Source organism: Streptomyces sp. NPDC002838 (assembly GCF_040295365.1).
In the GTDB taxonomy this organism is placed as follows: Bacteria; Actinomycetota; Actinomycetes; order Streptomycetales; family Streptomycetaceae; genus Streptomyces.
Genome location: NZ_JBEOVF010000008.1, coordinates 1 through 57,479 on the forward strand (window position 1 = coordinate 1; position 57,479 = coordinate 57,479).

General features: G+C 70.9%; 53 protein-coding genes (1 of these 53 running past the window's edge). 34 read left to right on the plus strand and 19 right to left on the minus strand.

The annotated features are described in order from the left end of the window. Positions 1-78 precede the first annotated feature (78 nt). Complete coding sequence (gene ileS, locus ABT063_RS12920) at positions 79-3,216, minus strand: isoleucine--tRNA ligase (protein ID WP_351057305.1); 3,138 nt, start codon at positions 3,214-3,216, stop codon at positions 79-81. Between the two features lie 604 nt (positions 3,217-3,820). On the opposite strand from ileS, the gene ABT063_RS12925 reads away from it, so the two are divergent. The 5 genes from ABT063_RS12925 to ABT063_RS12945 all read left to right on the plus strand — a co-directional run bounded on the left by ABT063_RS12925 (position 3,821) and on the right by ABT063_RS12945 (position 8,784). Then, positions 3,821-4,993, plus strand: coding sequence for a TraR/DksA family transcriptional regulator (locus tag ABT063_RS12925; protein WP_351057306.1), 1,173 nt, complete (start codon positions 3,821-3,823; stop codon positions 4,991-4,993). Between the two features lie 74 nt (positions 4,994-5,067). Next, on the plus strand, positions 5,068-5,679 hold the full coding sequence (gene lspA / locus ABT063_RS12930; protein ID WP_351057307.1) for a signal peptidase II: 612 nt from the start codon (positions 5,068-5,070) through the stop codon (positions 5,677-5,679). Between the two features lie 75 nt (positions 5,680-5,754). Then, entirely contained in the window at positions 5,755-6,699 is a 945-nt protein-coding gene (locus ABT063_RS12935; RefSeq protein ID WP_351057309.1) for an RluA family pseudouridine synthase, read from the plus strand. Then, entirely contained in the window at positions 6,696-7,163 is a 468-nt protein-coding gene (locus tag ABT063_RS12940) for a GNAT family N-acetyltransferase (RefSeq protein WP_351057311.1), read from the plus strand. Before ABT063_RS12935 ends, ABT063_RS12940 begins: the two co-directional genes overlap by 4 nt. 34 nt (positions 7,164-7,197) lie before the next feature. Continuing rightward, entirely contained in the window at positions 7,198-8,784 is a 1,587-nt protein-coding gene (locus ABT063_RS12945; RefSeq protein WP_351057312.1) for a Na+/H+ antiporter, read from the plus strand. A 141-nt stretch (positions 8,785-8,925) separates the two neighbouring features. Here the strand turns inward: ABT063_RS12945 and ABT063_RS12950 are convergent, their stop codons facing one another. After that, a complete protein-coding gene (locus ABT063_RS12950) occupies positions 8,926-10,038 on the minus strand; it encodes a mechanosensitive ion channel family protein (protein ID WP_351057313.1) in 1,113 nt (370 codons plus the stop codon). A 120-nt stretch (positions 10,039-10,158) separates the two neighbouring features. Here ABT063_RS12950 and ABT063_RS12955 point away from each other — a divergent pair, with 120 nt between their 5' ends. Further along, positions 10,159-10,728 (plus strand): dienelactone hydrolase family protein, encoded by a 570-nt coding sequence (locus tag ABT063_RS12955; RefSeq protein WP_351057315.1) that lies wholly within the window; start codon positions 10,159-10,161, stop codon positions 10,726-10,728. Here ABT063_RS12955 and ABT063_RS12960 read toward each other — a convergent pair. The 4 genes from ABT063_RS12960 to ABT063_RS12975 all read right to left on the minus strand — a co-directional run bounded on the left by ABT063_RS12960 (position 10,725) and on the right by ABT063_RS12975 (position 15,506). Further along, a complete protein-coding gene (locus tag ABT063_RS12960; protein ID WP_502990806.1) occupies positions 10,725-12,428 on the minus strand; it encodes an alkaline phosphatase D family protein in 1,704 nt (567 codons plus the stop codon). The two genes, ABT063_RS12955 and ABT063_RS12960, sit on opposite strands and share 4 nt — an antisense overlap. 80 nt (positions 12,429-12,508) lie before the next feature. Then, positions 12,509-13,321: a thioredoxin domain-containing protein gene (locus ABT063_RS12965; RefSeq protein ID WP_351057316.1), complete on the minus strand. Its 813-nt coding sequence runs from the start codon at positions 13,319-13,321 to the stop codon at positions 12,509-12,511. Positions 13,322-13,408: 87 nt separating this feature from the next. Continuing rightward, complete coding sequence (locus ABT063_RS12970) at positions 13,409-14,101, minus strand: hypothetical protein (protein ID WP_351057317.1); 693 nt, start codon at positions 14,099-14,101, stop codon at positions 13,409-13,411. Between the two features lie 79 nt (positions 14,102-14,180). After that, the gene (locus tag ABT063_RS12975) at positions 14,181-15,506 is read right to left on the minus strand and encodes a DUF2252 domain-containing protein (RefSeq protein WP_351057318.1); all 1,326 of its coding nucleotides are present in this window, start codon (positions 15,504-15,506) and stop codon (positions 14,181-14,183) included. A gap of 237 nt (positions 15,507-15,743) precedes the next feature. On the opposite strand from ABT063_RS12975, the gene dnaE reads away from it, so the two are divergent. After that, entirely contained in the window at positions 15,744-19,283 is a 3,540-nt protein-coding gene (dnaE, locus tag ABT063_RS12980; RefSeq protein ID WP_351057319.1) for a DNA polymerase III subunit alpha, read from the plus strand. Between the two features lie 111 nt (positions 19,284-19,394). Here dnaE and ABT063_RS12985 read toward each other — a convergent pair whose 3' ends face one another. Next, complete coding sequence (locus ABT063_RS12985; RefSeq protein WP_351057320.1) at positions 19,395-19,559, minus strand: hypothetical protein; 165 nt, start codon at positions 19,557-19,559, stop codon at positions 19,395-19,397. Between the two features lie 224 nt (positions 19,560-19,783). Here ABT063_RS12985 and ABT063_RS12990 point away from each other — a divergent pair, with 224 nt between their 5' ends. The 4 genes from ABT063_RS12990 (at position 19,784) to ABT063_RS13005 (ending at position 23,745) form a co-directional block, all read left to right on the plus strand. Next, entirely contained in the window at positions 19,784-21,004 is a 1,221-nt protein-coding gene (locus tag ABT063_RS12990; RefSeq protein WP_351057321.1) for an NYN domain-containing protein, read from the plus strand. Positions 21,005-21,127: 123 nt separating this feature from the next. Further along, positions 21,128-22,102 carry an ABC transporter ATP-binding protein gene (locus ABT063_RS12995; RefSeq protein WP_351057547.1) on the plus strand — a complete coding sequence of 325 codons (975 nt, stop codon included), beginning with the start codon at positions 21,128-21,130 and terminating at the stop codon, positions 22,100-22,102. Positions 22,103-22,205: 103 nt separating this feature from the next. Continuing rightward, positions 22,206-23,027 carry an ABC transporter permease gene (locus ABT063_RS13000; RefSeq protein WP_351057322.1) on the plus strand — a complete coding sequence of 274 codons (822 nt, stop codon included), beginning with the start codon at positions 22,206-22,208 and terminating at the stop codon, positions 23,025-23,027. 34 nt (positions 23,028-23,061) lie between these two features. Continuing rightward, positions 23,062-23,745, plus strand: a complete 684-nt coding sequence (locus tag ABT063_RS13005) for an AAA family ATPase (protein WP_351057323.1) — start codon at positions 23,062-23,064, stop codon at positions 23,743-23,745. Between the two features lie 153 nt (positions 23,746-23,898). Here ABT063_RS13005 and ybaK read toward each other — a convergent pair whose 3' ends face one another. The 4 genes from ybaK to ABT063_RS13025 form a co-directional block, all read right to left on the minus strand. Then, the gene (gene ybaK / locus ABT063_RS13010; protein WP_351057324.1) at positions 23,899-24,405 is read right to left on the minus strand and encodes a Cys-tRNA(Pro) deacylase; all 507 of its coding nucleotides are present in this window, start codon (positions 24,403-24,405) and stop codon (positions 23,899-23,901) included. 37 nt (positions 24,406-24,442) lie between these two features. Beyond that, complete coding sequence (locus tag ABT063_RS13015) at positions 24,443-25,183, minus strand: LON peptidase substrate-binding domain-containing protein (protein ID WP_351057325.1); 741 nt, start codon at positions 25,181-25,183, stop codon at positions 24,443-24,445. A gap of 11 nt (positions 25,184-25,194) precedes the next feature. Beyond that, a complete protein-coding gene (locus ABT063_RS13020; protein ID WP_351057326.1) occupies positions 25,195-26,235 on the minus strand; it encodes a hypothetical protein in 1,041 nt (346 codons plus the stop codon). Between the two features lie 129 nt (positions 26,236-26,364). Continuing rightward, positions 26,365-27,942 (minus strand): oxidoreductase, encoded by a 1,578-nt coding sequence (locus ABT063_RS13025; protein WP_351057327.1) that lies wholly within the window; start codon positions 27,940-27,942, stop codon positions 26,365-26,367. A 180-nt stretch (positions 27,943-28,122) separates the two neighbouring features. On the opposite strand from ABT063_RS13025, the gene hisD reads away from it, so the two are divergent. From hisD to ABT063_RS13075, 10 genes are all read left to right on the plus strand, one after another. Then, the gene (gene hisD / locus ABT063_RS13030; protein ID WP_351057328.1) at positions 28,123-29,448 is read left to right on the plus strand and encodes a histidinol dehydrogenase; all 1,326 of its coding nucleotides are present in this window, start codon (positions 28,123-28,125) and stop codon (positions 29,446-29,448) included. Next, positions 29,445-30,554: a histidinol-phosphate transaminase gene (locus tag ABT063_RS13035; protein ID WP_351057329.1), complete on the plus strand. Its 1,110-nt coding sequence runs from the start codon at positions 29,445-29,447 to the stop codon at positions 30,552-30,554. Before hisD ends, ABT063_RS13035 begins: the two co-directional genes overlap by 4 nt. Then, positions 30,551-31,144: an imidazoleglycerol-phosphate dehydratase HisB gene (gene hisB / locus ABT063_RS13040; RefSeq protein ID WP_020137489.1), complete on the plus strand. Its 594-nt coding sequence runs from the start codon at positions 30,551-30,553 to the stop codon at positions 31,142-31,144. The genes ABT063_RS13035 and hisB overlap by 4 nt, the downstream gene beginning before the upstream one ends. After that, complete coding sequence (locus tag ABT063_RS13045; protein ID WP_351057330.1) at positions 31,141-31,305, plus strand: CG2302 family histidine operon protein; 165 nt, start codon at positions 31,141-31,143, stop codon at positions 31,303-31,305. The genes hisB and ABT063_RS13045 overlap by 4 nt, the downstream gene beginning before the upstream one ends. Next, complete coding sequence (gene hisH / locus ABT063_RS13050) at positions 31,296-31,943, plus strand: imidazole glycerol phosphate synthase subunit HisH (protein WP_351057331.1); 648 nt, start codon at positions 31,296-31,298, stop codon at positions 31,941-31,943. The genes ABT063_RS13045 and hisH overlap by 10 nt, the downstream gene beginning before the upstream one ends. After that, a complete protein-coding gene (gene priA, locus ABT063_RS13055) occupies positions 31,940-32,674 on the plus strand; it encodes a bifunctional 1-(5-phosphoribosyl)-5-((5-phosphoribosylamino)methylideneamino)imidazole-4-carboxamide isomerase/phosphoribosylanthranilate isomerase PriA (RefSeq protein ID WP_351057332.1) in 735 nt (244 codons plus the stop codon). The genes hisH and priA overlap by 4 nt, the downstream gene beginning before the upstream one ends. Beyond that, a complete protein-coding gene (locus tag ABT063_RS13060) occupies positions 32,671-33,066 on the plus strand; it encodes a RidA family protein (RefSeq protein WP_351057334.1) in 396 nt (131 codons plus the stop codon). The genes priA and ABT063_RS13060 overlap by 4 nt, the downstream gene beginning before the upstream one ends. A 13-nt stretch (positions 33,067-33,079) precedes the next feature. Then, positions 33,080-33,835 (plus strand): imidazole glycerol phosphate synthase subunit HisF, encoded by a 756-nt coding sequence (hisF, locus tag ABT063_RS13065; RefSeq protein WP_351057335.1) that lies wholly within the window; start codon positions 33,080-33,082, stop codon positions 33,833-33,835. A 121-nt stretch (positions 33,836-33,956) separates the two neighbouring features. Further along, positions 33,957-34,538, plus strand: coding sequence for an ArsR/SmtB family transcription factor (locus ABT063_RS13070; protein WP_351057336.1), 582 nt, complete (start codon positions 33,957-33,959; stop codon positions 34,536-34,538). 11 nt (positions 34,539-34,549) lie between these two features. Continuing rightward, on the plus strand, positions 34,550-35,800 hold the full coding sequence (locus ABT063_RS13075; protein WP_351057337.1) for an MFS transporter: 1,251 nt from the start codon (positions 34,550-34,552) through the stop codon (positions 35,798-35,800). Positions 35,801-35,824: 24 nt separating this feature from the next. On the opposite strand, the gene ABT063_RS13080 is transcribed toward ABT063_RS13075, so the two are convergent. Beyond that, positions 35,825-36,460: a TIGR03085 family metal-binding protein gene (locus ABT063_RS13080; RefSeq protein WP_351057338.1), complete on the minus strand. Its 636-nt coding sequence runs from the start codon at positions 36,458-36,460 to the stop codon at positions 35,825-35,827. Positions 36,461-36,544: 84 nt separating this feature from the next. Here ABT063_RS13080 and hisI point away from each other — a divergent pair, with 84 nt between their 5' ends. The 11 genes from hisI to lgt all read left to right on the plus strand — a co-directional run bounded on the left by hisI (position 36,545) and on the right by lgt (position 45,452). Further along, complete coding sequence (gene hisI / locus ABT063_RS13085; protein WP_351057339.1) at positions 36,545-37,012, plus strand: phosphoribosyl-AMP cyclohydrolase; 468 nt, start codon at positions 36,545-36,547, stop codon at positions 37,010-37,012. Positions 37,013-37,023: 11 nt separating this feature from the next. Then, positions 37,024-38,517, plus strand: coding sequence for an anthranilate synthase component I (locus ABT063_RS13090; RefSeq protein ID WP_351057340.1), 1,494 nt, complete (start codon positions 37,024-37,026; stop codon positions 38,515-38,517). A 70-nt stretch (positions 38,518-38,587) separates the two neighbouring features. Then, positions 38,588-39,229 carry a TIGR02234 family membrane protein gene (locus ABT063_RS13095; RefSeq protein ID WP_351057341.1) on the plus strand — a complete coding sequence of 214 codons (642 nt, stop codon included), beginning with the start codon at positions 38,588-38,590 and terminating at the stop codon, positions 39,227-39,229. Positions 39,230-39,412: 183 nt separating this feature from the next. Continuing rightward, entirely contained in the window at positions 39,413-39,664 is a 252-nt protein-coding gene (locus tag ABT063_RS13100) for an HGxxPAAW family protein (protein WP_351057342.1), read from the plus strand. A gap of 75 nt (positions 39,665-39,739) precedes the next feature. After that, on the plus strand, positions 39,740-40,171 hold the full coding sequence (locus ABT063_RS13105; protein WP_351057343.1) for a DUF2752 domain-containing protein: 432 nt from the start codon (positions 39,740-39,742) through the stop codon (positions 40,169-40,171). Positions 40,172-40,351: 180 nt separating this feature from the next. After that, the gene (gene trpC, locus ABT063_RS13110; protein WP_351057344.1) at positions 40,352-41,161 is read left to right on the plus strand and encodes an indole-3-glycerol phosphate synthase TrpC; all 810 of its coding nucleotides are present in this window, start codon (positions 40,352-40,354) and stop codon (positions 41,159-41,161) included. A gap of 22 nt (positions 41,162-41,183) precedes the next feature. Then, on the plus strand, positions 41,184-41,375 hold the full coding sequence (gene trpM, locus ABT063_RS13115) for a tryptophan biosynthesis modulator TrpM (RefSeq protein ID WP_351057345.1): 192 nt from the start codon (positions 41,184-41,186) through the stop codon (positions 41,373-41,375). 114 nt (positions 41,376-41,489) lie between these two features. Next, positions 41,490-42,776: a tryptophan synthase subunit beta gene (gene trpB / locus ABT063_RS13120; protein WP_351057346.1), complete on the plus strand. Its 1,287-nt coding sequence runs from the start codon at positions 41,490-41,492 to the stop codon at positions 42,774-42,776. Then, on the plus strand, positions 42,773-43,591 hold the full coding sequence (gene trpA / locus ABT063_RS13125; protein ID WP_351057347.1) for a tryptophan synthase subunit alpha: 819 nt from the start codon (positions 42,773-42,775) through the stop codon (positions 43,589-43,591). The genes trpB and trpA overlap by 4 nt, the downstream gene beginning before the upstream one ends. A gap of 88 nt (positions 43,592-43,679) precedes the next feature. Next, positions 43,680-44,456, plus strand: coding sequence for a DsbA family protein (locus tag ABT063_RS13130; protein WP_351057348.1), 777 nt, complete (start codon positions 43,680-43,682; stop codon positions 44,454-44,456). Between the two features lie 84 nt (positions 44,457-44,540). Then, positions 44,541-45,452 carry a prolipoprotein diacylglyceryl transferase gene (lgt, locus tag ABT063_RS13135; RefSeq protein ID WP_351057349.1) on the plus strand — a complete coding sequence of 304 codons (912 nt, stop codon included), beginning with the start codon at positions 44,541-44,543 and terminating at the stop codon, positions 45,450-45,452. A gap of 131 nt (positions 45,453-45,583) precedes the next feature. On the opposite strand, the gene ABT063_RS13140 is transcribed toward lgt, so the two are convergent. From ABT063_RS13140 to ABT063_RS13170, 7 genes are read right to left on the minus strand one after another with little or no spacing between them, the layout of a single operon-like run. Then, positions 45,584-46,414, minus strand: coding sequence for an HpcH/HpaI aldolase/citrate lyase family protein (locus ABT063_RS13140; RefSeq protein WP_351057350.1), 831 nt, complete (start codon positions 46,412-46,414; stop codon positions 45,584-45,586). Beyond that, positions 46,411-47,637: a CaiB/BaiF CoA transferase family protein gene (locus tag ABT063_RS13145; protein ID WP_351057351.1), complete on the minus strand. Its 1,227-nt coding sequence runs from the start codon at positions 47,635-47,637 to the stop codon at positions 46,411-46,413. The genes ABT063_RS13140 and ABT063_RS13145 overlap by 4 nt, the downstream gene beginning before the upstream one ends. Then, a complete protein-coding gene (gene rbsK, locus ABT063_RS13150) occupies positions 47,634-48,527 on the minus strand; it encodes a ribokinase (RefSeq protein WP_351057352.1) in 894 nt (297 codons plus the stop codon). The genes ABT063_RS13145 and rbsK overlap by 4 nt, the downstream gene beginning before the upstream one ends. After that, a complete protein-coding gene (locus tag ABT063_RS13155; protein WP_351057353.1) occupies positions 48,524-49,990 on the minus strand; it encodes an ADP-ribosylglycohydrolase family protein in 1,467 nt (488 codons plus the stop codon). The genes rbsK and ABT063_RS13155 overlap by 4 nt, the downstream gene beginning before the upstream one ends. Next, positions 49,978-51,153, minus strand: coding sequence for an ADP-ribosylglycohydrolase family protein (locus ABT063_RS13160; RefSeq protein WP_351057354.1), 1,176 nt, complete (start codon positions 51,151-51,153; stop codon positions 49,978-49,980). The genes ABT063_RS13155 and ABT063_RS13160 overlap by 13 nt, the downstream gene beginning before the upstream one ends. A gap of 8 nt (positions 51,154-51,161) precedes the next feature. Continuing rightward, a complete protein-coding gene (locus ABT063_RS13165; RefSeq protein WP_351057355.1) occupies positions 51,162-52,460 on the minus strand; it encodes an ADP-ribosylglycohydrolase family protein in 1,299 nt (432 codons plus the stop codon). Beyond that, positions 52,457-53,596, minus strand: a complete 1,140-nt coding sequence (locus ABT063_RS13170) for an ADP-ribosylglycohydrolase family protein (RefSeq protein ID WP_351057356.1) — start codon at positions 53,594-53,596, stop codon at positions 52,457-52,459. Before ABT063_RS13170 ends, ABT063_RS13165 begins: the two co-directional genes overlap by 4 nt. Before the next feature lie 271 nt (positions 53,597-53,867). On the opposite strand from ABT063_RS13170, the gene ABT063_RS13175 reads away from it, so the two are divergent. After that, the gene (locus ABT063_RS13175; protein WP_351057357.1) at positions 53,868-54,599 is read left to right on the plus strand and encodes a VIT1/CCC1 transporter family protein; all 732 of its coding nucleotides are present in this window, start codon (positions 53,868-53,870) and stop codon (positions 54,597-54,599) included. Between the two features lie 382 nt (positions 54,600-54,981). Beyond that, positions 54,982-57,479, plus strand: partial view of a glutamate synthase large subunit gene (gltB, locus tag ABT063_RS13180; RefSeq protein WP_351057548.1) — the 5' portion only. It continues 2,137 nt past the right edge of the window; only the first 2,498 of its 4,635 coding nucleotides appear in the window; the start codon lies at positions 54,982-54,984; its stop codon lies beyond the right edge, outside the window.

Sequence of the window (57,479 nt, forward strand, 5' to 3'; positions counted from 1 at the left end):
GCCCCCCTGCGGCCCGCGCGGCGGGGTGGCGGGCGGTGCCCCCGCCCCGCCCCCCCCCCCCGACGGCGTTGTAGAGAGCTACGCCTTGCGGAGGCGGAACGTCAGGGTCAAGCCGGTGTCGGTGAACGGGGCGCCGTAGCTGTCGTCCGCCTCGCCCTGGGCGAAGTCCGTTGACAGGACCTCTTCGGCGATCAGACCGGCGTGCTCGGACAGGGCCGCGGTCACCGCCGGGTCCGTCGCGGTCCAGCGCAGCGCGATGCGGTCGGCCACGTCCAGGCCACTGTTCTTGCGGGCCTCCTGGATCAGGCGGATCGCGTCACGGGCCAGGCCCGCCCGCCGCAGCTCCTCCGTGATCTCCAGGTCCAGGGCGACCGTCGCGCCGGAGTCGGACGCCACCGACCAGCCCTCGCGCGGCGTCTCCGTGATGATCACCTCGTCGGGAGCGAGGGTGACCGTCTCACCGTCCACCTCCACCGACGCCGTGCCCTCACGCAGTGCCAGGGAAAGGGCGGCCGCATCCGCGTTCGCGATCGCCTTCGCCACGTCCTGGACCTTCTTTCCGAACCGCTTGCCCAGCGCACGGAAGTTGGCCTTGGCCGTGGTGTCGACCAGGCTGCCGCCGACCTCGCTGAGAGACGCCAGCCCCTCCACGTTCAGCTCTTCCGTGAGCTGCGTGTGCAGCTCGGGGTTGAGGGAGCCGAAGCCCGTCGCCGCCACCAGCGCCCGCTTCAGCGGCTGACGCGTCTTCACGCCCGACTCCGCGCGCGTGGCACGGCCCAGCTCCACCAGCCGCCGTACCAGAACCATCTGCTTCGACAGCTCGGGGTCGATCGCCGTCAGGTCAGCCTCCGGCCAGGACGCCAGGTGCACCGACTCCGGGGCGCCCGGGGTGACCGGCACGACCAGGTCCTGCCAGACCCGCTCCGTGATGAACGGCGTCAGCGGGGCCATCAGCTTGGTGACCGTCTCGACGACCTCGTGCAGCGTGCGCAGTGCCGCCTTGTCGCCCTGCCAGAAGCGGCGACGGGAGCGGCGTACGTACCAGTTGGACAGGTCGTCGACGAACGCCGAGAGCAGCTTGCCGGCGCGCTGGGTGTCGTACGCCTCCAGGGACTGGGTGACCTGGTCCACCAGCGCGTGCAACTCGCTGAGCAGCCAGCGGTCCAGCAGCGGGCGGTCCGCCGGGGCCGGGTCCGCCTCGGACGGGGCCCAGTCGGACGTGCGCGCGTACAGAGCCTGGAACGCGACCGTGTTCCAGTAGGTGAGGAGCGTCTTCCTCACCACCTCCTGGATCGTGCCGTGGCCCACGCGGCGTGCCGCCCACGGGGAGCCGCCGGCCGCCATGAACCAGCGGACCGCGTCCGCGCCGTGCCGGTCCATGAGCGGGATCGGCTCAAGGGTGTTGCCCAGGTGCTTGGACATCTTGCGGCCGTCCTCGGCGAGGATGTGACCGAGGCAGACGACGTTCTCGTACGACGACTTGTCGAAGACCAGGGTGCCGACGGCCATCAGCGTGTAGAACCAGCCTCGCGTCTGGTCGATGGCCTCGCTGATGAACTGCGCCGGGTAGCGGGACTCGAACAGTTCCTTGTTCTTGTACGGGTAGCCCCACTGCGCGAACGGCATCGACCCCGAGTCGTACCAGGCGTCGATGACCTCCGGCACACGCGTCGCCGTCTTCTCGCACTGGGGGCACGCGAAGGTGACCTTGTCGATGTACGGGCGGTGCGGGTCCAGGCCGGACTGGTCGGTGCCGGTCAGCTCGGTCAGCTCGGTGAGCGAGCCGACGCAGGTGAGGTGGTCGTCCTCGCAGCGCCAGATCGGCAGCGGGGTGCCCCAGTAGCGGTTGCGGGACAGCGCCCAGTCGATGTTGTTGTTCAGCCAGTCGCCGTACCGGCCGTTCTTGACCGTGTCCGGGAACCAGTTGGTGTTCTCGTTCTCCTGGAGGAGGCGGTCCTTGATGGCCGTGGTGCGGATGTACCAGGACGGCTGCGCGTAGTAGAGGAGCGCGGTGTGGCAGCGCCAGCAGTGCGGGTAGCTGTGCTCGTACGGGATGTGCTTGAGGAGGAGACCGCGCTGCTGGAGATCTTCGGTGAGCTTTTCGTCCGCCTTCTTGAAGAAGACGCCGCCGACCAGGGGGACGTCCTCCTCGAACGTGCCATCGGGACGGACCGGGTTCACGACCGGCAGGCCGTAGGCGCGGCAGACCTTGAGGTCGTCCTCACCGAAGGCGGGGGACTGGTGGACGAGACCGGTGCCGTCCTCGGTGGTGACGTACTCGGCGTTGACCACGAAGTGGGCCGCTGCCGGGAACTCGACGAGCTCGAACGGACGCTGGTAGGTCCAGCGCTCCATCTCGGCGCCGGTGAAGGTCTGACCGGTGGTCTCCCAGCCCTCGCCGAGCGCCTTGGCGACGAGCGGTTCGGCGACGACGAGCTTCTCCTCGCCGTTCGTCGTGACGACGTAGGTGACCTCGGGATGGGCGGCGACCGCCGTGTTGGAGACCAGCGTCCAGGGCGTGGTCGTCCACACCAGGAGCGCGGCCTCGCCGGCGAGCGGACCGGAGGTGAGCGGGAAACGGACGTACACGGACGGGTCCACGACCGTCTCGTAGCCCTGAGCCAGCTCGTGGTCCGACAGGCCGGTGCCGCAGCGGGGGCACCAGGGGGCCACGCGGTGGTCCTGCACCAGCAGGCCCTTGCCGAAGATCTCCTTGAGCGACCACCAGACCGACTCGACGTACTCCGGGTCCATGGTCCGGTAGGCGTCGTCGAGGTCGACCCAGTAGCCCATGCGGGTCGTCAGCTCCGCGAAGGCGTCGGTGTGCCGGGTCACGGACTCGCGGCACTTGGCGTTGAACTCGGCGATGCCGTACGCCTCGATGTCCTGCTTGCCGCTGAAGCCGAGCTCCTTCTCCACCGCCAGCTCCACCGGCAGGCCGTGGCAGTCCCAGCCGGCCTTGCGGGCCACGTGGTGGCCGCGCATGGTGCGGAAGCGGGGGAAGACGTCCTTGAAGACGCGCGCCTCGATGTGGTGGGCGCCCGGCATGCCGTTGGCGGTGGGCGGGCCCTCGTAGAACACCCACTCGGGGCGGCCCTCGGACTGCTCCAGGCTCTTGGCGAAGATCTTCTGCTCGCGCCAGAAGTCGAGCACGGCGTGCTCGAGCGCGGGCAGGTCGACCTGGGCGGGCACCTGGCGGTACGTCGGCGTTGTCATCAGCGAGCTTCCTCCGGCGGACTTGCTGCCTTCCGTCCGGAGGGACGAGAGCTACGTGATTTCCTACGCCGTCTTCGGCGCGCTCCCGCGGTACCACCCTCCTTGGCTCCCCGGTGCGTCGTCCACGCCGGTGAGCCCCCTCATTGGGGTCGCGATGCCGGTTCTACCGACCGCCGCCGTTCGGCTGCGGCTTTCTTCCGGCGGCTCCGGGGTGATCTTCACGTCGCGCTCGCCCCCGGGCTTCCACCGTCCCCGGGTCGCTCTGGGCTGCGTACGCCGCTACTCGTCCCCATCCACGCTTTTCGCTCCGCCCAGTGTACGGCGCCGCGAGGACAGCGGCCGACCGGTTTTCCGGCGGCGCGGGGCGGTGGGCGCGGAGGGCGTGTGATGACCCGAATGGGGTGGTGCACGTGTTCGGATTCTGGGACGTCCGGCCCGGCGGATTACCTGGCGGGGAGCTGGGCACAACGCATGCAGGTTTGTCGCGCGGCATCCGCGAGGCGGGCGAATCGGGCGGTGCGCCCCGTTGCCGCGGGACTCAAGTCGATTTATCGTCCCAGCACGATTCGCGAGCAAGATCACAATATGTGAAGGGGCCGCGACCATGGTGGCGAAGAAGACCGCCGTACAGCAGTCGGCGTCCGGCAGGTCCACACATGCCTCCGGCGGTGCGGCCAAGGACGTGGGCGGGAAGAAGAGCACGCAGGGGGCTTCGGCCAAGCGGGCGGCCAAGGCCGTGAAGACGGTGGGTACGGCGGCGAAGAAGACCGCCCTGAAGAAGACCGCCGAGAAGGAGGCGGCTCCCAGGAGCGCGGGCGCGGGAGCCAAGAAGGCCGTCCCGAAGAAGGCGGTCACCAAGAAGGCTGCCGCGAAGAAGACCCCGGTCAGGAAGACGGCCTCGGCGAAGAAGACCGCCACGAAGAAGGTCACGGCTTCCAATGCGGCTCCTTCCAAGAAGCCGGCCGCGGAGGAGGGGGCCGAGAGAACGGCGGCCAAGGAGGCGGCCGGGAGGAAGGAAACGGCAAAGAAGGCCGTAGCGAAGAACGCCGTGGCGAAGAAGCCGGCGGCCACAAAGGAGGCGGCCACGAAGGAGGCGGCCACGAAGGAGGCGGCCACGAAGAAGGTGGTCGTGAAGAAGACAGCTGTCCCTGAGGGCACGTCCACGAAGAGCGCCCCTACGAAGAGCGCCTCCACGAAACGCGCCTCTACGAAGAGCGCGGCCCACAAAAGTGCGGCCAAGAAGAGCACGGCCAAGAAGGCGGGCGCGGCCGAGGCCGCGGAGCAGACGGGAGCCACGACGGTGGTTACGAAGAAGACTCCTGGCACGGCCATGGCGGCGAAGACCGCCGTTCCCAAGGCAAGGATCGCCGCGGCGGAGCCCGGCGAGCTCGCGGTGCGCCCCGGTGAGGACCCCTGGACCCCGGAAGAGGTCGAGGAAGCGCGCGCCGAACTGCAGTCCGAGGCGACTCGGCTGAGCAACGAGATCACCTCGTCCGAGGAATCCCTGGTGGGCCTGATGCGGGACTCCGGGGACGGCGCCGGCGACGACCAGGCGGACACCGGGACCAAGAACATCACCCGTGAGCACGAGATGGCCCTGGCGGCCAACGCGCGCGAGATGCTGATCCAGACCGAGCGTGCCCTGGAACGGCTCGACGCGGGCACGTACGGCCTGTGCGAGAACTGCGGCAACCCCATCGGCAAGGCCCGCATGCAGGCCTTCCCACGGGCCACGCTGTGCGTCGAGTGCAAGCAGAAGCAGGAGCGACGGTACTGATCGGTTCCCGGGTGCTTGCTGGTGGGCGTGCCGTACTCTCGTCCTCAGTCAGGTAACTAGGTTGAGGGACTCACGTGGCAGAGGCGGAGCGCATCATCGGTACGCCGGACACCCCAGAGGGGTCGGGGGCCGAGCCGGAGCAGTCGTCCGGGCCGGAATCCGGTTCGGACGGGCAGGAGAGTGCCGGCGCGCGGCCCAGGGGCAAGCGGCGGATCGCCGTCCTGTTCGCCGTCGCGGCCTTCGCGTACGCCCTCGACCTGATCAGCAAGATGATCGTGGTCGCCAAGCTGGAACACCACCCGCCGATCGAGATCATCGGGGACTGGCTGAGGTTCGAGGCCATCCGCAACGCCGGTGCCGCCTTCGGCTTCGGCGAGGCCTTCACCGTGATCTTCACGGTGATCGCCGCGGCGGTGATCGTGGTGATCGTCCGGCTCGCCCGCAAGCTCTACAGCCTGCCCTGGGCGATCGCCCTCGGCCTGCTGCTCGGCGGCGCGCTCGGCAACCTCACCGACCGGATCTTCCGCTCGCCGGGCGTCTTCGAGGGCGCGGTCGTCGACTTCATCGCGCCCAAGCACTTCGCCGTCTTCAACCTCGCAGACTCGGCGATCGTGTGCGGTGGCATCCTGATCGTGCTGCTGTCGTTCAAGGGCCTCGACCCGGACGGGACCGTCCACAAGGACTGAGTCCGCGACGGGCCCGTGCAGGGTTTTCCACAGGCTCCGTACGGGGCCGTCGGGCCCGTCCGGCATACTCGACGGGTGAGCACCATTCCCGAGATCCGTAACCTGCCCGTGCCCGACGGCCTGGAGGGCGAGCGCGTAGACGCCGCCATCTCCCGCATGTTCGGCTTCTCCCGGACCAAGGCGGCCGAACTCGCCGCCGCGGGGAAGGTCACGGTCGACGGATCGGTGGTCGGCAAGTCGGAGCGCGTGCGCGGCGGGGCCTGGCTGGAGGTCGAGATGCCGCAGGCGCCCGCGCCGGTGCAGATCGTCGCCGAGCCGGTCGAGGGCATGGAGATCGTGCACGACGACGATGACGTGGTCGTGATCGTCAAGCCGGTCGGCGTGGCCGCGCACCCCAGCCCCGGCTGGAGCGGACCCACGGTCATCGGCGGGCTCGCCGCCGCCGGCTACCGGATCTCCACCTCCGGCGCCGCCGAGCGCCAGGGAATCGTGCACCGCCTCGACGTCGGCACGTCCGGCCTGATGGTCGTGGCCAAGTCGGAGTACGCGTACACCTCGCTCAAGCGCCAGTTCAAGGAGCGCACGGTCGACAAGCGGTACCACACGCTCGTCCAGGGCCACCCCGACCCGACCAGCGGCACCATCGACGCGCCCATCGGCCGCCACCCGAACCACGACTACAAGTGGGCGGTCACCGCCGACGGCAAGCCGTCCGTCACGCACTACGACCTCATCGAGGCCTTCCGCGCGGCCTCCCTCCTCGACGTCAAGCTGGAGACCGGCCGCACCCACCAGATCCGCGTCCACATGGCCGCCCACCGCCACCCGTGCGTCGGTGACCTGACGTACGGCGCCGACCCGACGCTCGCCAAGCGGCTCCGCCTCACCCGCCAGTGGCTGCACGCCGTGCGGCTGGGCTTCGAGCACCCCGGGGACGGACAGTGGGCGGAGTTCGCGTGCGACTACCCGGACGACCTTCAGCAGGCCCTCGACCAGGTCCGCGAGGAGACATACGCATGAGCGGGCCGTACGTCGTGCGGGTCGCCGAGGACCTGGCCGACCGTGAGGCGTGCTTCGCGGTGCGCAAGGAGGTCTTCGTCGGCGAGCAGGGGGTCCCCGAGGACATCGACTACGACGCCTACGACCCCGTCGCCCTGCATGTGCTGGCGGTCCGGGAGGACGGGATGCCGCTCGGGACCGGGCGGCTGCTGTACGGCGAGGCGGCCGCCACCAAGACCGACGGCGACCAGGCCGTCGGCTCCCTCGGACGGCTCGCCGTGACGAAGGCCGCGCGCGGGCTCGGCGTCGGGGCGGCCCTCGTCCGCGCCATCGAGGACGCGGCACGCGCGCGTGGGCTCGCGGCCGTGGACCTGCACGCGCAGACGCACGCGCTGGGGTTCTACGAGCGGCTGGGGTACGCGGCGTACGGGCCGGAGTACCTGGAGGCCGGGATACCGCACCGGGCCATGCGGCGCGTGCTGTAGCCCAGAACGTCGATACGCCCCCGGAGCGTTGACCGTGGATCAGTTGGCCCTGCTGTTCGTGCTGTTGCTCGGGGCCGTGGTGAGCGTTCCGGTCGGTGACCGGCTGGGGCTGCCGGCGCCGGTGCTGATGACACTCCTCGGAATCGTCCTCGCGCTGCTCGACTTCGTGCCGAACGTCACGATCCCGCCGGACCTCATCCTGCCCCTGCTGTTGCCGCCCCTGCTGTACGCCGCCGTACGACGCACGTCCTGGCGGCAGTTCGCGGCCAACCGACGGCCGATCTTCCTGCTGGCCGTGGCGCTGGTGTTCGTCACCACCGTGTGCGTGGCCGCCGTCGCGAACGCGATCGTGCCGGGGCTGCCGATCGCCGCCGCCGTGGCGCTCGGCGCGCTGGTCGCGCCGCCCGATCCGGTCGCGGCGACCGCTGTCGCCGGGCAGCTCGGGCTGCCGCGCCGGCTGGTGTCCATCCTGGAGGGCGAGGGGCTCTTCAACGACGTCACGGCCATCGTGCTGTACCACGTGGCGATCGCCGCGGCCGTGAGCGGGACCTTCTCGCCGTGGGAGGCGGGGCTCGACCTGGTGCTGTCCGCCGTGGTGGCGGTGGCGGTCGGGCTGGCGCTGGGCTGGGGTGCCAACAAGCTGATGGATCTGCTGGGGGACGCGACCCTGCAGATCTCGCTCACGCTGCTGGTGCCGTACGCCTCGTACGTGCTGGCGGAGGAGTTCCACGGGTCCGGGGTGCTCGCCGTGCTGACCACCGCACTGTTCCTCGCCGAGTACGCCACCGATCCCGACGACGTGATGACGCGGCTCGCCGGGCACACGTTCTGGGGCATCGTCGACACGCTGGTCACCGGGGTCGCGTTCGGGCTGATCGGGCTGGAGCTGCACCACGCGGTCCGGACGGCGTCCGGGCGGTGGGGGGAGATGCTCGGGTGGGCGGCGGCGATCGTGGGGGTGGTGGTGCTGGTGCGGCTGGCGTGGTTGCTGCCGGCCACCTGGCTCGCCCGGCGGATGCACGCGAAGCGGGACCACGACGAGGACATTCCGGTGAGCTGGCGGGAGACCGTCGTCATGTGGTGGTCGGGGATGCGGGGAGTGGCCTCGGTGGCGCTGGCGCTGGCGATTCCGTTGAAGACCGATGAGGGGGCGGCCTTTCCGGACCGCGACGAGATCGTCTTCATCGCCTTCGGAGTGATCATGGCGACGCTGGTGTTGCAGGGGCTGACCCTGCCGTGGCTGGTGAAACGGCTCGGGGTGCGGGCCGACACGGATCGCGAGAAGGAGTTCGAGAAGGCGCTGGCGCTGCGGGCGGCGAAGGCCGCGAAGCGGAGGCTGCGGGAGATCGAGGCCGTGGAGGAGTTGCCGGAGGAACTGTCCGAGCAGATGCTTCGGCGGGCCTTCGACATCGGGGTGCGGATCAGTCCGGACGTGGGGGAGGACGAGCGGCGGGAGGCGCATGACAAGCGGGTGCGCAGGCTGAAGCGGGTGCGGCGGATTCAGGGGGAGATGTTGAGCGCGGCGCGGCATGAGGTGTTGGCGGCGCGGGGTGAGGCGGGAGCCGATCCGGAGGTGGTGGATCGGGTGTTGCGGCACCTTGATGTGCGGAGTTTGCGGTGAGTCGGGGGGTGCGGGGGTGTGAGGGTTCTCGTTGGTTGGTCTCCCACCCACGCACCACCCGTTTCCAGTTGGTCGAGGGGCTGGACTCTCCTCTGGGGGTTGATCGCCGTTGGCGGCCGCCGGTCTCGCCTTCGTCCTGCCTCAGCGGTCCGCTCTCGGCGGCTCGTATGCCCGGCGCGGGGATGCCCCGTCGGAGGACGGGTGGCCGTTCGTGCGGTTCGGGGGGAGGGACGCTTCCGCCGTGTTGACGCGGGGGAGGGCGTACGGGTGTTCGTCGGCCAGCCAGCTGATCATTCGCTCGCGGATCGTGACCCGTACCGTCCAGATGTCGTCGGCGTCCTTGGCGGTCGCCAGGGCCCGTACCTGCATGGTGTTCGGGGTGGTGTCCGTGACGTCCAGGCCGTAGGCGCGGCCGTCCCAGGCCGGACACTCGCGCAGGAAGTCGCGCAGCTTCTCGCGCATCGCGTCCAGGGGTGCCGAGTGATCGACGTGCCAGAAGACGGTCCCGGTCATCTGGGGGGTGCCGCGTGACCAGTTCTCGAAGGGCTTGGACGTGAAGTACGAGACCGGCATGGTGATCCGGCGCTCGTCCCAGGTCCGTACGGTCAGGAACGTCAGCGTGATCTCCTCGACCGTGCCCCACTCGCCGTCCACCACGACCGTGTCGCCGATGCGCACCATGTCGCCGAAGGCGATCTGCAGCCCGGCGAACATGTTGCCGAGCGTCGACTGGGCGGCCACGCCGGCGACGATGCCCAGGATTCCGGCCGAGGCCAGCAGCGAGGCGCCCGCCGCGCGGAACGCCGGGAAGGTCAGCAGCATCGCCGCCACCGCCACCACGCCGACGACAGCGGAGACCACCCGCATGATCAGCGACACCTGCGTACGCACACGCCGTAGCCGGGCCGGGTCGCGGTGGGCGCGGGCGTAACTCGTGTACGTCGTCTCGACTATCGCGCCCGCGATGCGGATCACCAACCAGGCGGTGGCCCCGATCAGCACGAGCGTGAGCGTCCGGCCGACGGCGGCGCTGTGCCGCTCCAACAGCTTCGTCTCGTCGTACGACGCTCTCAGCATCGCCGCGCACAGCACGAGCTGGTACGGGATACGGCCCCGGCGCAGTAGACCCCACAGCGGGGTCTCGTGATGCCGTTCGTCGGCCTTGCACAGCAGACGGTCGGTGATCCAGCCGATGACCAGTGTGACCGCGACCGCGCCGCCGACCACGATCAGTGGGCGGAGTAGGTTCTCCATGCCCTCGAACGTAACCGCCCCCGGGCGGGCATGAACATGTGACTTCGCGCTCAAGGTGGGTACGGCCGCGGCCCCCGCGCCGGGACCTGCGCTGTCGTACCCGGCTGGCACCATGGCCTCATGAACATCATGCTCTTTCACTCGACCTATGGCCTCAGGCCCGCGGTGCGCGCGGCCGCGGACCGGCTGCGTGCCGCGGGGCACGAGGTGTGGACGCCGGACCTCCTCGAGGGTCGAACGTTCGAGACGGTCGAGGAGGGCATGGCCTTCCATGACGAGGTCGGCAAGGACGAGCTGCTCAAGCGGGCCGTCCTGGCCGCCGCGCCCTACTCGGAGCGCGGGCTGGTGTACGCCGGGTTCTCGCTCGGCGCCTCCATCGCCCAGACCCTCGCGCTCGGCGACGACAAGGCCCGCGGGCTGCTGCTTCTGCACGGCACGTCGGACATCGCGCCGAACGCGAGCGTGGACGAGCTGCCCGTGCAGCTGCATGTCGCCGAGCCGGATCCGTTCGAGACGGACGACTGGCTGAGCGCCTGGTATCTCCAGATGGGCAGAGCGGGTGCGGACGTGGAGGTGTACAGATACGCCGGGGCCGGCCACCTGTACACCGACCCCGACCTGCCGGACTACGACGAGGAGGCCGCCGAGGCCACCTGGCGGGTGGCGCTCGGCTTCCTCGAAACGCTCTAGACGGGGTCGTAGGCGCGTTCCACTTTCTGCGTGCCGCTGCGTGTGCGGTACGAACGGGCCCAGGACGAGGTCGCGTCCGGCTTCGTGCGGTCGGACAGGACGTAGTAGTCCATCTGCGCGCGGTCGGCGGTGATGTCCAGGACGCCGTAGCCGTGGCGGTCGGTGTCGACCCAGCGGACGTGCCGGTTGGCGGCCTTGATGATCGGCGCGGCGACGGCGGAGATCGTGCCCTCGGGGGCTTTCACGATGTCGTCGAGGTTGTCCGAGGTGACCGAGGTGACCACGAACTCCGTGGCGGCCGAGGCGGACAGCGGGTACGTACCGGCGTCCACCGGCACGTCGTTGGCCCACGCCATGTGGATGTCGCCGGTCAGGAAGACCGTGTTGCGGATGGCGTTCGAGCGCAGGTGCGCGAGAAGTTCCCGACGGTCGTCCGTGTAGCCGTCCCACTGGTCGGTGTTGAGGGCGAGTCCCTCCTTGGGCAGGCCCAGCAGCTCGGCGAGTGGCTTGAGCAGATCCGCGGTGAGCGAGCCGATCGCGAACGGCGAGATCATCACCGAGTTGCCCACCAGCCGCCAGGTGGTGTCGGACGCCTTCAGGCCCGACTTCAGCCAGTCGAGTTGGGCGCGCCCGGTGAGCGTACGCTCCGGGTCGTCGACCGAGCCGTTGCCCACGGCGACCTGCTGCGAGCGGAAGGAGCGCAGGTCCAGGAGCGAGAGGTCGGCGAGCTTGCCGAAGCGCAGCCGCCGGTAGGTGGTGCCCGCGACCGCCGTGCGCACCGGCATCCACTCGAAGTAGGCCTGCTTGGCGGCGGCCTGACGGGCGGACCAGGCGCCCTCGGCGCCCTCGGTGTGGTTCTCGGCGCCGCCCGTCCAGGCGTCGTTGGCGAACTCGTGGTCGTCCCAGATGGCGACGACCGGGGCGGCGGCGTGCAGGGCCTTCAGGTCCGGGTCTGTCTTGTAACGGCCGTGCCGGGTGCGGTAGTCGGCGAGGGTGAGGATCTCGTGCGTGGGTGCGTGCGGCCGTACGACGGTGTCGCGTGTGCCGTACTCGCCGGTGCCGTACTCGTAGACGTAGTCGCCCAGGTGCAGCCAGGCGTCCAGGTCGCCCCGGGCCGCGAGATGGCGGTACGACGAGAAGTGGCCGGCCTCCCAGTTGGAGCAGGAGACCACGCCGAAGCGGAGGTTGGCCACGGACGCGTCCGCCGCCGGCGCGGTGCGGGTACGCGCCACCGGGGAGTCGGTGCCGCCGGCCGAGAAGCGGAACCAGTAGTCGGTGGCCGGCTCCAGGCCGCGCACATCGGCCTTGACGGTGTGGTCGGAGGCGGCGGTCGCGGTGACGGAGCCCTTGGCGACGATGTTCGTCAGCGCCTTGTCCTTGGCGATGACCCATTCGACCTCGGTGGTGGGGCCGAGCCCGGAGCCGGGTGTCGCCTCGGCGGTGGGCGTGACGCGGGTCCACAGCAGGATGCCGTCGGGCAGCGGGTCGCCGGAGGCGGCGCCGTGCAGGAAGGCGGGGGCGGCGTCGGCGGCCCGGGCGGGCAGGGCGGCGGTGAGCGGGCCGGCCAGGACGGCGGTGGCGGCCGCGGCCTTGACGACCGTACGGCGGCGCGGGGACAGCGAGTCGGCGCTCGCGGACGGCGAGGAGGCGCTGTCGGACGTGGAGTTGGCGCTTTCGGATGATCTGTATCGACTGGTCACGGGCGATCAGATTACTGACCAGTACGATAAAAGAGCGGGCGAACTGTAAAAGTTCGCCCGCTCTTCTACTGAAGGTCGGTTCAGGCCTTGAGGGCCGCCTCGATCGCCGTGTTGAAGTCGGCGACCGTCATCGGCGCGTTCTTGCTGCCGGGGGCGGTCAGCGTCTTGCCGTCCATCTTCAGGGTCGGGGTGCCCTGCACACCGCTGTCGTCGAACTTCGCGGACATCTCCAGCGCCCACTTGTCGTAGGTGCCGTTCTTCACGGCGTTCTGGAACTTCGTGTTGCCCTTCAGGGCGGAGACGGTGTCCGCGATCTCGATGAGGTAGTCGTCGTCCTTGAACTTGTCGTCGGACTCCTCCGGGTGCCACTTCGCCGAGTACATCGCGGTCTTGTACTGGAGGAAGGCCTCGGGGCTGACGTTGAGCGCGGCTCCCAGGGCGCTGAGCGCGTTCTTCGAGCCCTCGCCGCCCAGGCCGTTGTCGAGGAACGTGGCGCCGATGTACTGGACCTTGAACTTGCCGTCCTCGACGTCCTTGTCCAGGGTCGAGCCGACGGTCTGCTCGAACTGGGCGCAGACCGGGCAGCGCGGGTCCTCGTACATCTCGAGGGTCTTCTTGGCGCTGCTCTTGCCGATGACGACGGTCGTGCCGTTCTCGCCGGTGGTGTTGGCCGGCTTGACGAGCTTGTCGTCCTTCGCGGCCTCCCAGTAGCCGGGCTTGTTGCCCTGGACGACCGCGTAGCTGATGCCGCCTGCTATCGCCAGGACGCCGACTATGGAGCCGGCCACGATGACCTGCCGCTTGATCTTGTCGCGCTTGGCCTGGCGCTCGCGCTCCTGGCGCAGCCGCTCGCGGGCGGCGCTCTTCGCGGCCTGGCTGTTCCGCTTGCTCATGGGTGATCTCCGTAAGGGGACGCGCACACGTGGTGTGCGGGGATACATATGGGGGACTGGTGGTGCTCAGGTGCGTTCAGCGCTTGTTCAGGCGAAAGCGACCGAGCACGGCGGTCCACGCCGTCCCAGGGAGTGCACGAGGAACCGCTCGCGCGCGGTGGTCGTACGGCGGGCGGGGCGCCGCGGGCGGCCCACCTCGGAAGCCGGCCGGACCGTCACCGCGGCGACCGCCAGCAGCAGTGGCCGGAACGTGGTCGCGGCCACCGCCCGCAGCAACTGGGCCAGTGCCCGCTCGCCGCGGCGCAGCCAGGCGGCGGCGAGGAGACCCACGCCGACGTGCGCGCCGAGCAGCAGCCAGGCGGTCGCCGGGTCGGCATGGGCGAGCAGACCGCCGAGCCGGTCGGTGTCGGTGCCCGTCACCCTCGCCAGCGGGGCGCCCACGCTGGTGCCGTCGCCGCACAGCACGTCGAATCCGAAGGAGCGCAGCGGGCCCGCGACCGGGCCGCCGGCCGCGCCGTAGCAGACGTGCTGCCCGGTGGTGAAGACGGTGTCGGCGGCCAGCTCCAGCGGGATCAGCAGGGCGGCGATCCGGCCGAAGCCGCGCTCGCGGCCGGCCAGGGCGTAGGCGAGGACGAACACGGCGACGGCGATCACGGCCACCGTGTTCAGCGGCAGCGGGACCCTGGACAGCAGGACGTGCGACGCGGTGCTGAGCGTCACGACGACTGCCGTGAACAGCGCCGCGCGTACGGCTCTGAGCTGGGTCCCGGATATGTCCATAGCTAAGGAGAGTCTGTCACGTGGGTCGGTAAGGGACCCCTAAAGGGTCCCTGTGAGGCGGCTGATCGACAGCGGACTGTTAGAGACCCGGAATCCGGCTGTTGCGGAACAGGTCCACGAAGATCTGGTGGTCGGCACGCGCGCGTGCGCCGTAGCCGTGCGCGAAGTCGACCAGCAGGCCCGCGAAACCGTCCTCGTCGGCCGCGATCGCCGCGTCGATGGCCCGTTCGGTGGAGAACGGCACCAGGGACTCGCCGGAGGTGTCGTCCGCCGCCGAGTGCATGGTGGCGGTGGCCCGGCCCAGGTCGGCGGCGACCTGGGCGATCTCCTCCGGGTCGTCGATGTCCCCCCAGTCCAGATCCACCGCGTACGGCGAGACCTCGGCGACCAGCTGGCCCGCGCCGTCCAGCTCGGTCCAGCCCAGCCACGGGTCTGCGTGCGCCTGGAGGGCGCGCTGCGAGATCACCGTGCGGTGGCCCTCGTGCTGGAAGTAGTCGCGGATCACCGGGTCCGTGATGTGCCGGGAGACGGCCGGCGTCTGGGCCTGCTTGATGTAGATCACGACATCGTTCTCCAGGGCGTCCGTGGCGCCCTCAAGGAGGATGTTGTACGACGGCAGGCCCGCCGAGCCGATGCCGATGCCGCGGCGGCCGACGACGTCCTTCACGCGGTACGAGTCCGGGCGGGCCAGCGACGACTCCGGGAGCGTCTCCAGGTAGCCGTCGAAGGCCGCCAGCACCTTGTAACGCGTGGCCGCGTCCAGCTCGATCGAGCCGCCGCCGGGCGCGAAGCGGCGCTCGAAGTCGCGGATCCCCGTCATCGACTCGAGCAGTCCGAAGCGGGTGAGGGAGCGGGCGTCGCGCAGGGCGTCCAGGAGCGGGCCCTGGGCGGTGTCCAGGGTGAAGGGCGGCACCTCGTCGCTCTTGGCGCCGGTGGCCAGGGCGTGGATCCGCTCGCGGTACGCGCCCGCGTACACCTGCACCAGCTCGGTGATCTGCTCGTCGCTGAGCGCCTTCGCGTACCCCATCAGCGCCACGGAGGCGGCGAGGCGCTTGAGGTCCCAGGTGAAGGGGCCGACGTACGCCTCGTCGAAGTCGTTGACGTTGAAGATCAGGCGGCCCTGGGAGTCCATGTACGTGCCGAAGTTCTCCGCGTGCAGGTCGCCGTGGATCCACACCCGGGACGTCCGATCGTCCAGGTAGGGCCCGCCCCGCTTCTCGGCGTCGATGTCGTGGTAGAAGAGGCACGCCGTGCCGCGGTAGAACGCGAACGCGGAGGCCGCCATCTTCCGGAACTTCACGCGGAACGCGGCCGGGTCGGCGGCCAGGAGCTCGCCGAAGGCGGTGTCGAAGACGGCGAGGATCTCCTCGCCGCGGTGCTCGTCATTGAGCTGCGGAACCGACATCGCTGGGTGCCTCCTGGTACGGGTGGAGCGTGACATGGCGGTGCTGACATGGTGGGCGGATCTTCCCTCACGCCCAACGTTCGACGGCGCTCGGGAGTGCCCGTGTTCTTCGCATGAAGGTACGCGGGGCAGCCCGCAGAGTGTCAGTCCCGAGGCATAGACTTCGACGCTGTCCCCCAGACTGTCCGCAGCCGGTCGGACATCCGTCGACGTATGTTTTCCTTGGAGGCCGCAGCCGTGTCAAAGCCGCCGTTCACGCACCTGCACGTCCACACCCAGTACTCGCTGCTGGACGGTGCCGCGCGGCTGAAGGACATGTTCAACGCGTGCAACGAGATGGGCATGACCCACATCGCCATGTCCGACCACGGCAACCTCCACGGGGCGTACGACTTCTTCCACTCGGCGCAGAAGGCCGGGGTCACTCCGATCATCGGCATCGAGGCGTATGTGGCGCCGGAGTCGCGGCGCAACAAGCGCAAGATCCAGTGGGGTCAGCCGCACCAGAAGCGGGACGACGTCTCCGGTTCGGGTGGTTACACCCACAAGACGATCTGGGCGGCGAACAAGACCGGCCTGCACAACCTGTTCCGGCTGTCCTCGGACGCGTACGCGGAGGGCTGGCTGCAGAAGTGGCCGCGGATGGACAAGGAGACCATCTCCCAGTGGTCGGAGGGGCTGATCGCCTCCACCGGCTGCCCGTCCGGTGAGCTGCAGACGCGGCTGCGCCTCGGCCAGTACGACGAGGCGCTGAAGGCGGCCGCCGAATACCAGGACATCTTCGGCAAGGACCGCTACTTCCTGGAGCTGATGGACCACGGCATCGAGATCGAGCGCCGGGTCCGCGACGGCCTCCTGGACATCGGCAAGAAGCTGGGCATCCCCCCGCTGGTGACGAACGACTCGCACTACACGTACGCGCACGAGGCGTCCGCCCACGACGCGCTGCTGTGCATCCAGACCGGCAAGAACCTCTCCGACCCGGACCGCTTCAGGTTCGACGGCACGGGCTACTACCTGAAGTCCACGGACGAGATGTACGCCATCGACTCCTCGGACGCCTGGCAGGAGGGCTGCCGCAACACGCTGCTGGTGGCGGAGCAGATCGACACCACGGGCATGTTCGAGAAGCGCGACCTGATGCCCAAGTTCGACATCCCCGAGGGCTACACCGAGGTCACCTGGTTCAAGGAGGAGGTCCGCCGCGGCATGGAGCGCCGCTTCCCGGGCGGCATCCCCGAGGACCGCCAGCGGCAGGTCGAGTACGAGATGGACGTCATCATCCAGATGGGGTTCCCGGGCTACTTCCTCGTCGTCGCCGACTTCATCATGTGGGCCAAGAACAACGGCATCGCCGTCGGCCCCGGCCGAGGCTCCGCGGCCGGCTCGATCGTCGCGTACGCCATGGGCATCACCGACCTCGACCCGATCCCGCACGGTCTGATCTTCGAGCGGTTCCTCAACCCCGAGCGCGTCTCCATGCCCGATGTCGACATCGACTTCGACGAGCGCCGGCGCGTCGAGGTGATCCGGTACGTGACGGAGAAGTACGGCGCCGACAAGGTCGCCATGATCGGCACGTACGGCAAGATCAAGGCGAAGAACGCCATCAAGGACTCCGCGCGCGTGCTGGGCTACCCGTACGCGATGGGCGACCGCCTCACCAAGGCGATGCCGGCCGACGTCCTCGGCAAGGGCATCGACCTGAACGGCATCACCGACCCCTCGCACCCCCGCTACAGCGAGGCGGGCGAGATCCGCGCGATGTACGAGAACGAGCCGGACGTGAAGAAGGTCATCGACACCGCCAAGGGCGTCGAGGGCCTGGTCCGGCAGATGGGTGTGCACGCGGCGGGCGTGATCATGTCCAGCGAACCCATCGTCGACCACGCCCCCATCTGGGTGCGGCACACCGACGGAGTGACCATCACACAGTGGGACTATCCCCAGTGTGAGTCGCTGGGCCTGCTGAAGATGGACTTCCTCGGCCTGCGCAACCTCACGATCATGGACGACGCCATCAAGATGGTGAAGGCCAACAAGGGCATCGATCTGGAGATGCTCGCCCTCCCGCTGGACGACCCCAAGACCTTCGAACTGCTCTGCCGCGGTGACACCCTCGGCGTCTTCCAGTTCGACGGCGGTCCGATGCGCTCGCTGCTCCGCCAGATGCAGCCGGACAACTTCGAGGACATTTCCGCCGTCTCGGCCCTCTACCGGCCAGGCCCGATGGGCATGAACTCGCACATCAACTACGCGGAGCGCAAAAACGGCCGCCAGGAGATCACGCCGATCCACAAGGAGCTGGAGGAGCCCCTCGAAGAGGTCCTGGCCGTCACCTATGGCCTGATCGTCTACCAGGAGCAGGTGCAGAAGGCCGCCCAGATCATCGCCGGGTACTCGCTCGGCGAGGCCGACATCCTCCGCCGCGTGATGGGCAAGAAGAAGCCCGACGAACTGGCGAAGAACTTCGTCCTCTTCCAGGAGGGCGCCAAGAAGAAGGGGTACAGCGACGAGGCGATCCAGGCCCTGTGGGACGTGCTGGTCCCCTTCGCCGGATACGCGTTCAACAAGGCACACTCGGCCGCGTACGGACTGGTCTCGTACTGGACGGCGTACCTGAAGGCGAACTACCCCGCCGAATACATGGCCGCGCTGCTCACCTCGGTCAAGGACGACAAGGACAAGTCGGCGGTCTACCTCAACGAGTGCCGGCGCATGGGCATCAAGGTGCTCCCGCCGAACGTCAACGAGTCGATGTCCAACTTCGCCGCGCAGGGCGACGACGTGATCCTCTTCGGCCTCTCCGCGGTGCGCAACGTCGGCACCAACGTGGTCGAGTCGATCATCAGGAGCCGCAAGACGAAGGGGAAGTACGCCTCCTTCCCCGACTACCTCGACAAGGTCGAGGCGGTGGTCTGCAACAAGCGGACCACGGAATCGCTGATCAAGGCCGGCGCCTTCGACTCCATGGGACACACCCGCAAGGGACTGACCGCGCAGTACGAGCCGATGATCGACAACGTGGTCGCGGTCAAGCGCAAGGAGGCCGAGGGCCAGTTCGACCTCTTCGGCGGCATGGGCGAGGAGGAGAGCAACGAGCCCGGCTTCGGGCTGGACGTGGAGTTCACCACCGACGAGTGGGAGAAGACCTACCTGCTCGCCCAGGAGCGGGAGATGCTCGGCCTGTACGTCTCCGACCACCCGCTGTTCGGTCTGGAGCACGTGCTGTCGGACAAGGCGGACGCGGGCATCGCCCAGCTCACCGGCGGCGAGCACGCCGACGGCGCAGTGGTGACCATCGGCGGCATCATCTCCGGCCTGCAGCGCAAGATGACCAAGCAGGGCAACGCCTGGGCCATCGCCACGGTGGAGGACCTGGCCGGTTCCATCGAGTGCATGTTCTTCCCGGCGACGTATCAGCTGGTGTCGACCCAACTCGTCGAGGACGCCGTGGTGTTCGTCAAGGGCCGCCTCGACAAGCGCGAGGACGTGCCCCGGCTCGTCGCGATGGAACTCCAGGTCCCCGACCTGTCGAACGCGGGCACCAACGCGCCCGTGATCCTCACCATCCCGGCCACGCGGGTCACCCCGCCGATGGTCAGCCGCCTCGGTGAGATCCTCAGCCACCACAAGGGCGAGAGCGAGGTCCGGATCAAGCTCCAGGGACCGCGCAAGACGACCGTGCTGCGCCTGGACCGCCATCGCGTGAAGCCCGACCCGGCCCTCTTCGGCGACCTGAAGGTGCTGCTGGGCCCGTCCTGCCTCGCCGGATGAGCACAGTGCCCGTCCTGGGCGGGACGAGCAACTGACGCACGCGAGGGGCGCACCCGTCATCGGATGCGCCCCTCTTCATGAGTCCGGGCCGCAACAGCCCGTTACGCAGACTCAGTTGTGACCGAAGCGCTTCTGGCGGCCCTTGCGGGCCATGTCACCAGGCGTCACCTGGGGGGAGTGGTGCTCGACCTGCGTCTCCACCGACGACTGCCGGGCCTGCTGCTGACCACGCTCGGACTGCGGCTGCTTACGGTCCTGCTTCTTGTTCTTGGCCATGGTGATCTGCCTCCTGTGGGGGATCTAGGGGCCAGGGCCGGGACCAGATTCACATAGGCCGACAAGGTGCGCATGTCGGATAATTACCGTGCGTTACAGGGCTCGTCGGAGCGCGATGCCCCGAAACGCCACGCCGAAGATCGAGTTCCGGCCGTTAACCCCCGCGTGGTCGGGCAGACTCGAAGCAAGCCCGAAGCAAACCTCCCGGGAAGAGGGTGAGTCGTGTGGACCGCTGCATCGTCCTGGTGGACGCCGGGTATCTGCTGGGGGCCGCCGCCAGTCTCCTTGCCGGGGAGCCCTCGCGATCCCGGATCACCGTCGACCACTCCGCCCTCATCCAGGGGCTGCGCGAGCGCGCCGAGTCCGACACGGAACGGCCGCTGCTGCGCATCTACTGGTTCGACGGCGCCCCCGACCGCGTCCCGCAGCCCGAACACCGCAGGTTGCGCGTCATGCCCCGGGTCACCGTCCGGCTCGGTGCGCTGACCCGCAGTGACGGACGCTGGGCCCAGAAGGGCGTCGACGCGGCGATGCACGCCGAGCTGACCGAGCTCGCCCGCAACCGCGCCTGCTCCGACGTCGTCCTCGTCACCGGCGACGGCGATCTGCTGCCGGGCATGATGGCCGCCAAGGAGCACGGCGTCGCCGTACACCTGTGGGCGGTGCAGGCCGCCGACGGCGACTACAACCAGTCCGAGGACCTGGTCGCCGAGGCCGACGAGCGGCGCGTGCTGGACCGTACCTGGATCACCAAGGCCGTACGCGCCAAGGAACTCGGCGGGATCTGTGCGCCGCCACCCGCGCCACGGCCCGAGATCGCGGCCATCCTCTCCGCCCCACTGCCCGAGTCCGCGCTCTCCTCGGCGGGCGAGCGGCCCGCCGAGGAGAGCGAGCACGCCCCCGCGGCCGCCCCCTCGGAGAACGGCACGCAGGAGCGGGTGCCCGCGCCCAAGGGCGTGCCCACGCCCAAGGACCTGGCCGCGCTCCGGGCGCCCGGCGTACAGCCCGCCCAGCCGCCCCAGACCGCGACCCTGCGCTGGTCCTCCGACAAGGGCTGGGTCGACCGCCCCGGTGTCGCCGGCGAGCCCCCCGAGGCCGCCTCCATGCCGACGCTGGCGCAGCTGACCACGGCCGAGCAGCGGTGGGCCGACCGGGAGGAGGACATCACCACGGTCGGCGGCGATCCGTACGAGGTGGGACAGGTCTTCGCGCGGCGCTGGATGGGGCGGCTCGGGGACCAGAGCCATCTGCAGAAGCTGTCCGGGATGTACCCGCGGATTCCGCACCGGATCGACGGCGAGCTGCTCAGGTACGCCGCCCGGTTCGGGCTGCTCGCCCACAAGGACGACCAGATCGACGAGCACGATCGGTACGCGATCCGGGCCGGGTTCTGGCGGGAGGTCGACGTCCGGACGGCCGCGGAGCACGCGCCTGCCGGTGAGTGAGAGCCTTACCGGTGGATTTGCCCTTATGGGCGGACCCGAGGGCGGGCGGGCGCCGCGGACCCCGTAGTCTCGTCCCTTGTGAGTACGCGCGCGGCACAGGCACTTCGGCACGGTGACGATGTCGTGTGCGCGGTGCGCGGACTGACCAAGACCTATCCGGCGGTACGCGGTCGGCGCGGCGCGCCGGCAACGCCCGAGGTGAGGGCCACCGACGACGTACGGCTGGACATCCGCCGGGGTGAGATCTTCGGGCTGCTCGGGCCGAACGGCGCCGGCAAGACCACCCTCGTACGGCAGCTGACCGGGCTGATGCGGCCCGACTGCGGCAGCGTCGAGATCCTCGGGCACGACATCGTGCGCCATCCGGAGCGGGCCGCGCGGATCCTCGCCTACCTCGGACAGGAGTCCACCGCCCTCGACGAACTGACCGTGTCGCTCGCCGCCGAGACCACCGGACGGCTGCGCGGCCTCGAGGCGGGTCGGGCGCGGGCCGAGCGGGACGCCGTACTGGACGAGCTGGGCCTCACGCCGATCGCCGCGCGGCCGCTGAAGAAGCTGTCCGGCGGCCAGCGCCGGCTGGCCTGCTTCGCCACCGCGCTGGTGGGGGAACGGCCGCTGCTCGTCCTCGACGAGCCGACCACCGGCATGGACCCCGTGGCGCGGCGCGCGGTGTGGTCCGCCGTGGACCGGCGCCGGGCCGAGAGCGGTACGACCGTGCTGCTCGTCACCCACAACGTCATCGAGGCCGAGACCGTCCTCGACCGGGTCGCGGTGCTCGACCGGGGGCGCGTGATCGCCTGCGACACGCCCGTCGGGCTGAAGGAGCAGGTCGCCGGGGAGGTCCGGGTCGACCTGGTGTGGCGTGAGGCTGCGCCGCTGCACGTCCCCGAGGTCGCCGCGCTGCAGGACCGGGCCGTGGAGTCCGGGCGCCGCTGGACGCTGCGGCTCGGCCCGGACGAGGCCCGTACGGTCGTCGCCACCGTCACCGGCGGGGCCGCCTTCGCCGCGCTGGACGACTTCACGCTGACCACGCCGAGCCTGGAGGACGTGTACCTGGCGCTGGGCGGCGCCGCGCAGCAAGGGCTGGTGAAGGCTTGAGCATCTTCAGCGCACGGACCGTGGCCTTGAGTACGCGGACCGCCGCATCCGTACGGAACAGGGCGACTGCCGGAGTGAAACCCAGAGAGGGGAGCCGCGCGACGTGAGTGTCGTACCCGCAGAGGTCCTGCCGGGCAGCGCCCTGGCCGCGGAGGAGACGGTCCGGGAGGCGGCCGAGCTCGGCCCCCGCGCGCGGCTGTGGCCGGCGCTGGTGGCCGTGTACCGGGCGCAGCTGTCCCGGGCGCGGGTCGCGCGCATCCCGCTGCTGTTCGTGGCCACGTTCCAGTCGATCGGGATCATGGTCCTGATGCGCGGGGTCGTGGACGACGGGGCGGAGGCGCAGGCGGTGGTCGCCGGTTCGTCGGTGCTGGTGGTCGCCTTCGTCGCGCTGAACCTGCTCGCCCAGTACTTCGGCCAGCTGCGGGCCAGCGGCGGGCTCGACCACTACGCGACGCTGCCGGTGCCGCCGGCGGCGATGGTGCTGGGGGCGGCGGGCGCGTACGCGTCGTTCACCGTGCCGGGGACGGTCGTGACCGCCGTCTTCGGAAGCGTGCTGTTCGGGCTGCCGCTGGCGCACCTGTGGGTGCTCGCCGCGGTGATCCCGCTCGCCGGCGCCGCGCTCGCCGGGCTGGGGGCCGCGCTGGGGCTGCTCGCGCCGCGTCCGGAACTGGCCACGCTGCTCGGGCAGCTGGGCATGTCCGCGGCGCTGCTGCTGGGGGTGCTGCCGGCGGACCGGATGCCGGAGGCGGTGCGCTTCGCACGCGATCTGCTGCCGTCGACGTACGGCGTGGAGGCCTTCGCGCGGACCTTCGGGCCGAACCCCGACTGGGCCTTCGTGCTCGGCGATCTCGCCGTGTGCGCGGCGGTCGGCGTGGTGTCGCTGGCCGTCGCCACCTGGGCGTACCGGCGGGCGGCCGTCCGGTGACGCGGCGCACAGGCGGGCCTGGCACGATGTCAGAGTGACCGCACCGTTGACTCCTCCACCGCCGCCGCATGAACAGTCCCCGCACAATGCGTGGCAGGCTGCGCCTCCCGGGTACGTGGCTTCCGCGCCGGATGCGGACGCGTACGGCGCGCACGGTTCGTACGGACAGGATGGGCCCGGGATGAAGACCGAAGTGCGGGAGGCCGCCGTGATCACCGTGGCGGTGGCGCTCGGTGGGGTGCTGCTCGGGGTGCTGTGGTGGTGGCTGGCTCCGCATGTGCCGCTGGTCGGTGACGTGGTGGACAAGAACTGGGTCGTCTACCTCAAGGACACCGAGGGCGAACAGGCGGTCGGGGTCGACGGAACGTTCACTCTGCTGGCCTCGGCCTTCGGGGTCGTGAGTGCGTTCGTCGTGTTCCTCGTGCGGCGGCGTGGTGGCGTGCCGCTGGTGGTGGCGCTGACCGTCGGGGGGCTGCTGGGGTCGTTGCTGGCCTGGCGGCTCGGGGTGTGGCTCGGGCCGGCGCAGGACGTGGTCGCGCATGCGAAGGATGTGGGCAAGGGGGTCACGTTCTCGGCGCCGTTGAGGTTGGGGGCGAAGGGGGCGTTGCTGGTGTGGTCCCTGGCCGCGCTGGTCGTTCATCTGGGGTTGACGGCGTTGTTCGGGCCCCGGGATCCGGAGCCGCATCCGCAGGGGTCGTATGGGGTGCCGCCGGCCTAGGGGTGTCGGTGCGTCGTGGTCGCGGCGGAGATTCTTCGCCCCCGCCGCCCCTACCCGTCCCATCCCTGGGGGCTGCGCCCCCAGACCCCCCTGTCGGCCCTGAACGGGCCTCGTCCTCAAGCGCCGGACGGGCTGGTATTGCCTGACCGGCGCCTAGAAACGCCCGATGGGGGCCACCACCGCTTCCGTCAGCTTCGTCAGGTCCTCGGGGGAGAGCTCGACCTCCAGGCCGCGGCGGCCCGCCGAGACGCAGATCGTGGGGTGGGCGGAGGCCGAGGTGTCCAGGACCGTGGGGAGCTTCTTGCGCTGGCCGAGCGGGGAGATGCCGCCGCGGACGTAGCCCGTGGTGCGTTCGGCGAGCGCCGGGTCGGCCATCGCGGCGCGCTTGCCGCCGACCGCCGCCGCCAGTGCCTTGAGGTCCAGCTGGCCCGCGACGGGGACGATCGCCACCGTCAGGGCGCCGTCGACGTCCGCGACCAGCGTCTTGAACACCCGCTCCGGCGAGACGCCCATCGCCTCGGCCGCCTCCTCACCGTAGGAGGGATGGGAGGGGTCGTGGTCGTAGGAGTGCACCGTGTACGACACCCCCGCGGCCGTCAGCGCCACCGTCGCCGGCGTGCCGCCGGACTGCTGCTGCTTCTGCTTCGACTTCTTCGCCATGGAGGCCTGTTCCCGCCTGTTCCCCGGTGGTCGTACGTCAGTTGAGACTCGTCGGGCCGCGTGTCAGGTCCGACGACGGCAACGACGGCAGACTACGGATGATCGCCGTCTCCGAGCGAAGGAGTTTCAGCTCGTCGCGCAGCCGGGACGCGGTGTCCGGGGCCTGGAGCAGACGCTGCTTGGTCGGGGTGTCCAGCATCATCGCGGCGGCGACGAGGTACGAGACCACGGAGGGTTCGTCGGGCAGGTCCGCGCCGGTGGACAGGGAGCGCTCGCGCGCGCCCGCCAGGCGCTTCTGGTACTGGCGGAAGGCCCGCAGGACCCCCTCCGCCAGCGCACCCGCCTCGTCGCCCGGTTCCTCCGGCAGCTCCTCAAGCTCCGCCGTCAGGAACGGGCCCGACGCGTCGACCGACAGCAGGCGCACCCTCGTCGTCCCCGTCGCCAGCACCTCGAACGTGCCGTCGGCCCGCTCCCGTACCGTCGCGGCGTCCGCCACGCAGCCGGTCCCGTGGAACGACTTGATCGGGTCCTCGCCGAAACCGGCCGCCGGGCCGCGCTCGGGCACGGCCGTCTGGTCCGGCATGCCGGGCGCGCTCTGTGCCACCTCGTGGCCGTCGCGGATCGCCACGACCGCGAAACGGCGTGGTTCTTCCTCGGGTGTCTTCATCAGCTCGCGCATCATGGCGCGATAACGCTCCTCGAAGACGTTCAGCGGCAGCACGAGCCCCGGGAACAGCACCGAGTTCAGCGGAAAGAGCGGCAGGCGGACGGTGGTCACGACGCAAGAGCCTAATGGTCGCCGGAGCGGGCGCGTCCGGCGTGCTCACTCCCTGGATGCCCGGCGGCCGTCTTCCGGCGGATCTCGTCGCGGATCTCCAGGAACCGGCCGAGCGGATCCTCCGAGAACCGGCCCCAGGGGAAGGACGTGGCATACGGGCCGATCAGGCGCAGTTGCTCCTCGGCGTCCGCCCAGCGCTCCAGCCGTACCAGGACGTACATCAGCTTGTTCCGCACCTCGGCCGGCCACGGGTCGGCCGCCGGGAACCGGGCGGAGAGCGCGATGGCCCGGTCGGCCGCCGCGTCCAGCCGCTCGCGCGGCACCTCGGGGCCGCAGCCGTCGGTCAGGTAGGAGAGGGCCGCCCGCGCCGGCAAGGCCTGGACGAGTGAGCCGGCCGGAGCGTCCTGCGCGGCCAGGTCGGCGAAGTCGAAACAGGCGTGGTGGGAGCCGTGCCAGAAGGCGGCAAGGTACCGCAGGGCCGCCACATGGCAGCCGTAGTGGTGCGGGGCGCGGCGGACCGCGGCCTCCCACAGCTCCTCGAAGTACTTGTGCCCGGCGGTGGAGCCGCGCGCGTGGTCCAGCGCGATCCGCCAGGGCACCGGATCGCTGAGGTCGCCGTGCGCGGCAGCCGTGATGAGAGGGCTCACCTCGCGCAGCAGTTCCGCCCGAGCCGGCGACCCCCAGCAGCGGTCCACCGCGAGCTGGGCGCCGACCAGCAGGGCGTCCGGGTCGTGCGGGGCGGCCGTACGCCACTCCTCGTACCACTCGTCGCGTGAGCGGGCGAAGGCCGTCAGTCTTCGCGCGTAGCGATCGCGGTTCTCCCAGTCGGCATCGGCGCGCGTGGCGGCGAGCAACTCGGCCGCCGGCGTGTACTCGCCCCGCGCGGCCGCGACCAGCACCGGTCCCAGCCGGTCGTCGGGAGCGTCGAGGAGTACCTCGTCGTCGGCGGGCGGCGCCGTGGCCGGCGCGTCCCTTCGAGACGGTCCGCGCACGGGCCGCGAGGGAGGCCGGTTCATCCGGGACGTGCGGATGAACGGGGGCAGCAGAGCCATGGCCCTCCTTAGCGCCTGAACCGGCGCCGCTCTCGCGGACTTCGTTGCTCGCCGTCGTGGTTCCTCAATTGATGGTGGCGGTGAGAAGACGGCTCATGGCCCGCAATGGTTGTACGTCTTGAGGAAGGCTCAGCTCCTGCGCAACAGCCGCGTCGCTCCCGCCGCCACCGTCGTGGCCAGGATCCAGCCGAGCAGGATCATCGCGGCGGCCAGCCACTGCCAGCCGCCGCTCAGCTGCCAGAACCCGACCTGGCCCAGGTCGATGACCGGAAGCAGCAGGTCGAGTGCGAAGAGGGCGGGGTTCCAGTCCGGATGCTCGCCGCGCTTGAGCGGCGGATGGCTGGCGCGGGCGAAGGCCACCGAGCTCGCCGCCCACAGCACCGCCATCCATACGGCGGCCCGACCCGGGCGGTACCCGTAGGCGACCGTCCAGTCCTGCGCGTACCCCCACAGCTTCGCGGCGATCGGCAGGCTCTCGCGGCGTCGGCGCTGCTTGGCGAGCAGCACCTCGCGCGCGTCCTCGTCCTCGCCGCCGGCCCGCAGCACGGTGGCCAGCCGCTCGTACGGCTCCGGGTTGTACTCGGCGGTCGCCGCCGCCACCCAGTCCAGCCGCTCGTTCAGCGGGAACGGGCCGCGCGGCACCAGGTTCTCGTAGCTGAAGCCGCCCATGTGCAGCCGGCCCGGGCCCGGCCAGGCGTCCGCCCGGTCCATCAGGTTGACGACCCGCGCCCCGGACAGCACCACACCGCCGCGCGCCGGCCGCTCCCCGAGGAAGCGCAGCTCGGGCGTCTGAATGCGGCGCAGCGACAGCTCCTGCTCGTCGGTGAAGGTGAACCGGGCCCGCTCCAGGTCGACCGCGTCCCCGAACCGCCCGTCGTCCAGGCGCACCCCGCCCTCGCACGCGAACCGCTGGATGCGCGTCCCGCGCGCGGGCGTGGTCCCGCTCAGCAGCGGGTTGCCCACGCCCGCCGGGGTCAGATACAGCGAGCGCTCCACCGTCAACTGCGGGGCGTTCAGGGCGAACCGCGTGTACGGGTTGACCAGCCGGGCGCCGCGCAGGCTCAGCGACACGCCGATCTTGGCGCTGCGCAGCCTCAGCTCGCCGTGCGACTCCAGCATCTCCGCCTGGAGGTCCTGGCCGACGGTCATGCCGTCGCCGGCGATCGAGCGGCCGCTGCGGTCGCGGTAGACGATCGCCTGGTTGAGCATCAGATCCGTCCCGATCTGCGCGTCCGTGAGCCGGATGCCGTTGTGGAAACGGCAGCGCGGCAGATGCAGATCGCCCTCGGTGTGGACCCTGGCGGCCTCCAGGCGCGGCACCGAGCAGTCCACCATCCGTACGGTCGTGAAGTGGGCCTCCGGCAGCAGGACGTCCCGCTCGAAGCGGCAGCCGCGCAGTTCGACGTACGGCACCACCGTGCCGCCCGCCAGGTCCAGGGTGCCGCTGATCTGCACCCCGGTGAGTTTCAGGCACGACACCCGGCCCGCGAGCGCGGGCGGTCCGTCGAGCAGCAGCCAGCACACGATGCGGGCCCGCACGGTCCGCTCGGGACCCCAGGGGTGCCCGCCGTGCGGATCGTCGACAACGGTGTCGCCGATGCTCAGGTCGTACACGCTGCCGTTGCGGAAGGCCTGCCACATGCCTGCCTCGGCGGCGGTCAGATCGTCCGGCAGGTCCCCGTCCCGGAAGCCGGCCCCCTCGGTCACGACTCTTCCTTCCTCCCCATCAGCTCTTCGTGGTTTCGTGGTTTCGTACAACTGTTCATTCCCGCTGAGTGACGCCTCGAACGCAAGACGTGAAGGCGATCTTCCGGGTTCCTGCGGGATCCGTATCAGCCATTGGAATGCGCGGACAGGCTCTGACGAGGGTCTGCGAGAATTGGCCCTGTGATCTCCCGAATCGATCTGCGCGGCGACGCCCTTCCCGAGGGCCCCGCCCTGCGCGACCTGCTGCCCCGAGCCGACTTCGACGTATCGGCCGCCCTGGAGAAGGTGCGTCCGATCTGCGAGGCCGTGCATCATCGGGGCGACGCGGCGCTGATCGACTTCGCCGAGAAGTTCGACGGCGTCAGGCTCGACCAGGTGCGGGTGCCGGCCGCGGCGCTCACCCGCGCGCTGGAGGAGCTCGACCCGGCCGTGCGCGCGGCCCTGGAGGAGTCCATCCGCCGCGCCCGGCTCGTCCACCGCGAGCAGCGCCGCTCCACCCACACCACCCAGGTGGTGCCCGGTGGCTCGGTCACCGAGAAGTGGGTGCCGGTCGAGCGGGTCGGGCTGTACGCGCCCGGCGGCCGGTCGGTGTACCCGTCCTCCGTGGTCATGAACGTCGTGCCCGCGCAGGAGGCCGGTGTCGAGTCGATCGCCCTCGCCTCCCCGGCGCAGGCCGAGTTCGGCGGCTTGCCGCACCCGACGATCCTCGCCGCGTGCGCGCTGCTCGACGTCGACGAGGTGTACGCGGCCGGCGGCGCGACCGCCGTCGCGATGTTCGCGTACGGCACCGAGTCCTGCCCGCCCGCCAACATGGTCACCGGCCCCGGCAACATCTGGGTAGCCGCCGCCAAGCGGTACTTCACCGGCAGGATCGGCATCGACGCCGAGGCCGGCCCGACCGAGATCGCGATCCTCGCGGACGACACCGCCGACCCGGTGCACGTCGCCTCCGACCTGATCAGCCAGGCCGAGCACGACCCGCTGGCGGCCGCCGTGCTCGTCACCGACTCCGTCGCGCTCGCCGACGCGGTCGAGAAGGAGCTGGAACCGCAGGTGGCGGCCACCAAGCACATCGAGGACCGGATCCGCCCGGCCCTGGCCGGCCGGCAGTCCGCGATCGTGCTGGTCGACGGGATCGACGAGGGGCTGCGGGTGGTCGACGCGTACGGCGCCGAGCACCTGGAGATCCAGACGGCTCGGGCCCAGGAAGTCGCCGACCGCGTGCGCAACGCCGGCGCGGTTTTCGTCGGCCCCTGGGCGCCCGTGTCGCTGGGCGACTACGCCGCCGGGTCCAACCACGTCCTGCCCACCGGCGGCTGCGCCTGCCACTCCTCCGGCCTGTCCGTCCAGTCCTTCCTGCGCGGCATCCACATCGTGGACTACACGCGGGACGCGCTGGCCGAGGTCGCGCACCACGTGGTGACCCTGGCGGAGGCGGAGGACCTGCCCGCGCACGGCGCGGCGATCAAGGCAAGGTTCGGGTGGAAGGTACCGACGAGCAAGTGAGCTTCGGAATCGACGATCTCCCCGTACGGGACGAGCTGCGCGGCAAGTCCCCCTATGGCGCGCCCCAGTTGGACGTCCCCGTACGGCTGAACACCAACGAGAACCCCTACCCGCTGCCCGAGCCGCTGGTCGAGCGGATCGCCGAGCGGGTGCGCGAGGCGGCCCGGAACCTCAACCGCTACCCCGACCGGGACGCCGTGGAGCTGCGCACCCGGCTCGCCGAGTACCTGACGGACACCTCCGGCCACCAGGTCGGTCTGGCGAACGTCTGGGCGGCCAACGGCTCCAACGAGGTCATCCAGCAGTTGCTGCAGACCTTCGGCGGGCCGGGCCGTACGGCGATCGGCTTCGAGCCGTCGTACTCGATGCACGGGCTGATCGCGCGCGGCACCGGAACCGGCTGGATCTCGGGTCCGCGCAACGACGACTTCACGATCGACCTCGCCGCCGCCGAGAAGGCCATCGCCGAGAACCGGCCGGACGTCGTCTTCATCACCACCCCCAACAACCCCACCGGCACCGCGGTTCCGCCGGAGACGGTCCTCGCGCTGTTCGAGGCCGCGCAAGCCGCCAAGCCGTCCATGGTGATCGTGGACGAGGCGTACATCGAGTTCAGCCACGGCGACTCGCTGCTGCCGCTCATCGAGGGCCGGCCGAACCTCGTCGTCTCGCGGACGATGTCGAAGGCCTTCGGCGCGGCGGGCCTGCGCCTCGGCTATCTCGCCGCGCACCCGGCGGTCGTGGACGCCGTGCAGCTCGTACGGCTGCCGTACCACCTCTCGGCGATCACGCAGGCGACCGCCCTGGCCGCCCTGGAGCACACCGACACGCTGCTGGGGTACGTCGAGCAGCTGAAGGCCGAGCGGGACCGGCTGGTCACCGAACTGCTGGCGATCGGCTACGAGGTGACCGCGTCGGACGCCAACTTCGTGCAGTTCGGACGGTTCGACGACGCCCGGGCGATGTGGCGGAAGATCCTCGACCGGGGCGTCCTGGTGCGGGACAACGGCGTGCCCGGCTGGCTGCGGGTCACCGCCGGAACCCCCGAAGAGAACGACGCGTTCCTCGACGCGGTCCGTGAACTGAAGAAGGAGCAGAGCGCATGAGCCGCGTAGGACGCGTGGAACGCGTGACGAAGGAGACCTCGGTCCTCGTCGAGATCGATCTCGACGGGTCCGGCAAGGTGGATGTGTCGACGGGCGTCGGCTTCTACGACCACATGCTCGACCAACTCGGCCGGCACGGTCTGTTCGACCTGACCGTGAAGACCGAGGGCGACCTGCACATCGACTCCCACCACACCATCGAGGACACCGCCCTCGCGCTCGGCGCCGCCTTCAAGCAGGCGCTCGGCGACAAGGTGGGGATCTATCGATTCGGCAACTGCACGGTCCCGCTGGACGAGTCCCTCGCCCAGGTGACGGTCGACCTGTCCGGCCGCCCCTACCTCGTGCACACCGAGCCCGAGAAGATGGCGCCGATGATCGGCGAGTACGACACCACGATGACCCGGCACATCCTGGAGTCCTTCGTGGCCCAGGCGCAGATAGCGCTGCACGTGCACGTGCCCTACGGGCGCAACGCGCACCACATCGTGGAGTGCCAGTTCAAGGCGCTGGCGCGGGCGCTGCGGTACGCGTCCGAGCGCGACCCGCGCGCGGCCGGCATCCTCCCCTCCACGAAGGGCGCGCTGTGAACGGCACGTCCACCGTACTGATCGTCGTCGGCCTCTTCCTCGTCGGCGGCATCATCTCCTTCGTCAAGCAGCAGATGCCCAGGAGCCTGATCGTGCTGCTGTCGATCGGCGCGGCGATGTGTCTGGTCGCGGGCATCCTGAGGCTGGAGGTGTGGAATTGAGCGTCCCCAAGAGTGTCGTGGTCTTCGACTACGGCTTCGGCAACGTCCGTTCCGCCGAGCGTGCCCTCGCGCGCGCGGGAGCCGACGTGGAGATCACCCGCGACTTCGACCGGGCCATGAACGCGGACGGCCTGCTGGTGCCGGGCGTCGGCGCCTTCGCCGCCTGTATGAAGGGCCTGAAGGAAGCGCGCGGGGACTGGGTCGTCGACCGCCGGCTGGCGGGCGGCCGCCCGGTCATGGGCATCTGCGTCGGCATGCAGATCCTGTTCGCGCGCGGCATCGAGCACGGCGTGGAGAGCGAGGGCCTCGCCGAGTGGCCCGGCTCGGTCGAGCCGCTGCAGGCCGACATCGTGCCCCACATGGGCTGGAACACCGTCGAGGCCCCGGCCGGCTCCGAACTGTTCGCCGGCCTGGACGCGGACGCGCGCTTCTACTTCGTGCACTCCTACGCCGTCCACGACTGGACGCTGCAGACCGCGAACCCGGCGATGGCCACCCCGCTGGTCACCTGGTCCACGCACGGCAAGCCCTTCGTGGCCGCCGTGGAGAACGGCGCCCTGTGGGCCACGCAGTTCCACCCCGAGAAGTCCGGCGACGCCGGAGCCCAGCTCCTCACCAACTGGATCGGAACACTGTGAGCAAGCTCGAACTCCTCCCCGCCGTCGACGTCCGCGACGGCCAGGCCGTCCGCCTCGTGCACGGTGAGTCCGGGACCGAGACGTCGTACGGCTCTCCGCTGGAGGCCGCCCTCGCCTGGCAGCGGGCGGGCGCCGAGTGGCTGCACCTGGTCGACCTGGACGCGGCGTTCGGGACGGGCGACAACAGGGCGCTGATCGCCGAGGTCGCCGAGCGCATGGCGGAGCTGCACATCAAGGTGGAGCTGTCCGGCGGTATCCGGGACGACGCCTCGCTGGCGGCGGCCCTGGCCACCGGCTGCACACGCGTGAACCTCGGCACAGCCGCCCTGGAGACCCCGGAGTGGGTCGCCAAGGTCATCGCCGAGCACGGCGACCAGATCGCGGTCGGTCTCGACGTACGCGGCACGACCCTGCGCGGCCGCGGCTGGACCCGCGACGGCGGCGACCTCTACGAGACGCTGGAGCGCCTCAACAAGGAGGGCTGCGCGCGGTACGTGGTGACGGACATCGCGAAGGACGGCACGCTGCAGGGGCCGAACCTGGAACTGCTGCGCAATGTGTGCGCCGCGACGGACCGCCCGGTCGTGGCCTCCGGCGGCGTGTCGTCGCTGGACGACCTCAGGGCGATCTCCGGCCTGGTGCCCCTCGGTGTCGAGGGAGCCATCGTCGGGAAGGCCCTGTACGCGAAGGCGTTCACTCTGGAGGAAGCACTGGAGGCAGTGTCGTCATGACGTCCGAAGCCGTACGGCGCGTGCAGAGCGGAAGTCCCTGGGAAGAGTCCTTCGGTTTCGCACGCGCCGTCGCGGCGGGCGACCGCGTCCTGGTGGGCGGCACGACGGCCTTCAAGGGCGACGTGCTGTACGGGGAGGGCGACCCGTACGAACAGGCCAGGATCGCCTTCACCAGCGCGGTCGAGGCGCTCGGCGAGTTCGGGCTCGGTGCCGAGTCCGTGATCCGTACGAGGATGTACCTGACCCACGCGCGTGACGTGGAGGCCGTGGGGCAGGCCCACAAGGAGTTCTTCGACGCGGTGCGGCCGGTTTCGACCCTGCTGATCGTGGAGGGCTTCGTCGACTCGCGCATCCTGGTCGAAGTGGAAATAGAAGCATTCAGAGGACATTAGAGGAGCCCGATTCATGACCCTGGCGGTCCGAGTCATCCCCTGCCTGGACGTGGACAACGGCCGGGTCGTCAAGGGTGTCAACTTCCAGAACCTGCGCGACGCGGGCGACCCCGTCGAGATGGCCAAGGTGTACGACGCCGAGGGCGCCGACGAGCTGACCTTCCTGGACATCACCGCCTCGTCGGGCAACCGCGAGACGACGTACGACGTGGTGCGCCGCACGGCCGAGCAGGTGTTCATCCCGCTGACGGTCGGCGGCGGCGTCCGTACGGCCGAGGACGTGGACAGGCTGCTGCGGGCGGGCGCGGACAAGGTCGGCGTGAACACCGCCGCCATCGCACGGCCCGAGCTGATCCGTGAGATCGCGGAGCGGTTCGGGCGGCAGGTGCTGGTGCTGTCGGTCGACGCGCGCAGGACCGAGAGCGGGTCCTTCGAGGTGACGACTCACGGCGGCCGAAAGGGCACCGGCATCGACGCCGTCGAGTGGGCGCACCGGGCCGCCGAACTGGGCGCGGGCGAGATCCTGCTCAACTCGATGGACGCGGACGGCACGAAGGACGGCTACGACCTGGAGATGATCGCGGCCGTCCGCAAGCACGTGACGGTTCCGGTGATCGCCTCGGGCGGCGCGGGCAAGCTGTCCGACTTCCCGCCGGCCGTCGCGGCGGGCGCGGACGCGGTGCTGGCGGCGTCGGTGTTCCACTTCGGGGATCTGCGGATCGGGCAGGTGAAGGAGACGTTGCGGGAGGCAGGGCACCCGGTGCGGTGACGCTGCGCTCGGCTTGAACCCCGGTCCCTTGGGGGGCCGGGGTTTTCTGTCGGCCGGACGCAAAAGAGAAGTTGCGCAAATTTTATTGTGCAAGGTTTCTTTCCTGTCTACGGTGGAGTGCATGGCAAGCAAAGAGAGAGACCGCCGGATCACCGACCTGGGGACGCTGAAGGCGCTCGCACACCCGCTGCGGGCGCAGCTGTACCGGCGGCTGATCATCGCGCGCTCCGCGACCGCCTCGCAGCTCGCCGAGCAGGTCGACGAGGCCGTCTCGCTGGTCAGCTACCACCTGCGGAAGCTGGCCGAGCACGGGCTCATCGAGGAGGCCGAGCCGCAGAGCGCGGACGGCCGGGAACGGTGGTGGGAGCCGGCCTCGGACGGGGTGAGCATCCGCGACGAGGACTTCCGTGACGCCCCCGAGAAGGCCGCCGCCCACACCGCGGCCAGCAGGCTCTTCTTCGAGCAGCGCGCCGACATGTACCGGCGCTACCTCGACGAGCACGCCCACTGGAGCGAGGCGTGGACGACGGCGTCAGGCTCCTCCGAGTGGCTGCTCCGGCTCACCCCGGACGAACTGGCCGAGCTCTCCAAGGAGATGTACGACCTCGTTCGCAGGTACGAGGAACGCGGCCGTGCCGCCACCGACACCGAGGGCCGCGAGAACGTCGCGGTGCACACGTACGGCTTCCCGTTCCGCGTCTGAGAGGACCCCTCGTGACCGCCGCCCTCTTAGCCCCGGCCGACGGCACCGACAGACCCGCCCACCGCGACGGCAACGTGCTGCGCTGGCTCGTCGCCTACACCTCCTCGATGGTCGGCGACAGCGTCTACTACATCGCCCTGTCCTGGGCGGCGGTCCGGGCCGGCACGCCCGCGGAGGCGGGCCTGGTGATGACCGCGAGCGCCGTGCCGCGGGCCCTGCTCATGCTGGGCGGGGGAGTGATCGCCGACCGGTTCGGACCGCGCAGGGTGGTCATCGGCAGCGACGTCGTGCGCTGCGCGGCCGTGCTCGCGGTGGCCGGACTGCTCTTCGCCGCCGACCCGGGGCTGTGGCCGCTGACCGCGCTCGCCGTGGTCTTCGGCACCGTCGATGCCGTGTTCATGCCCGCCGTGGGTGCCCTTCCCGCGCGCGTGACGAGCCGCGGGCAGCTCGCGCGCGTGCAGGGCATGCGGGGCCTCGGAATCCGGTTCGCGAGTGTCGTCGGCGGCCCGCTCGGCGGACTCGGAGTGGCGGTCGGCGGCGCTGCGGCCGCGTTCGGGCTGGCCGGACTGCTGATCGCGGTATCGGTGCCGCTGTTGGTCTCCGTACGGATGCGGGACCTGGCCCCTGACGAGAAGGCCGGGGCCGGCGGCGACAGCGCGTGGCGCGATCTGGTGGCCGGGCTGTGCTACATCCGTCGGCACCGGGTTCTCGCCCCGCTGATGGTCGCCATCGCTCTCGGCGACCTCGGCTTCGTCGGTCCGCTCAACGTGGGCCTGGTCCTGCTCGCCGACGAGCGCGGCTGGGGCGCCGCCGGGATGGGCTGGGTGCTCGCCGGGTTCGGGATCGGCGCGGGGGCCGCCTCCCTGCTGCTGACCGTGCGGGGGCGGCTGCCGCACGCCGGGCAGGTCGCGGCGTACGCGATCCTCGCGGGCTCCGTCGCGATCGGCGCGCTCGGTCACGCCCCGACCGTCGTCACGGCCGTCGTGGTGGCCCTGTTCATCGGGCTGCTCGCCGGGCTCAGCGGCGCGCTGTGCGGCGCTCTGCTGCAGACTCACGCCGATTCCGCTTACCTGGGCCGCGCCACCGCCGTCTCCAGCCTGGTCAGCCTCGGTCTCACCCCGCTCAGCATGCCGCTGTCCGCCGCGGCCATCGGCGCCTGGGGCACCGGCCCGGTCTTCGTCGTCAGCGCGGCGGTGTGCGGCCTCGGCGGGGTCGTGGCCCTGGGCGTCAGGGACCTGCGCCGGGCCGAACTGCCCCGCTGACGACCTTGACCACGCCCGGTTCCCTCAGATCCCGAGCTGCTTCGTCTCGTGCAGCTTGGCGATCGCGTCCTTGTCGCCGTCGAGTTCGACCGTGGCCGCGCTCTGCCGGCCGTACGAGAACAGCAGCAGCTCCGACGGCTCGCCGGTCACCGTCACCACCGGCGTCCCCCGGTGGGCGACCGCCGTCTGGCCGTCCGGGCGGCGCAGCACCAGGCCCGTCGGAACACCACGGCCCATCAGACGGGCGGTGCGCTCCAGGCGGGACCACAGGGTGTCCTGGAAGACCTTGTCGAGCTCACGGGGCGTCCAGTCGGGCTGGGCGCGGCGGACGTCCTCGGTGTGGACGTAGAACTCGATGGTGTTCGACGCCTCGTCGATCTGCTTGAGCTGGAAGGGCGAGAACCGTGGCGGGCCGGTTCGGATCAGCTGGATCAGCTCCTCGTACGGCTTCGCGGTGAACTCGTCCATCACCTTCTCCAGGCGTGGCGCGAGTTGCTTGATCAGTATCCCGCCGGCGGCATCGGGGCGGCGCTCGCGCACCACCACGTGCGCGGCCAGGTCACGGGTCCGCCAGCCCTCGCAGAGGGTGGGGGCGTCCGGACCCACGGCCTCCAAGAGGTCGGCCAGGAGAAGTCGTTCACGCTTGGCGAAGGTCGACATGGCAGCCAGCCTACGACCGCCCCCCAGGTCCGCACAGTGGACACTCCAACTGGCTTGTCAGTGGCGCGCGGCACAATGGCACTCATGACCAGCACGCCCCCGCCCGCCCGTCACCCGACCACCGCCCCTCACCGAGGCGCTTCGCGCCACAGTGCTCCATCCAGTCGCCTCGACCCGGAGATCGCGGCGCGCCTCAAGCGCAGCGCCGACGGACTCCTGCCCGCCATCGCCCAGCAGTACGACACCGGAGAGGTGCTGATGCTCGGCTGGATGGACGACGAGGCGCTGCACCGCACCCTGACCACCGGCCGCTGCACCTACTGGTCACGCAGCCGCCGGGAGTACTGGGTCAAGGGCGACACCTCCGGCCACTTCCAATGGGTCAGGTCCGTCGCCCTCGACTGCGACGCCGACACCGTGCTGGTCAAGGTCGACCAGGTCGGCGCCGCCTGCCACACCGGCGCGCGCACCTGCTTCGACGCCGACGTGCTGCTCAAGGACGGCATCGACGAGGGCGGCGCCGATTCCGGCGTACCGGCCGTGGATCAGTAAGGTCAGCCGCCATGGACCTCGAGATGTTCCGCAAGCTCGCCACCGACCGCCGCGTCATCCCCGTCACCCGCAAGCTCCTCGCCGACGGCGACACCCCGGTCGCGCTCTACCGCAAGCTCGCCGCCGAGCGCCCCGGCACCTTCCTGCTGGAGTCCGCGGAGAACGGCCGCTCGTGGTCCCGGTACTCCTTCGTCGGCGTCCGCTCCGCCGGCACGCTCACCGAGCGTGACGGCCAGGCCCACTGGCTCGGCGTCCCGCCCGTCGGCGTCCCCGTCGACGGCGACCCGCTCGCCGCCCTGCGCGCCACCATCGAGGCCCTGCACACCCCCCATCAGGAGGGCATGCCGCCCTTCACCGGCGGCATGGTCGGCTATCTCGGCTACGACATCGTGCGCCGCCTGGAGAAGATCGGCCCCGGCGAGCGGGACGACCTGAAGCTGCCCGAGCTGACCATGCTCCTCACCAGCGACCTCGCCGTCATGGACCACTGGGAGGGTTCGGTCCTGCTGATCGCCAACGCGATCAACCACAACGACCTCGACACGGGCGTCGACGAGGCGTACGCCGACGCCGTGGCCCGTCTGGACGCCATGGAGGCGGACCTCTCGCGCGCGGTCGCCCAGCCGCCCGCCGTGCTGCCGCCGTCCGAACTCCCCGAGTACACCGCGCTCTGGGGCGGCCCCGACTTCCAGGAGGCCGTCGAGGACATCAAGGAGCGCATCCGGGCGGGCGAGGCTTTCCAGGTCGTACCGTCGCAGCGCTTCGAAACACCGTGCACGGCAAGCGCGTTGGACGTGTACCGGGTGCTGCGGGCGACCAACCCCTCCCCGTACATGTACCTGTTCCGCTTCCCCCACGGAGACGACGGCGCGTTCGACGTCATCGGCTCGTCCCCCGAGGCACTGGTCAAGGTCGAGGACGGGCAGGCCATGGTCCACCCCATCGCCGGCACCCGGCCCCGCGGGGCCACCCCGCAGGAGGACCAGGCCCTCGCCGACGAACTGCTGGCCGACCCCAAGGAACGCGCGGAGCACCTGATGCTCGTCGACCTCGGGCGCAACGACCTCGGACGCGTCTGCGAGCCCGGCTCGGTCGAGGTCGTCGACTTCATGTCCATCGAGCGGTACTCGCACGTCATGCACATCGTCTCGACGGTGACGGGCCGGATCGCCCAGGGCCGTACGGCCTTCGACGTACTGACGGCCTGCTTCCCGGCGGGCACGCTCTCCGGCGCCCCCAAGCCCCGGGCGATGCAGATCATCGACGAGCTGGAACCCTCCAGGCGCGGTCTGTACGGCGGTTGCGTGGGCTACCTCGACTTCGCCGGCGACTCCGACACTGCCATCGCCATCCGTACGGCCCTCCTGCGCGACGGCACCGCCTACGTCCAGGCGGGCGCCGGCATCGTCGCCGACTCCGACCCGGTCGCCGAGGACACCGAGTGCCGCAACAAGGCGGCGGCGGTCCTGCGGGCGGTACACACCGCCAACCGGCTGGGCAAGTAGGGCGCTTCTCGCAGAGTGGGGCGTTTCTCACTGAACCCCGGGTGACGGTTCGCCCGGGGTCCAGGCGATAGTGGAGTACGTGACTGCTGTACCTCACCCCCGTTCCGAAGCCGCAGGACCCGCCAGGGCGGGCCGCCTGAGTCTTGCCGTCGCCCTGCTGTGCGGTGCGCTCGGCGCGGCCGTGGCGTTGCTGGCCACCCGGCAGCAGTGGTCGGAGGGCACCGCGACGGTGGCCGGCGGCGCCTTCCCGCTGACCGCCAGAGGCAGCGACGTCACCGGCGTCCCCGCGGCCCTCGCCATAGTGGGCCTCGCCGCGCTCGTCGCCGTCTTCGCCGTCCGCCGGGCCGGCCGCTTCCTGGTCGCCGCCCTGCTCGCGCTCTCCGGCGCGGGCACGATCGCCGCGGCCCTGCTCGGCGCCTCCGACAGCTCCGCGCTCGACGAGAAGGCCGCGAAGGCCTCCGGCGACGCCTCGGCCACCGTGGACGCGCTCTCCCACACCGCCTGGCCCTACGTCGCCGCCGTCGGCGGCGTCCTGCTCCTGCTCGCCGGGCTGCTCGCCCTGCGCTACGGCCGCCTGTGGCCCGCCATGTCCGGCCGCTACGAACGCGAGGGAGCCCCCCGCCCGCGCCGCACGGCACGCGCGGTGGACCCCGACCGGCCCGAGGAACTCTGGAAGGCCCTCGACCGGGGCGAGGACCCCACCGGCGCGTAGGGCCGGTCCGGCGGCTCGGCCGTCCGGCCCCAAGACCCGTCCGGCCCCAAGACCCGTCCGGCCCCAAGACCCGTCCGGCTCCGACGCGCGAGGGCCGACCCCCGGACAACCCGCACACGCGCGTGCGGGACAATGGCCATGAGCGTTTGGCTCAGACACGAATACAGCAACGAGGAGCAAGTCATGGCGGGCAGCAGCCACGGTCACACCCCGGCCGCCTGGACCGGTGTCACTATCGCGTTCATCGGTTTCTGCGTCTCGGGCGCCTTCATGGTGATGGCGCAGCCGGTGGGCTTCTGGGCGGGCCTGGCGATCGTGGTCCTCGGTGGCGTCGTCGGCTGGATCATGAGGGCGATGGGGCTGGGCCAGCCGAAGAACGCCCACCCGGTGCACCGCACCACGGACAAGCGTGAGACTGCGAGCGTCGAGAGCTGACCTGAACTCTCTTCGAGGGGCGGCCCCGGCCGCCCCTCACGCGCGTCCCGGGCCCGCACAGGGCACAATGCGAACGTGAATGCCGACAGCCAGAGGACGACGTCGTACACCGCGGTGCTGGGACGACTGGCCGTTCCGGCCGGCGTGCTCGCGGCCGTGGCCGGGGCCTTCGCCTACGTGGGCACCGTGGACCCCAACGAGCCCGGTCACTACCCGGTCTGCCCGCTGCTGCGCCTGACCGGCATCTACTGCCCCGGCTGTGGCGGGCTGCGCAGCGCGCACGCCTTCGTGCATGGAGATTTCGCCGGAGCGCTCGGGGCCAATGCTCTGGCCGTCGCGGGATACCTCGTCTTCGCGGTGGTGTGGACCGTCTGGGTGGTCCGCTCGCTGCGCGGGCGGCAGCTGAGGATCGATCTCGGGCCGGTGCACCTGTGGAGTCTGGGCGCGTTGCTGCTGGTCTTCACGGTTGTCCGGAACCTGCCCTTCGGTGGCTGGCTACAGCCTTGATCAACTGGCGAACGTCCAGGTAGTGGGACCGGCGTCAACCGGATGCGAGGCCTACGCCTTCCTCCGGATACCATCACAGTGACCATCGGTTTCGTCTTATGAAGTTCGCCTCATGAAGGCGGGCGGATGGCGGAAGCTGAACCGCTTGAACAGTCAACCGTCTGGAAGGGGGCCGCTCGCGTGAGTGTGCTCGACGAGATCATCGACGGAGTCCGTGCCGACCTCGCGGAGCGGCAGGCGCGCGTCAGCCTCGACGAGCTCAAGGAGCGCGCGGCGAAGGCTCCCGCGGCCAAGGACGGGGTGGCCGCACTGCGCGGCGAAGGCGTCAAGGTGATCTGCGAGGTCAAGCGCTCCAGCCCGTCCAAGGGCGCGCTGGCCGCGATCGCCGACCCGGCGGGCCTCGCCGCGGACTACGAGGCGGGCGGCGCGGCCGTCATCTCCGTTCTCACCGAACAGCGCCGCTTCGGCGGCTCGCTGGCCGACCTGGAGGCGGTTCGCGCCCGCGTGGACATCCCCGTGCTGCGCAAGGACTTCATCGTCACCTCGTACCAGCTGTGGGAGGCGCGGGCGAACGGCGCCGACCTGGCGCTGCTCATCGTCGCGGCCCTGGACCAGTCGGCTCTGGAGTCCCTGATCGAGCGCGCCGAGTCCATCGGCCTCACCCCGCTGGTCGAGGTGCACGACGAGGACGAGGTCGAGCGCGCGGTGGACGCGGGCGCGAAGGTGATCGGCGTCAACGCGCGCAACCTGAAGACGCTGGAGGTCGACCGCACGACCTTCGAGCAGGTGGCGCCGGAGATCCCGGACAGCATCGTCAAGATCGCGGAGTCGGGTGTCCGCGGCCCGCACGACCTCATCGCGTACGCCAACGCCGGCGCCGACGCGGTCCTGGTCGGCGAGTCCCTCGTGACCGGCAAGGACCCGAAGACGGCGGTCGCCGACCTGGTCGCGGCGGGTGCGCATCCCGCACTGCGGCACGGCCGGGGCTGATCTCCCGCTAGGCTTGGCCCCGATGACTCTCCCGATCACCCTGGCGACCAGGGACCCGTACGCCCGCCTCGCGCGCGGCTGCCGGCCCCGAGGCTGCCGCGCGCCCGCCCGCCGGGTGCACGGCCGCCGGGTGCGGTACGTCATCGGTGACGAGCCCGGCCAGGTAAACGGACGGCGATGGCAGCGCCCCGTTAGGGGCGCGGGGCAGTTCTGAATATGCGGCTCGGCCGCGTGGGCGCGACCAGCCACAATCGGCCCGCAGCCGACTGACGATCCCCGCCCCCACGGCGATTAGTGTCTGTCCACACACTCACCGTGAGGTTTCCGCATGCCCAGCGAGTTCTTCATCCCCGACCCGGAGGGTCAAGTCCCCAGCGCCGAAGGCTACTTCGGCGCGTTCGGCGGCAAGTTCATCCCGGAGGCCCTCGTCGCCGCCGTGGACGAGGTCGCCGTCGAGTACGACAAGGCGAAGGCAGACCCCGAGTTCGCCCGCGAGCTCGACGACCTGCTCGTCAACTACACCGGCCGGCCCAGCGCCCTCACCGAGGTGCCGCGGTTCGCCGAACACGCCGGTGGCGCCCGGGTGTTCCTCAAGCGCGAGGACCTCAACCACACCGGCTCCCACAAGATCAACAACGTGCTCGGTCAGGCCCTGCTCACCAGGCGCATGGGCAAGACGCGCGTCATCGCCGAGACCGGCGCCGGTCAGCACGGTGTCGCCACCGCCACCGCCTGCGCGCTGTTCGGTCTCGAGTGCACCATCTACATGGGCGAGATCGACACCAGGCGCCAGGCCCTGAACGTGGCCCGTATGCGGATGCTCGGCGCCGAGGTCATCGCCGTGAAGTCCGGCAGCCGTACGCTGAAGGACGCGATCAACGAGGCTTTCCGCGACTGGGTCGCCAACGTCGACCACACCCACTACCTGTTCGGGACCGTGGCCGGGCCGCACCCCTTCCCCGCCATGGTCCGTGACTTCCACCGCGTCATCGGCGTCGAGGCCCGCCGCCAACTGCTGGAGCGCGCCGGGCGGCTGCCCGACGCGGCCGTCGCCTGCGTCGGCGGCGGCTCCAACGCCATCGGTCTCTTCCACGCCTTCATCCCCGACGAGGGCGTAAGGCTCATCGGCTGTGAGCCCGCGGGCCACGGCATCGAGACCGGCGAGCACGCCGCGACCCTGTCCGCGGGCGAGCCCGGCATCCTGCACGGATCGCGCTCGTACGTCCTCCAGGACGAGGAGGGCCAGATCACCGAGCCGTACTCGATCTCGGCCGGTCTGGACTACCCGGGCATCGGCCCCGAGCACTCCTACCTCAAGGACACCGGCCGCGGCGAGTACCGCGCGGTCACCGACGACGCGGCCATGCAGGCGCTGCGCCTGCTGTCGCAGACCGAGGGCATCATCCCGGCCATCGAGAGCGCCCACGCGCTGGCCGGCGCCCTGGAGGTCGGCCGGGAACTGGGCAAGGACGGGCTGATCGTGGTCAACCTGTCCGGCCGCGGCGACAAGGACATGGACACCGCCGCCCGCTACTTCGGTCTGTACGACACCGACGCCGAGGTCGCGGCCGACGCCGACAGCGGCACCGCCGAGATCGAGGGAGACGCCAAGTGAGCGGGACCATCCAGCTGCTGACCGACACCCTCGCCGCCGCCAAGGCCGAGGGCCGCTCCGCCCTCATCGCCTACCTCCCGGCCGGGTTCCCGACCGTGGACGGCGGCATCGAGGCGATCAAGGCCGCCTTCGACGGCGGCGCCGATGTCGTCGAGGTCGGGCTGCCGCACAGCGACCCGGTCCTCGACGGTCCCGTCATCCAGACGGCCGACGACATCGCCCTGCGAGGCGGCGTCAGGATCGCGGACGTCATGCGAACGGTCCGGGAGGCCCACGAGGCGACCGGCAAGCCGGTGCTCGTGATGACGTACTGGAACCCGATCGACCGCTACGGCGTCGAGCGCTTCACCGCCGAGCTGGCCGAGGCGGGCGGGGCGGGGTGCATCCTGCCCGACCTGCCGGTGCAGGAGTCGGCGCTGTGGAGGGAGCACGCGGAGAAGCACGGCCTCGCGACCGTCTTCGTCGTGGCCCCCAGCAGCAAGGACCAGCGGCTCGCGCAGATCACCGCGGCGGGCAGCGGCTTCGTCTACGCCGCCTCGCTGATGGGCGTCACCGGCACCCGCGAGTCGGTCGGCGCGCAGGCCCAGGACCTGGTGCAGCGCACCCGGGACACCGGCACCGACCTGCCGGTCTGCGTCGGCCTCGGCGTCTCCAACGCCGAGCAGGCCGCCGAGGTCGCCGGCTTCGCGGACGGCGTGATCGTCGGCTCGGCCTTCGTCAAGCGGATGCTGGACGCACCGGACGACGCGGCCGGTGTCGAGGCCGTCCGCACGCTCGCGGGTGAGCTCGCGAAGGGCGTGCGCCGACAGGCGTGACCAGCGCGGTATTTCATACAGGTCCCTCGTACGAGTGGACCTGGGGCCGGGGAGGCGCGGTGCGCCTCCCCGGTTCGTTCTGCGGGGTGTGAGCGACAAGAACCGTGAGGGAAAGCGCACCGCCCGCGAGCGGCTGGCGGTCGAGCGTGAGAAGCAGAAGGCCGCAGAGAAGCGACGCCGAGTGCTGATCGTGGGCGCGAGCGTGGTCTGCGTCCTCGGTCTCGCGTCGGTGATCGGAGTCGTCGCGGCGAACGCCGGCAAGGACGACGGCAGCGAATCCTCGGGCCCGGTCGTGGCGCCCTCGGGGGCGCAGGGCAAGGACGCACTGGCCATCCCGGTCGGCAAGGACAGCGCCAAGACCACGCTCACGGTGTGGGAGGACTTCCGCTGCCCGGCCTGCAAGGCCTTCGAGACGGTGTACCGCCCGACCATCCACGAGCTGACGGAGGCCGGACAGCTGAAGGTGGAGTACCGCCTGGTCACGCTCATCGACGGCAACATGGGCGGCACCGGCTCCCGCAACGCGGCCAACGCCGCGGCCTGCGCCCAGGACGCCGGCAAGTTCCCCGCGTACCACGACGTGCTCTTCGACAAGCAGCCCCAGGAGGCCGACGACGCCTACGCCAAGAACGACAAGCTCATCGAGCTGGCCGGCAAGGTCGACGGCCTGGACACCCCCGCCTTCCGCAAGTGCGTCGAGGACGGCACGCACAACAGCTGGGTCGCCAAGTCCCACGAGGCCTTCAACAAGGGCGGCTTCTCGGGGACGCCGACCGTGCTGCTGGGCGGCAAGAACATCTACCAGGACCGGACGATGACCCCGGCCAAGCTGAAGGAGATGGTGCAGAAGGCGGCCAAGGGGTAAGGCGCCTTCACACCGGCCCGTTATGGACCCGTAGCCGGGCCGCCTGCCGTGGGCCCGGCCCGGCAGGGTAGCGTCGACCTTGCCATGGAACTTGCCTACATTCCCAGCCCGTCGCGCGGGGTGATCCACCTCGGCCCCATTCCGCTGCGCGGCTATGCGTTCTGCATCATCATCGGCGTCTTCGTTGCCGTCTGGCTCGGCAACAAGCGCTGGATCGCCCGAGGCGGGCGGGCCGGCACGGTGGCCGACATCGCGGTCTGGGCCGTGCCGTTCGGCCTGGTCGGCGGCCGGCTCTACCACGTGATCACGGACTACGAGCTGTACTTCAGCGAGGGCCGTGACTGGGTGGACGCCTTCAAGATCTGGGAGGGCGGCCTCGGCATCTGGGGCGCGATCGCGCTCGGTGCGGTGGGCGCGTGGATCGGCTGCCGGCGCCGGGGCATCCCGCTGCCCGCGTGGGCCGACGCCCTCGCGCCGGGCATCGCCCTCGCGCAGGCGATCGGCCGCTGGGGCAACTGGTTCAACCAGGAGCTGTACGGGAAGCCGACCGACTTGCCCTGGGCCCTGGAGATCACCTCGTCGACGGACGGGCGGGTGCCGGGCACGTACCACCCGACGTTCCTGTACGAGTCGCTGTGGTGCATCGGCGTCGCCGTCCTGGTCATCTGGGCGGACCGCCGCTTCAAGCTGGGACACGGGCGGGCGTTCGCGCTGTACGTCGCGGCGTACTGCGCGGGCCGCGCCTGGATCGAGTACATGCGCGTCGACGAAGCCCACCACATCCTGGGCCTGCGGCTGAACGTCTGGACCGCGATGATCGTGTTCCTGCTCGCGGTGACGTACCTCGTGGTGTCCTCGAAGAAGCGGCCCGGGCGGGAGGCCGTGGTGGAACCCGGAGCTGAGCCCAGTGCCTCCGACGCCGAGGCCGACGTCTCCGACGCCGAGGCTGAGGAAAAGGACGAGAAAGACGGGGCCGAGTCCGCGAAGAAGACCTGAGGTTCGGTCGTACGACGATGAGGGCGCTCGGAGATTTCCGGGCGCCCTCGTCGCGTGCGGGCGACGGGTTTCGGTGAGTTCGGCACCGCCGGATCGCGCCGCGGGGGTGCTCGCCGTTGCGGCGGAGAAGGCTAGTTCCGGCGCGCCAGTGACAGAGTTCGTTGGGCCGTTGCCACCACCGCCGCGTCGATGAACGTGCCGTTCGGGAGGGCCTGGGCGCCCTGGTTCGTCGTGGCCGCCTTGATGATTTTTTCCGCTTCTTCCAGCTCCTTCTCCGTGGGCAGGTAGGCCCGTTCGATGACCGGGAGCTGGCGGGGGTGGATGGCGGCGCGGCCGAGGAAGCCGAGGGTGCGGCCGTGGGCGCAGGTGGCGGTCAGGCCCTCCAGGTCGCGGATGTCGGGATGGACGGACTGGGGCGGTGGGGCCAGGCCCGCCGCCCTCGCGGCCACGATCACCCGGGAGCGGGACCAGTCGAGGCCCGCGTCGTCCCGTACGCCCAGGTCGGCGCGTAGATCCGCCTCCCCGAGGGAAACGCCGCGCAGGACGGGGTGGGCGGAGGCGATCGCGTGGGCGTGTTCGACGGCCAGGGCCGTTTCCAGGAGGGCGTAGAGCGGGGGAGCGCCTTTGTCGGCGAGGGCCAGGTGATCGGCGACGTGGATGATCTGTTCGGGGGAGGCCACCTTGGGCAGGCGCAGGCCGCACAGGCCCGGCCGCGCGGCCACCGCCTCCAGGTCCGCCGCCGCCAACGGGCCGTCCAGGGCGTTCACGCGGACGTGGACGGGGACGGGCTGGGGTTCGGTGAGGAGTTCGGCGGTGGCCGTGCGGGCGTACTCCTTGCGGTCGGGGGCGACCGCGTCCTCCAGGTCGATCACGACGACGTCGGCGCCGGCGGCGAGGGCCTTGGCGACGACCTGCGGGCGGTCGCCGGGGGCGTACAGCCAGGTGAGCGGGGGCGCTGTCATACGGCGCCCTCCTCGCGCAGGAGGTCCAGGTCGGCCTGTGCCAGGCCCAGTTCGGTGAGGACCTCGTCCGTGTCCGCGCCGTGCGGGCGGCCCGCCCAGTGGATCGCGCCGGGGGTGGCGGAGAGGCGGAAGAGCACGTTCTGCATGCGCAGGGGGCCCAGTTCCGGGTCGTCGACCGTGGTGACCGTGTTCAGCGCCTGATACTGCGGGTCCGCCATCACGTCCCGTACGTCCTGGATCGGGGCCACCGCCGCCTCCGCCTTCTCGAAGGCCGCGAGGACCTCGGCGCGGGTGCGCTCGGCGATCCAGGCGCCGACCGCCTCGTCGAGGACGTCGGCGTGGGCGGCCCGGTCGGCGCCCGTGGCGAACCACGGCTCGTCGATCAGCTCCGGGCGGCCGACCAGGCGCATCACGCGCTCGGCGATCGACTGGGCGGAGGTGGAGACGGCGACCCAGGTGCCGTCCGCCGTGCGGTAGGTGTTGCGCGGGGCGTTGTTCTGGGAGCGGTTGCCGGTGCGCGGCTGGACGTGGCCGAGTTGGTCGTACCAGGTCGGCTGCGGGCCCAGCACGGTCAGGATCGGCTCGATGATCGCCATGTCGACGACCTGGCCCTCGCCGGTGCGCTCGCGGGCGGCGAGCGCCGTCATCACCGCGTAGGCCGTCGCGAGGCCGGCGATCGAGTCGGCGAGACCGAAGGGCGGGAGCGTCGGGGGCGCGTCCGGTTCACCGGTGATCGCGGCGAAGCCGCTCATCGCCTCGGCGAGGGTGCCGAAGCCGGGGCGGTGGGCGTAGGGGCCGAACTGGCCGAAGCCGGTGACGCGGGTGAGGACCAGGCGTGGGTTGGCGGCCGACAGTTCCTCCCAGCCGAGGTCCCATTTCTCCAGGGTGCCGGGGCGGAAGTTCTCGATGACGACGTCCGCGGACCGCGCCAGACGCAGGAGGGTGGTGCGACCGCCGGGCTTGGACAGGTCGAGGGTGATCGTGCGCTTGTTGCGGCCCAGGAGCTTCCACCACAGGCCCACGCCGTGTTTCGACGGACCGTGGCCCCGGGAGGGGTCGGGCTTGGTGGGGTGTTCGATCTTGATGACCTCCGCGCCGAAATCACCGAGCATGGTCGCGGCGAGGGGACCGGCGAAGAGGGTGGCGAGGTCGAGGACGCGGAGGCCGGTGAGGGGAGCGGCGGTCGTGCGATGAGCTGGGCTCGTGCGGTGGTCTGCGGTCATGCGGTGAACTCCGCTTCGATCTCGGAGCGGTACGGCATCGACGCCGACGCGCCCTCCCGCTGTACGGACAGTGCGGCGGCCGTGGCCGCCCATGCCAGGGCCTCGCGCACCGGGCGGCCCTCGCCGAGGGCGACGGCCAGGGCGCCGACGAAGGTGTCGCCCGCGCCGGTCGAGTCCACGGCGGTGACCTGCGGCGCGGCCACGGTGATTGGCTCGGCGCCACGGGCCGCGTACAGGCTGCCCGCCGCGCCGAGGGTGACGACGACCTCCGGGACCTGGTCGAGGAGGGCGGTGGCCGCGGTGTGCGGGTCGGTGAAGCCGGTCAGTGTCGCCGCCTCGTGTTCGTTGGGCACCAACAGGTCGGTGGCGGCGATGAGTTCGGGAGGCAGGGGCTGGGCGGGGGCGGGCGTGAGGACCGTACGGACGCCGTGGGCACGGGCCGTCCGCGCGCCGGCGAGGACCGCGGCCAGGGGGATCTCCAGCTGGAGGAGCAGCGCGTCGGCGGAGGCGATGAGGCCCTCGTCCCCGGGGGCGAGGTGGTCGATGGTGCCGTTGGCGCCGGGGATCACGACGATCGCGTTGCCGCCCTCGTCGTCGACGACGATGTGCGCGGTGCCGGAGGGGCCCTCGGTGGTGCGGAGGTGGTCGGTGGTTACCCCGGCGTGCTCGAGGGTCGAGCGGAGGCGGGCGCCGAAGGTGTCGTTGCCGACAGCGCCGATCATCGAGACGGTGGCGCCCGCGCGGGCGGCGGCGATCGCCTGGTTGGCGCCCTTGCCGCCGGGGATCGTACGGAACTCGCGGCCCGTCACGGTCTCTCCGCGCTGTGGCGCCTTCTCGACGTAGGCGACCAGGTCCATGTTCGTGCTGCCGAGTACGGCGATGTGGGTCATGGGCGGGAGGACTCCCAGGGGGTGAGGGCGTGGGTGAGGTGGGCGAGGGTGTCGAAGCCGGTGCCGTTGAAGTCCGCGATGGAGGTGGACAGGCGGTTCTTGAGGGGGGCCGTCCAGCGGTCGGGGAGGGCGGAGGGGGTGCCGGCGAGGAGGGCGGCGATGCTGCCGGCCGTGGCGCCGTTGGAGTCGGTGTCCCAACCTCCCGACACGGCACGGCAGATGGAGCCGGTGAAGTCGCCGTTCGCGTGGGTGAGGGCGGCGGCGATCAGGGCGGTGTTGGGGATGGCGTGGACCCAGTGGTGGGTGCGGGCGTGGGTGGCGTGGAGTTCGTCCACGACCGTGTCGAAGTCCTCGTGGGTTTGGGCCAGTTGGAGGGCATGGTGGATGGCTTGGGCGAGGCGGCAGGTCGGGGGGACGACCGTGAGGCCGGTGCGGAGTGCGGTGTGGACGTCGGTGGTGCCGGTGCCGGTGGCGGCGGTGGCGATGGTGGCCGCGATGAACATCGCCGCGTAGACGCCGTTGGCGGTGTGGGTGAGGGTGGCGTCCTTGTGGGCCTGTTCCGCGGCGGCGGCGGGGTTGCCGGGGTTTGTCCAGCCGTGGATGTCGGCTCGGATCAGGGCGCCGATCCATTCGCGGAAGGGGTTGCGGTGGCGGGCCGTGCGTGGGGGTTCCAGGCCGGTGAGGAGGTTGCGGTAGGCGATGCGTTCCGCGGTGAAGGTGCGGCCGGCGGGGAGTTCGTCGAGCCAGAGGGTGGCTACGTCCGTGGTGGTGAAGGTTCTGCCGTGGCGTTGGAGTAGGAGGAGGTTGAGGAGGGGGTAGTTGAGGTCGTCGTCCTCGGGCATGCCGTCGATGTTTTCGGCGAGGGAGGTTTTTGCCGAGCGGCGGTTCCAGGGGTATTTCGTTGCTAGGTCTATCGGGATGCCTTGGCCTGTGAAGTAGGTGTTCAGGGGCCAGTTGCCGGTGGACTTGGCCAGTTGGCGGATGCCGTCCAGGGGGAGCTTTTCTACCGGTTTGCCTAGTAGGCAGCCGACTGCCCTTCCGAGCCAGGCGGCCTCCAAGCCGGCCTGGGTGGGGGTGGCCGTCGGGGCGGGGTCGCTCGCCCGCGCTTGCGGGGTGCCGCTGCGCCCACCCGTGCCGCCCCAGCGGTACGACTGCCCGCAGCTACGCCGGATGGGCACGTTCGGCCAGTTGGGGCAGAGGGACTTGATCTTCTCCAGGTCCGTTGGCTCGGAGTCCTCCAACTTGCTGGGCAGTTCTGCCAGTTCGTCCAACAGGTCTTCTGCGAGTTGCCGTAGGTACCTCGACGCCGGCTCCGGAGATGCTCCCGCCCTCAGGGGAGCCTCCGGTCCGCCCGCCGCTCTCCACCTCGCCGCGATCGCCGAAGGCTCTCGGCCGTCCTGGGCTGCCTGGCGGAGTTCGTGGCCCAGTAGGTCCTCTGGTTGGACCCAGGTCAGTCGGAGCATCTCGGGCCTCCGAGCTCGGTGAACGCGGCCTCGTGTCCGCGGCGTCGGTTTACGTCTCGTTCGAAGATCTCCCGGGTCACGGCCGTGAGGGTCGTCGCGGGTTCCCAGAGGTCCAGGCGGCTTGCCTCCGACACCTGTTTCGCCCAGTCCTCCGGGGGCGGTGAGCCCAGGGCGCCTGCCAGTGCGCCGGCCATCGTGGCGATGGAGTCGCAGTCGCGGCCGTAGTTCACCGCGCCGAGGACGGCGTGGCGGTAGTCGCCGCCGGAGACCAGCAACATGCCCAGGGCGATCGGGAGTTCCTCGATCGCGTGCAGGCGGGAGGGGCGACGGGCGCCCAGGGAGGGGGAGCGGTAGTCGGGGCCCACCGTGTCGTACGGGGTCACCGCCTCCCGGAGCGGGGTCAGTGCCGACTCGAAGTCCGTGTGGTGGGACGCCGTTTCGCAGGCCTGCTCGATCGCGGCCCGGGTGCCGTCCTTCGCCAGGGAGAGGCAGGTGGACACGATCGAGTCCGGGGTTGCCTCCGGCGTGCTCGCCGCCGCCACGGCCGCCGCGAAGACGCCCGCCGCCTCGCGGCCGTACGAAGACTGGTGGGCGCCGGCGATGTCGAGGGCCTCGGCGTAGGCGGCCTGTGGATTGGCCGCGTTGACCAGGCCGACCGGGGCCATGTACATCGCGGCACCACAGTTGACGATGTTGCCGACGCCTGCCTCACGTGGGTCGACATGGCCGTAGTGGATCCTCGCCACCAGCCACTTCTCCGCCAGGAAGACGCGGTGGAGGGGGAGTGCCTCCGCTTCCAGTTCCGGGATCCAGCGCGGGTTCGTCATCAGGTCCGGGACCAGGTGGTCCGCGATCGCGTAGGCGTCCAGGTGGTCGCGGACGGTCGCGTACACCCGTACCAGCGCGTGTGTCATCAAGGTGTCGTCGGTGACGTGGCCGTCGCCCTTGTGGTACGGCGCGATGGGGCGGGCGGTGCGCCAGGCGTCGCCGTTCCAGGGGCCGACGATGCCGTGGACGCGGCCGCCGTGACGTTCGGCGATCTGCTCGGGGGAGTAGCCCTCGACGGGGCCGCCGAGCGCGTCGCCGACGGCGGCTCCGACGAGCGCGGCGGTGATCCGTTCGTCCAGACCTGCCTGTTTACTTTCTGCTCCTTTGGGCGTCATGCCCCGAATCATCCCTCTGGTGGGGCCGGTTGCGTGGCTTCCAGGAGTTCGGCGAGTTCCACCAGGTCCGTGTCGGTGAGCCGGGGCAGTACGCAGCCGGAGAGGGTGCGGCAGGTGTCGCGCCAGGAGGCGGGGATCGACTCGCCGCCGCCCAGTGCGCCGGTGAGAGCCCCCGCCAGGGCCGGTGCGGAGTCGGCGACTCGGGACAGGCAGGCCGCCGCCGGGACCGCTTCCGCGATCCGGCCGTGTGCCGCGACGGCCAGGGCCAGGGCGACCGGGACCGTTTCGGCGGCGGCGATGCCGTAGCTGTAGACGTGGTCGACGATCTGGTGCTCGAGCAGGGGAATCAGGGCGAAGGCGCTGTCGGCGTCCTGGGCGAGTTTCAGCGCGTGGCGGGTGTTGCGGCCGATCTCCGTCTCCTCGGGGAGCTCGGCGAGGGCGGCCGTCACGCAGACCTGCGCCGTGGCGCCGACGAGGGCGAGCGCGAGTGCCGCCGCCATGGCGCGGGCGCCGTGCACTCCGTCGCCGTCCTGGGTGTAGCGGGCGTCGAACTCGGCCAGGTCGGCGGCGAGTCGGGGGTCGCCGGGGTGGGCCACGGCCAGTACGCAGGCCCGGACGCAGGCGGCGTCGTCGAAGTAGTGCGGGTTGTCGTGGCCGGTGGCGGGCGGTCGTAGGCCGGTGGCGAGGTTGCCGAGGCCGGCGCGGACGGAGATGCGGGCGCGGAGGGGGAGGACGGCGGACTCGACCTCGGGGGCCCTCTCGGCCGCTGCGGCCACTTCGCCGGCTACGGCGTTCCAGGTCAGGTCGATCGCGGCGCGGGTACGGCGTTCCCGGCTGAGGTCGCCGAGGGCGGTGTCGTCGCCGGCCCGCAGGACTGCCTCCGCTGCGAATGTCGCCCACTCGGCATCGTCGGAGGGGCCCAGGCGGAGGGGCTCGGGGGGTTGGTTCAGGGCGATGGGGACGGGGAGGGTGGTGGTGGCGTTCTGTTCGGCGAAGGTGTCGAGTTCGCGGGTGAGGCGGCGGGTCCAGTCGGGCATACGGGCGGCTCGGTGGCGGGCGGCGGGCCAGCCGGCGGCGTCGCCCGCGGCCAGGCCCAGCAGGAGGCCTTCGATTCGGCGGGGGTGGGTGCCGGTGCAGGCGGCCTCGGCCTCACCTTCGGCCTTGTTGTTCCCACCCGCACCACCCGTACTGCTTTCGTCGTCGGGTGCCGGTGGCCCCTGTGAGCTGTCCTCGCCGTCGGCGGCCGCGGGTTCCGTCGGTTCCGCCGTGACAGGCGTTCCCTCGTCCCACGGGGTGGGCGGCGTCACGACGGCACCTCCGCCTCGTCGTCCCGTGCCGGGGCGAAGGCACTCGGGTCCGGCGGCGGCCACGTATCCCGCCCTGCGGGCGCCTCACCTCGTACCGAAACCTCGCTCGGCGCGAATCCCCCCGCACCCCACCTGCCGCCCTCACCCGGCGTCAACAACTCCGCCACGTCCAGCACGTGGTGTCCCGCCATCGACGGCAGACAGCTGCCCCGCGCCGGGCCGATCGCCGCGGCCCAGTCGGCCGGGATCGCGGACGCCCCCTGGGTCGCGCCCGCCAGGGCGCCCGCCACCGCCGCCGTGGTGTCGGCGTCGCGGCCCATGTTGACGGCAGTCAGTACAGCCTGGACGAAGTCGCCGTCGGCTGCCGCATAGGCGCCGAAGGCGAGGGCGACCGCCTCGGGGGCCAGGTCGGTCCAGGGGTAGCCGCCGATGACGACGGCGGAGCGGACGGCGCGCTCGCCTCGGTGGGCCACCGCCACCGCCCGGCGCAGCGAGCGGGCCGTCCAGGAGTCGTCGGGGACCACCGCCAGGGCCGAGGCCACCACCGCGATCGTCGGTGCGCCCGCCATCGCCGCCGCGACCCCGGCCGCCACCGCCTGGCCGCCGTAGATGCCCTCGCCGTCGTGGCTCACCGAGCCGTCGATGGCCACCAGGCGGGCGGCCTCGGCGGGGCGGCCCGCCGCGAAGACGCCGAAGGGGGCCGCGCGCATCGCCAGGCCGTCGCTCCACGCGTGGCGGTGCTGGGCCGAGATGGGGGCCGCCAGGCCCCGGCGCAGGTTCTCCAGCGTGCCGCGTTCGCTGAAGCCCGCGCCCCGGAACGGGCCCTCGTCGCGATCCGCGATCCACTCGTGCCAGGCCGCCTCCACGTGCGCCGGGGTGAGGCCCGAGCCGTGCCGGGCCAGCAGGAGGCCCGAGAAGATCGCGTACTCGGTGTCGTCGGTGCCGGACGGGTCGTCGGCGACGTAGCCGGTGATACGGCCCCAGCGGGCGCGGATCTCGGAGGGCTTCAGGTTCTCGGCCGGGGCGCCGAGGGCGTCGCCGACGGCCAGACCCAGCAGTGCGCCGCGCGCCCGCTCACGGAGTTCGGCGGCGTTCCCGGGCGCCGGGACCGAGGGAATGCAGGCGATCGATGCCATACGCGGCCTCTCCTCCGGGGTTTCACACAGGGCGCGGAGCCCTTTGCGGATGTGTCCCACCGCCGGCGGTTGACCTGAGCATCGGGAGCCTCAGAGTCACCCGGTCGACATCTGTGCACACCTCGGCACGAATGAGCGTTCTAAGGCAAAGTCGCAGGTTAGCCCAGGCTTTCCTTGCTGGCGGGACGGAATGCCGGGGCGTAGATTTGGTGTTATCCAAGAATAGAACGTGTCTAAAGACAACCTTTCCCAAGCTCCCTGGGGGGACCTCATGGCCATCGTCGAGACCGAGGCGGCGCTGCACGATGCGCACCGCGACAACCACACGCACCGGGATGTGAACGGCGGCTGGCTGCGCCCCGCCGTGTTCGGTGCGATGGACGGTCTTGTCTCCAACCTCGCCCTGATGACCGGTGTCGCGGGGGGTTCGGTCAGCCATCACACCATCGTGCTGACCGGGTTCGCGGGGCTGGCCGCCGGCGCCTTCTCCATGGCCGCCGGCGAGTACACGTCCGTCGCCTCGCAGCGCGAGCTCGTCGAGGCCGAGCTGGACGTGGAGCGGAGGGAGCTGAGAAAGCACCCCAAGGATGAGGAGGCCGAGCTCGCGGCGTTGTACGAAGGGCGGGGCGTGGAGCCCGGGCTGGCCCGGGAAGTGGCCAGGCAGTTGTCCCGTGACCCCGAGCAGGCGCTGGAGATCCACGCGCGCGAGGAGCTGGGAATCGATCCCGGTGACCTGCCGTCGCCGCTGGTCGCCGCCGTGTCCTCGTTCGGATCCTTCGCGCTGGGCGCCCTGCTCCCTGTAGTGCCCTATCTGCTCGGTGCCACCGCCCTGTGGCCCGCCGTGCTGCTCGCGCTGCTCGGGCTCTTCGCGTGCGGTGCGGTGGTGGCCAAGGTGACGGCGCGCACCTGGTGGTTCAGCGGGCTTCGGCAGCTCGCTCTCGGTGGTGCGGCGGCCGGTGTGACATACGCCCTGGGCAGCTTGTTCGGAACCGCCGTAGGATAGGTCGGCTGCGAGTTATGCGTTGGGCCGCATAAGTAGCCGTTACTCGCTGGTTTCGAATGCTTAACCACCGGGCATGAGCCGTAAGCGCTGTGGGCAATGAGGCCCGCGGCGCACCCGCGGGGTCGGCGACGACGCTTCCCCCGCCGTGTCGGGCCGGCGGGCATCGATCTGACCGATCGATCCGTTTTGGTCCCCCAATACTTCACGCCGCGAGCGCGGTACCCCCGCCGCGCACCTGCGGCGTCCGCATGCTGGAACGGAATATCCCGGTTCCCGAGAACCGCTCCATCATGTAACCTGCACGAAATTTTGCACTCACGCAGAGGGCCAACGTCGTCCCTCGGCAATCTGCATATGCCACATGACGACGACGGGAGAGCCGATGCGTACGCCGCGCCAGCCGTCCCAGCACTCCGCGAATGGCCAGAACTGGTCCTTCATGGATGCTCGCCCTGCTGCGCAGGGTATGTACGACCCCCGCAACGAGCACGACGCCTGTGGCGTCGGTTTCGTGGCCACCCTCACCGGCGAGGCGAGCCATGCGCTGGTCGAGCAGGCGCTGACCGTTCTGCGCAACCTGGAGCACCGCGGTGCCACCGGCTCCGAGCCCGACTCGGGTGACGGCGCGGGCATCCTCTCCCAGGTGCCGGACGCCTTCTTCCGCGAGGTGGCCGAATTCGAGCTGCCCGAGGCCGGTGCGTACGCCGTCGGTATCGCCTTCCTCCCGGAGAACTCCGCCGCGGAAGCCGTCTCGCGGATCGATACGATCGCCGCGGAGGAGGGCCTGACCGTCCTCGGCTGGCGCGACGTGCCCGTCGCTCCCGAACTCCTCGGCGCCACCGCCCGCTCGACGATGCCCGTCTTCCGGCAGATCTTCGTCGCTGGGGGCACCTCCCGGACGGAGTCTGGGGGAGGTTCCGCCGTGCCCGCTACGGACATCGCCCTGGACCGCAAGGCGTTCGTGCTGCGCAAGCGCGCCGAGCGCGAGGTGGACGTCTACTTCCCCTCCCTCTCCGCGCGGACCATCGTCTACAAGGGCATGCTGACCACCGGCCAGCTGGAGCCCTTCTTCCCGGACCTGTCCGACCGCCGCTTCGCGTCGGCCATCGCGCTGGTCCACTCGCGGTTCTCGACGAACACGTTCCCGTCGTGGCCCCTGGCCCACCCGTACCGCTTCGTCGCGCACAACGGTGAGATCAACACCGTCAAGGGCAACCGCAACTGGATGGTCGCCCGCGAGTCGCAGCTGGTCTCCGACCTGTTCGGCTCCTCCGACCAGGCCCTGGAACGCGTCTTCCCGGTCTGCACGCCCGACGCCTCCGACTCGGCGTCCTTCGACGAGGTCCTGGAGCTGCTGCACCTGGGCGGCCGTTCGCTGCCGCACTCCGTGCTGATGATGATTCCGGAGGCGTGGGAGAACCACGACTCCATGGACCCGGCCCGGCGCGCCTTCTACCAGTTCCACGCCACGCTGATGGAGCCCTGGGACGGCCCGGCCTGCGTCACCTTCACCGACGGCAAGCAGGTCGGCGCGGTCCTCGACCGCAACGGTCTGCGTCCCGGCCGCTACTGGGTCACCGACGACGGCCTCGTCGTCCTCGGCTCCGAGGTCGGCGTCCTCGACATCGATCCCTCCAAGGTCGTCCGCAAGGGCCGCCTGCAGCCCGGCAAGATGTTCCTCGTCGACACCGTCGAGCACCGCATCGTCGAGGACGACGAGATCAAGGCCCAGCTCGCCGCCGAGAAGCCGTACGCGGAGTGGCTGGAGGCCGGCGAGATCGAGCTGTCCGATCTGCCCGAGCGCGAGCACATCGTGCACACGCACGCCTCGGTCACCCGCCGCCAGCAGACCTTCGGCTACACCGAGGAAGAACTGCGCGTCATCCTGGCGCCGATGGCCAAGGCCGGAGCCGAGCCGATCGGTTCGATGGGCACCGACTCGCCGATCGCCGCGCTGTCCGACCGTCCGCGCCTGCTCTTCGACTACTTCACCCAGCTGTTCGCGCAGGTCACCAACCCGCCGCTGGACGCCATCCGCGAGGAGCTCGTCACCTCGCTGCGCTCCTCGCTGGGCCCGCAGGGCAACCTGCTGGAGCCGACGGCCGCGTCCTGCCGCAGCGTCGTACTGCCCTTCCCGGTCATCGACAACGACGAGCTGGCCAAGCTCATCCACATCAACGCCGACGGCGACATGCCCGGCATGAAGGCCGCGACCCTCTCCGGCCTCTACCGGGTCTCCGGCGGCGGTGACGCCCTCGCCGCGCGCATCGAGGAGATCTGCGCCGAGGCCGACACCGCCATAGAGAACGGCGCCCGCCTGATCGTCCTGTCGGACCGCCACTCGGACGCCGAGCACGCGCCGATCCCGTCGCTGCTGCTCACCGCGGCCGTCCACCACCACCTCATCCGCACCAAGCAGCGCACCCAGGTGGGCCTGCTGGTCGAGGCCGGTGACGTCCGCGAGGTCCACCACGTCGCCCTGCTCATCGGCTTCGGCGCCGCCGCCGTCAACCCGTACCTGGCGATGGAGTCCGTCGAGGACCTGGTCCGCGCGGGCACCTTCCTGCCGGGCATCGAGCCCGAGAAGGCCATCCGCAACCTGATCTACGCCCTCGGCAAGGGCGTGCTGAAGGTCATGTCCAAGATGGGCATCTCCACCGTGGCTTCCTACCGCGGCGCCCAGGTCTTCGAAGCGGTGGGCCTCGACGAGCAGTTCGTCAACAAGTACTTCAGCGGCACGGCCACCAAGATCGGCGGCGTCGGCATCGACGTCATCGCCAAGGAGGTCGCCGCCCGGCACGCCAAGGCCTACCCGGCCTCCGGCATCGCGCCGGCCCACCGCGCCCTCGACATAGGCGGCGAGTACCAGTGGCGCCGCGA

Coding starts and splice junctions, on each gene's coding strand:
- ileS (WP_351057305.1), bottom strand. CDS start 3,216: ATGACAACGCCGACGTACCGCCAGGTGCCCGCCCAGGTCGACCTGCCC.
- ABT063_RS12925 (WP_351057306.1), top strand. CDS start 3,821: ATGGTGGCGAAGAAGACCGCCGTACAGCAGTCGGCGTCCGGCAGGTCC.
- ABT063_RS12940 (WP_351057311.1), top strand. CDS start 6,696: ATGAGCGGGCCGTACGTCGTGCGGGTCGCCGAGGACCTGGCCGACCGT.
- ABT063_RS12950 (WP_351057313.1), bottom strand. CDS start 10,038: ATGGAGAACCTACTCCGCCCACTGATCGTGGTCGGCGGCGCGGTCGCG.
- ABT063_RS12955 (WP_351057315.1), top strand. CDS start 10,159: ATGAACATCATGCTCTTTCACTCGACCTATGGCCTCAGGCCCGCGGTG.
- ABT063_RS12965 (WP_351057316.1), bottom strand. CDS start 13,321: ATGAGCAAGCGGAACAGCCAGGCCGCGAAGAGCGCCGCCCGCGAGCGG.
- ABT063_RS12970 (WP_351057317.1), bottom strand. CDS start 14,101: ATGGACATATCCGGGACCCAGCTCAGAGCCGTACGCGCGGCGCTGTTC.
- ABT063_RS12975 (WP_351057318.1), bottom strand. CDS start 15,506: ATGTCGGTTCCGCAGCTCAATGACGAGCACCGCGGCGAGGAGATCCTC.
- ABT063_RS12985 (WP_351057320.1), bottom strand. CDS start 19,559: ATGGCCAAGAACAAGAAGCAGGACCGTAAGCAGCCGCAGTCCGAGCGT.
- ybaK (WP_351057324.1), bottom strand. CDS start 24,405: ATGGCGAAGAAGTCGAAGCAGAAGCAGCAGCAGTCCGGCGGCACGCCG.
- ABT063_RS13020 (WP_351057326.1), bottom strand. CDS start 26,235: ATGGCTCTGCTGCCCCCGTTCATCCGCACGTCCCGGATGAACCGGCCT.
- hisB (WP_020137489.1), top strand. CDS start 30,551: ATGAGCCGCGTAGGACGCGTGGAACGCGTGACGAAGGAGACCTCGGTC.
- ABT063_RS13060 (WP_351057334.1), top strand. CDS start 32,671: ATGACGTCCGAAGCCGTACGGCGCGTGCAGAGCGGAAGTCCCTGGGAA.
- hisF (WP_351057335.1), top strand. CDS start 33,080: ATGACCCTGGCGGTCCGAGTCATCCCCTGCCTGGACGTGGACAACGGC.
- ABT063_RS13070 (WP_351057336.1), top strand. CDS start 33,957: ATGGCAAGCAAAGAGAGAGACCGCCGGATCACCGACCTGGGGACGCTG.
- ABT063_RS13080 (WP_351057338.1), bottom strand. CDS start 36,460: ATGTCGACCTTCGCCAAGCGTGAACGACTTCTCCTGGCCGACCTCTTG.
- hisI (WP_351057339.1), top strand. CDS start 36,545: ATGACCAGCACGCCCCCGCCCGCCCGTCACCCGACCACCGCCCCTCAC.
- ABT063_RS13090 (WP_351057340.1), top strand. CDS start 37,024: ATGGACCTCGAGATGTTCCGCAAGCTCGCCACCGACCGCCGCGTCATC.
- ABT063_RS13100 (WP_351057342.1), top strand. CDS start 39,413: ATGGCGGGCAGCAGCCACGGTCACACCCCGGCCGCCTGGACCGGTGTC.
- trpM (WP_351057345.1), top strand. CDS start 41,184: ATGACTCTCCCGATCACCCTGGCGACCAGGGACCCGTACGCCCGCCTC.
- trpB (WP_351057346.1), top strand. CDS start 41,490: ATGCCCAGCGAGTTCTTCATCCCCGACCCGGAGGGTCAAGTCCCCAGC.
- lgt (WP_351057349.1), top strand. CDS start 44,541: ATGGAACTTGCCTACATTCCCAGCCCGTCGCGCGGGGTGATCCACCTC.
- ABT063_RS13140 (WP_351057350.1), bottom strand. CDS start 46,414: ATGACAGCGCCCCCGCTCACCTGGCTGTACGCCCCCGGCGACCGCCCG.
- ABT063_RS13145 (WP_351057351.1), bottom strand. CDS start 47,637: ATGACCGCAGACCACCGCACGAGCCCAGCTCATCGCACGACCGCCGCT.
- rbsK (WP_351057352.1), bottom strand. CDS start 48,527: ATGACCCACATCGCCGTACTCGGCAGCACGAACATGGACCTGGTCGCC.
- ABT063_RS13155 (WP_351057353.1), bottom strand. CDS start 49,990: ATGCTCCGACTGACCTGGGTCCAACCAGAGGACCTACTGGGCCACGAA.
- ABT063_RS13160 (WP_351057354.1), bottom strand. CDS start 51,153: ATGACGCCCAAAGGAGCAGAAAGTAAACAGGCAGGTCTGGACGAACGG.
- ABT063_RS13170 (WP_351057356.1), bottom strand. CDS start 53,596: ATGGCATCGATCGCCTGCATTCCCTCGGTCCCGGCGCCCGGGAACGCC.
- ABT063_RS13175 (WP_351057357.1), top strand. CDS start 53,868: ATGGCCATCGTCGAGACCGAGGCGGCGCTGCACGATGCGCACCGCGAC.